Origin of the sequence: Bacillus sp. AFS012607, assembly GCF_002558005.1 — a bacterium.
GTDB lineage: Bacteria > Bacillota > Bacilli > Bacillales > Bacillaceae_G > Bacillus_A > Bacillus_A thuringiensis_S.
This window is the reverse complement of sequence record NZ_NTVM01000033.1, coordinates 1-57,671: the sequence shown is the minus strand read 5'-3', so window position 1 is coordinate 57,671 and position 57,671 is coordinate 1. Positions and strand designations below refer to the sequence as shown.

The window sequence follows — 57,671 nt, the reverse complement described above, 5'->3', positions numbered from 1 at the left end:
GAATATGGTTTGAATGTGCTTAATGAGAGCGATTTTAAGACAGCTATATTTTAAACCCTATCTTTGTTTGAGATAGGGTTTTTAATCCATGTTTTTATACCACATCAAAAGAATTCTTAAATTTCATATAATATATAATCGCTAAATATTGATATAGTTACATAGGAGGAGTATCATTAATTTACTAGAAAAATATAGAAAATGAAAAAGGAGGAAGAATCTTTGCGGAATTCTATTGAATTTGAGGTTTTTGGTGATTACGCACTTTTCACAGATCCTTTAATGAAAATGGGAGGAGAAAAGTTAACTTACCAAGTACCAACTTATCAAGCTATCAAAGGGATTGTTGAATCAATCTACTGGAAGCCAACTCTTCTTATGATTGTAGATAAAATAAGAATTATGAATGCAATCAAAATGGAATCAAAAGGTATTCGTCCAATTGAATATGGTGGTGGAAATACACTCGCAAATTACACATATTTAAAGAATGTAAGATACCAAGTTCAGGCTCATTTTATCTTTAATCCTCATCGACCTGATTTAGCTTTTGATCGTAATGAATATAAGCATCATAACATCCTAAAACGTTCACTTAAAGTTGGAGGACGGCGAGACATTTTTTTAGGAACGAGAGAATGCCAAGGATATGTGGAGCCTTGTGTTTTTGGCGAAGGAGAAGGCTTTTACGATAATTATGGTGGAGATATTCATTTAGGCACAATGGTTCATGGGCTTAATTATCCTGATGAAACAGGTAGGAATGAATTAGAAGTTCGATTATGGAATCCGGTAATGAGAGATGGAATTATTCAATTCATCCGACCAGAAGAATGTACAAAAATCCGTAAAATATCCAAGATGGAGCCAAAGATTTTTGACAGTTCAAACGTTGAATCAGTTGATGAGCTTATAAAACAATTAGAAGAAGGAGGTGAATAAATGAGTTGGCTATTGAATTTGTATGAGACCTATCAATCAAATTTAGATCGAGTCGGTAAAATTGAAAAAAAATATAATGGCCAAGAATATACATTGCTACCTATTTCACACACTACTCAGTCAGCAAATATTGAAGTTTTAATTACAGAAGAAGGGGCGTTCCATTCAGCAACAGTCATAGATAAGAGCGACGCCAATACATTGATCCCTTGTACAGAAGACTCTGCAAGTAGGTCTGGTACCGGAGCGTATAAAGTTCCCCATCCATTACATGATAAATTAACTTACGTTGCAGGTGATTTTGGTGAATACGGCGGCAGTAAAAAAGAAGAGGAGTCATTTGGCTATTATATCGAACAGCTAAGGAATTGGGTAGAATCCCCGTATACTACAGATAAATTAAAAAGCATTTACAAATACTTAAGAAAAAAACAATTAGTAAAAGACTTGGTAGAAACCAAAATATTATGGCTTGATGAAAACCAAAAGCTGATTGGAAAATGGGATAAAAAAGTTGAAGTTTTTCTGGGGAACAAGCCCGAAATCTTTACAGTGCTTCCAGCTGGCCAAGAAGCCGCGTTTGTTAGATTTACCGTGTATTCTCCAAATAAGATGCTATCAAAGGTATGGCAAGACAAAGATATACATAACTCCTTTATTAATTTTTATGATGGCCTCCTCGATAATGAAGATTACTGCTATGTTACTGGGGAAATAAAACCGAGTACAGATAAACATGCGAAAAAGATTAGAAATGCCAGTGATCAAGCAAAGTTAATCTCTTCAAATGATTTAAGAGGTTTCACATTTAGAGGAAGATTTACTACGTCAAATGAAGTAGCGAATATTAGCTATGATGTGTCCCAAAAAGCACATAATGCATTAAAATGGCTTATTAACAAGCAAGGGAAAATTATCGATCAACGTGTATTTCTTGTATGGGGCAATGATGCAGAAGATGTTCCTGATATTGTAGAGGACAGTTACAATATATTTTCAATGGATATAAGAGGAACTAAAAAGCGAGAAATAAAATCCTATACACATGAACAATTTGCCAATGAAGTTGCTAAGGCAATTGATGGTTATAAAAATAATTTATCTTCCAGTGAAAATGTAAATATTCTCTTGCTTGATTCAGCGACAACAGGCAGATTAGCGGTTCTTTACTATCGTAATATGGATAAAAACCTTTATTTAAATAGGTTAAAGAACTGGCATTCTACATGTGCTTGGGAGCATGGTTACCGTAAAAATGCAGATAATGAATTTATTAAATTTTATGGGGCACCGTCAACCAGAGATATTGCATTTGCTGCTTATGGGCCAAAAGCAAACGAAAAAGTAGTTAAGAATTTGATGGAGCGTATGCTTCCTTGCATTATAGATGAGAGAAAAATCCCTTTCGACATTGTTAGAAGTGCCTTTCAGCGTGCATCAAACCCTCTATCAATGGAAAAATGGGAATGGGAAAAAACATTAAGTATTACATGTGCATTAATTAATACAATGGAGGGATATCAATTGGTATTAGATAAGGAAAATAATAATAGAGATTATCTCTTCGGACGCCTTCTAGCCGTTGCGGATGTTTTGGAAAGAAAGGCATTAAATAATGGGGACCAACGTGCTACAAATGCTAGGAGGTATATGAATTCCTTTTCTCAACATCCGGAAAGAACATGGAGGACCATTCAAGGTGCCCTACAACCGTATCAAGCACGTTTAGGGGAGAAAGTTTGGTATTATAACAAATTAATTGATGAGATTGGCTCAAGGATAAAAATTGAAGATTTTAATAATAAACCACTGTCTGGCAAATACTTGTTAGGCTTTTATAGTCAACGGCATGAATTGTATCAAAAAAAAGAAAAAAACATTTCACTAAATGATGCAGTAAATATTGGAGAGGAGAATTAAAAATGAAAACTTTAGATCACAAAATCGATTTTGCAGTTGTTTTATCAGTTACAAAGGCTAATCCAAATGGAGATCCTTTGAATGGAAATCGCCCAAGACAAAATTATGATGGACATGGTGAAATCTCTGATGTAGCCATTAAACGAAAGATTAGAAATCGTCTGCAAGACATGGAAGAATCTATTTTTGTTCAATCAAATGACAGGAAGGTAGACCAATTTAATAGTTTAAGGGAACGAGCAGAAACCAATGTAGATTTAGTCAAAGCGTTAAAATCTAAGGATAATCCACATGAACAATTTGCTGCAATTGCATGTAAAGAGTGGATTGATGTAAGAAGTTTTGGACAAGTTTTTGCCTTTAAAGGGGGAGCTGGAAAAGGTGTCTCTGTTGGAGTAAGAGGACCTGTTTCAATTCATACGGCAACGAGTGTTGATCCGATTGATATTACTAGTATGCAGATTACGAAAAGTGTAAATTCTGAGCCTGGGAAAGATAAAGGTTCAGATACGATGGGGATGAAGCATCGTGTTGATTTTGGAGTCTATGTTTTTTATGGAAGTATTAATACGCAATTAGCAGAAAAGACAGGTTTTACTAACGAAGATGCGGAGAAGATTAAAAATGCACTGGTTATACTGTTTGAAAATGATGCATCAGCAGCACGACCTGAAGGAAGTATAGAAGTACATAAAGTTTGTTGGTGGGATCATAAATCAAAAATTGGTCAATACTCCTCTGCAAAAGTACATCGTTTATTAGAGGTTAAACGGAATATTGACGAACCAAAAACAATCGATGATTATACTGTATTGGTACATGAATTAGATGATTTAAAAGTTGAGGTTATTAATGGAATGTAATAAAAAGCGTCAGAATAGTTGAACGAAAGTATCCTTATAAAGATATACTTTATCAATTTATTAAAGGAAAGTCGCATCTCTTGCAGGTGCGTGGATTGAAATAACCAATCGAATATAAACGTGGGAAACCGAAAAAGTCGCACCTTATATAGGTGCGTGGATTGAAATGTGACGGATATAGAGACAGGTGAAAAAACAAAAAGTCGCACCTTATATAGGTGTGTGTGGATTGAAATCTTAAAGAATACTATGAAATTGAAAGAAGTACAGTCGCACCTTATATAGGTGCGTGGATTGAAATTTTAATACGGCTAAAGATTTACTAGCTGGATTAAGTCGCACCTTATATAGGTGCATGGATTGAAATAGTAGACAGAAGATGAAAGAAGATTTCTTTGTCACACCTTATATAGGTGGGTGGATCGAAATCCATTAACAAAAATATAAAAAGCATACGTGCCGGTCGTACCTCATATAGGCGCGTGAGTTAGGACTGGTAATATGCTTGATAGTAATTTAGTGTCTCTGCTGGAGTAAGAAGAACTGCTTCAATTCATACAGCAACTAGTGTTGATTCAATTGACATTACTAGTATGCAGATTATGAAAAGTATAAATTTTGAGCCTGAGAAGGATAAAGGTTCAGATACGATGGGATGAAGCATCGTGTTGATCTTGGAGCTTATATTTTTTACGGAAGTATTCATATGCAATGAGTAAGAAATACAGATTTTACCAAAGGTGATGCGGAAAATATTAAAAATGCACTGGTTACATTGTTTGAAAATGATGTATCAGCAGCACGCCCTGAAGGAAGTATAGAAGTACATAAAGCTTGTTGGTGGAAGCATAATTCAAAACTTGGCCAGTACCATTCCGTAAAAGTACACCGTTTACTGGATATTAAGCGGAACATTAACGAACCAAAATAATTGATGACTATAACATTTTGGTAAAAGAATTAGATAGTTTAAAAGTGACGATTATTGATGGACCACAATGAAGAAAACATTAGAATGATTGAAGGAAAGCGTATTTATTAAAAAATTAATCAACCATTTATTAAAGAAAAGTCGTACCTGTTGTAGGTACGTGGATTGAAATCCAATAGTTACAGTCATTGAAGACGATTTAGGAGTCGCACCTTATATAGGTGCGTGGATTGAAATCTTTATATATAACAAAATGGGTTATACGTGTCTAGTCGCACTTCTCATGGGTGCGAGGATTTAAATGCAAAAGTGTGCACATTAAGTTATGAACGTTCAAATTCGCACTTCTAGTAAGTGTGTGGATTGAAATCCGTTAACGAAAATATAAAAAGCATACGTACCGGTTGTACCTCAAATAGGCACGTGAGTTAGGATTGGTAAGATGCTTGATAGTAATTTAGTGTCTCTGCTGGAGTAAGAGGAACTGCTTCAATCCATACAGCAACTAGTGTTGATTCAATTGACATTACTAGTATGCAGATTACGATATGTATAAATTCTGAGTCTGAGAAGGATAAAGGTTCAGATACGATGGGGATGAAGCATCGTTTTGATCTTGGGGCTTATATTTTTTATGGAAGTATTCATATGCAATGAGTAGGGAAGATAGATTTTACTAAATGGGATGTGAAAAAGATTAAAAATGACTGGTTACATGTTTGGAAATGATGCATCAGCGGCACGCCCTGAAGGAAGTATAGAAGTACATAAAGTTTGTTGGTGGGATCATAAATCAAAAATTGGTCAATACTCCTCTGCAAAAGTACATCGTTTATTAGAGGTTAAACGGAATATTGACGAACCAAAAACAATCGATGATTACACTGTATTAGTACATGAATTAGATGGTTTAAAAGTTGAGATTATTAATGGAATGTAATAAAAAGCGTCAGAATAGTTGAAAGAAAGTATCCTTATAGGGAGATACTCTATCAATTTATTAAAGGAAAGTCGCATCTCTTGCAGGTGCGTGGATTGAAATTACAGAAAGTACAGCTCTTAAAAATGGTGGAGTTGGACGTGGATTGAACTCTGTCAATTTCTTAATGTGGACTCGGAGCGTAAAATCACATCTCTTGTAGGATTGTGATTAAACAAATTGAATTAAGAATACCTTTTGCAAACTTATAGAATGCTAAACAGATTATATCTAAATCGTTATACGAGAGATATGCTTACTTCCTTACGGCCAATGAGATAAACAAACGCTGATTTATATCAAATTAGATAAGTAAAATTTTAGAAGCTAATTTTCAATTTATAAAAGGAGGTCAATAATGAACAATAACTTCATGATAAAAATTAAAAACTTGATATTAAGTAAATCTGAAGGAGAATTTTGGGATTTTAAACAAGAGTGGCATAGAGACAATGAGAGATTATTACACGATATTCTTTGTTTTGCAAATACAGTGCATGAAAAAGACTGCTATATAATAATTGGAGTATCTGATAATGGAGATATAGTTGGGATAAATGATGAAAATAGAAGGGAACAGTCAAGTATAATTGATTTACTTGCTAATACTGTTTTTGCAGGTGATAATACCCCAAGAATTCAAATAGATACAATAAACATAGAGCATAAAAAGGTTGATATTCTTACAATATTTAATTCTAATAATGTTCCTTATTACTTAAAAAGCAAAAGTAAAAAATACAATAGTATAAAAGAGGGATACATATACACAAGGGTTGGAGATAGAAACACCCCTATAAATCAAAATGCAACTATTCAACAAATAGAAATGTTATGGAAAAAAAGGTTGGGATTAACTCTTCCTCCATTGCTACAAATAGAAAGTAGATTACAAGATAAAACAGAATGGGTAGATAGTAATAACTGTTCTTATAATATTTATAAGCCTGAATTCAAGTTAGTGGAAAAATTTATTGATGATGAGTATGACAATAGCAGAAGCGAATTTTATGTATACACACAAACGAATTCAAAATTTACTTATAAAACATTAGACATAATGTGTAATGAAACCGTTTTAGACACCTTTCAATTAGTAGTATTAGATAGTGGAAGGTATAAGACACCTATTCCCGAATGGGGACATGTAGGATTCGATAAATGGAACGTAAAACATAAATATACATATAAATATTATTTAAAGGATAGTATAACTTATAAGTTACAGCAATTTTTCTTTAATGCTGAAAATCAAGAAGAAGTTTTCGCTAAAAGAAGATTAGATGAAGTAGTACTTTATTTCGAAAATCAAGAAGAACTGGAATCATTTGAGGACTACATTGAATCAAATCAAAGTATAGTAGAACAGTATTTAGCCAAAGTTAAAAAGAATCGTTTTTTTGTGGATATGGGAAGTGAATTGGAAGTACAAGTTGAAAATTATAGATTATCAGTTGGATTGGCATTAAATAAGGCATTACAAGAATTTAGAATACGTAAATAATCAAATTTATATGAATATATTAAAATATAGTTATAATAACTTACAAGCTGACATTTTTATATTAGTTGTTAACTTGAATAAAAAGTGGTATTGATTGTACGGTATGTTTCGCTATTCTTAGAGAATAATTAACTTTACGAGTACTTACTCCATAGATGCTATTGAAAGAGAAATAGATAATTGGCCAAATAAACAAAACATACACCGAACACAACAAGGAACAGGTCCTTATTGATATAAAGGCCTTGATTATTCTCCATAAGTATTACTCATTTGGCGAAAAGTTTCGAAAACATGTCAAAATTATGGTCAACGAGTACAAAATTCAGTGTTTGAATGTGTTGTGGACGCAGCTCAATTTGCTACTTTAAAAATGGAATTAATTAAAATTATTGATGAGGATGAGGATAGTCTCAGATTTTATCAGTTAGGTAATAACTATAAAAATAAGGTTGAACATATCGGTATAAAGGAATCCGTTGATTTAGAAAGTCCTTTGATTTTTTAGGTGCGAATGTATAGCACACATGAAATTCCTCGTATATTCGCACCTGAATTTTCATAATTTATGAGTGAATTTTAATATTTTTCATACAGATTCTCTTATTAAATAAAGAAATATGTATATTTTTGAACAGAATTAATGTATTTTTGTATGATTTTAAACAAAAATCGCTGTCGCACCTTATATAGGTGCGTGGATTGAAATAGAGGGCGTTGATTATGTGTAGGAAAGTAATTTTGTCGCACCTTTGATGGGTGCGAGGATTGAAATGATAAAGGGTTTGCAATCATAAAAGATATTGTTGTCACACCTTGTATAGGTGAGTGGATTGAAATTCTGAGGGGACACCTTATATAGGTGTGTGGATTGAAATTCAATACATAAATCCAAAAAACTAACAATCGGGTCGTCGCACCTTACATAGATGCGTGGATTGAAATACAAATGAACGTGTAACAAATGGATTTTTGCTACTGTCGCACCTTACATACGTGCGTGGATTGAAATTATATTGGTCGTACAGTTAAATTAAATCGTCCGGTCGCACCTTATATAGGTATGTGAATTGAAATCACCCAAATATCGGAAAATTATAGAGTTTTTTAGTCGTACCTCTTTTAGGTGTGTTGATTGAAATCTCAATAGAAATTGTGGAAGTTTGAAACACAAAAATCAAACCCTTTATAGGAGGGGTATGGATTGGGATTTTTGTCATCACATCGTATTTACTGTACATGCTGCTCGCACCTTTTAATGGTGCGTGGATTGAAATCCGTTAACGAAAATATAAAAAGCATACGTGCCGGTCTTACCTCATATAGGCACGTGAGTTAGGACTGGTAAGATGCTTGATATTAATTTAGTGCCTCTGCTGGAGTAAGTGGCACTGCTTCAATTCATACAGCAACTAGTGTTGAACCAATTGACATTACTAGTATGCAGATTACGAAAAGTATAAATTCTGATCCTGAGAAGGATAAAGTTTCAGATACGATGGGGATGAAGCATGGTGCTGATCTTGGAGCTTATATTTTTTATGGAAGTATTCATATGTAATAAGCAAGGAGACAGATTCACCAAAGGTGATGCAGAAAAGATTAAAAATGAACTGGTTACATTGTTTGGAAATGATGGATCAGTAACACGCCCTGAAGGAAGTATAGAAGTACATAAAGTTTGTTGGTGGAAACATAATTCAAAAATTGGCCAGTACTCTTCCGCAAAAGTACACCGTTTACTGGATGTTAAGCGGAACATTGACAAACCAAAAATAATTGATGACTATAACATTTTGGTAAATGAATTAGATATTTTAAAAGTGGCGATTATTGATGGACTGTAATGAAGAAAACGTTAGAATAATTGAAGGAAAGCGTATTTATTAAAAAGTTAATCAACCATTTATTAAAGAAAAGTCGTACCTCTTGTAGGTACGTGGATTGAAATTTGTATCATAAGTTTCCCTCCTAAAATAAAAAAACGGTCGCACCTTATATAGGTGCGTGGATTGAAATCACCCAAATATCGGAAAATTAGAGAGTTTTTTAGTCGTACCTCTTTTAGGTGTGTTGATTGAAATCTCAATAGAAATTGTGGAAGTTTGAAACACAAAAATCAAACCCCTTATAGGTGTATGCATTGGAATTTTTGTCATCACATCGTATTTACTGTACATGCTGGTCGCACCTTTTGATGGTGCGTGGATTAAGACTGGTAAGATAATTGATAGTAATTTAGTGTCTCTGTTGGAGTAAGAGGACCTGCTTCAGTCCATACGACGACTAGTATTGATCCGATTGACATTATACTAGTATGCAGATTACGACAAGTGTAAGTTCTGAGCATGGGAAGGATAAAGGTTCAGATACGATGGGGATGAAGCATCGTGTTGATCTTGGAGCTTAGATTTTTTATGGAAGTATTCATATGCAATGAACAAGGAAGACAGATTTCACCAAAGGGGATGCGGAAAAGATTAAAAATGAACTGGTTACATTGTCTGGAAATGATGGGTCAGTAGCACGCCCTGAAGGAAGTATAGAAGTACATAAAGTTTGTTGGTGGAAACATAATTCAAAACTTGGTCAGTACTCTTCCGCAAAAGTACACCATTTACTGGATATTAAGCGGAACATTGACAAACCAAAAATAATTGATGACTATAACATTTTGGTAAAAGAATTAGATATTTTAAAAGTGGCGATTATTGATGGACTGTAATGAAGAAAACGTTAGAATAATTGAAGGAAAGCGTATTTATTAAAAAGTTAATCAACCATTTATTAAAGAAAAGTCGTACCTCTTGTAGGTACGTGGATTGAAATTCCATACACCATATTGTGATTTTTCACCTAGCCGGTCGCACCTTACATAGGTGCGTGGATTGAAATTAACAGTCATTTGCTTATGTGCATCTCAATTTAGGTCGCACCTTATATAGGTGCGCGGATTAAAATCGCTAGCGCTACAAGTCTAAAGGAATTGTATGGCTTCACAACTCTCATAGGTATGTGGATTGAAAGTGGTAAAACATTTATAGTATTTAATTAAACCTTAAAGCATTACCCAGATACTTTTTGACTATCACCCTGTACAAGCTTAAGGAAGCAGGAATCTTTTAGGTAATGCGTTAACTTAAATTAAAACTTCTTGAAATATATAACATTATTATATAATATATAGGTATATTGTTAGTTTATTTGATTCCGTTTATTCCCACACCTTTTTTTGTGTTGTGGTTGAGTTGTAGAAGCAAGTTGCGTCTTGTTTCAATTGTGAAAGGGCTTCTTTGAGCCGATTAGTGTATATATAGCTTATTTTGCTATGCACATTTTTAATCGACTTGAAGAAGCCCTTTTTGTGTTGTTTTCAAGTTTGCAGGCGGGGTTATTTATGATTCATAACATAACAAATTAAACAGTAGAGGAGATTTAAAAATGAAAAAAGATTGTAGACACTTAAAACTAGTACCAACAGTAGAGGAGCATAAAACACAAATGGAAAATAATCAGAAGTCAAATGCTGCACCAGCAATGTCATCTGAATCCAGAGCAAGAGTAAATCAAATGAGAGGGTGTTTTGAAGCAGAAATTATATTACCAGATGGTAAATTTCAATATTTCAAGCCACATGCTCTAAATGAAAAAGAAGCCACTCATGAAATCGCGTTATATATTGAAGGGATTCAGGAAATGAAGGTAGGCTATGTCATCTTATGGCGCTTTGTTGGGCAACAAAGTTTTTATAGTGGTACTAAGATCGTAGCCGAACCAAAGTTACGTAAATTTATTCGTAAGCTAAAAGATTACTTTTTTGATTATGAAGAAGTGGTTTATGAAACTGAAAAATAAGTAGGATAAGGGGATATAAGTGTGAAAAAGGATACCATTTGGACAGCATTAGATGATCCAAAAGAGCAGGAAACAAACGAGCAATCCAAAGAGTCGGATGATATATTCGCTGGTTTGGATGAGCTATCGGAGATTGCAGATGATTTACTACCGTTTTAATAAAGTCGAGGTAGTATATAGAGGGTAAAAGGAAGAACTAAGTGATGTATTTACTTAGATCTTCCTTTTTTTATTGTAAAAAAGAACTTGGAGGGAACGATTATGCGTTTAGGGAATGATTTAGCGGCGGGATTTTATCCAACACCACTAACAGAAGGGAAACACTTAGTACAATTATTACAAATGGAATCAGAGCGAGCTTATGCTTGCTTTGATCCATGCTGTGGAGAAGGGACAATTTTACGAAGTTTTGCAAATGAGGTGAGACAGGTTGGCATACAACTTGATACATATGGTGTGGAAGTAGATGCAAATCGATATGGCAAAGCAAAAGAGCAATTAGATGTAGTGGTACGCTCAAGCTTTGAAAGCATGATGATTAGTCATGACTATTTTCCACTTATCTTTTTAAATCCACCTTATAATACGGAGCTTCGTACAGATAATGAAAAAACAGAGAAAATGGAGTTCAACTTCCTAAAACGTGCTCACCATTATTTAGCAGAAGGTGGGATTATGATATATGTCATTCCATATGACAGATTTGCTAGAGACGATATCAGTTATTTCTTGGCTAAGAATTATGAGGAAATAGGCTTAATGCGTTTTGGTGATGAAAATAAGGAGTTCGATGCATTTAAACAGTGTGTCTTCATTGGGCGTAAGCGTACTGCCACGAAAAATGATACATACTTCAACGATCGATTCGCGAATTTTTGCGAAAACATGTCTGACCTTTCTTTCGTCAAAAAACATGTAAATACATTAGCAGAAATGGTAAATCATAAGGACTGGGCTATACCAGAATTGCGTCATCAAAACAAACTTATTTTTACATCACGAGTGGATTATAAAAGTGCTTATGAAGGTGTGGGAAAATCAGAAGGTATCTTGACATTTAAGAAACGCTTAAATAGAGGAAATGGTTACTTACTTCAAGCTGAAAAAACAGCTGCAGAGAGAGCAAAGATGCCAATTGCTTCTGGACAATTAGGACTATTGCTGATAACGGGTGTGGCAGATGGTTTGCTTGGTGAAGGTGATACACTCCATGCTGTTCGCGGATCTGAAAATGTGTTTTTTGAAACTTCATTCGAGAAACTGGAAACAACAACGAAAGAAGTTGTATTACAAAAACGCCGCGCGAAATTTATCACCGCAACACCAACTGGTGTTGTCAAAGAACTTGTCTAGGAAAGGAAGAGAGATATGTCTGTACTGTTAGGGATAGGAGCGCTATACATTGTATGGGAGTTTAGCAATCGTATATTTCGTATTGCTATTGTACTTACAGTCATTTGTTTATGTGCTTCTCAATTAGGTGCAGGTACATATTTGGAAGTATTAGAGCAATTCTCTGTGTTTCAAGGTGCAGGTGATATGCTACATGCAGCTGAGCAATCATTACCAGAATGGAAACAGTTTATAGATTTTTAAACAACAGATTAAATGAGTAGGACATGAAACGTATCGATTATGATGCGTTTTTTATTTTAGGAGGGAACTTTATGATGAAGGAAATGATTCAACAAAATACATTTGATCAAGAACAAACACCAGCGATGTTGCAATTAGAGACGGGAACTGCCTCACATACAGCTTTTTGTTTTGCAATGGCAGTAAATCGTCATCATCAAATCCAATTTGTAGTACTAGGTGGGAATGACAGTACATTAAAGTCATTTCGTGCTGCCATATCAATGGGAACTAGTCGCTTGTATTTTGGAGAAGGAAAAAAAGAAGAATTACATTACATAGTAGATAAAAAAGTGAATGTAAATTCAAAAGGTCAGTTTGAATTTATTAATACGCAAACAATAAATAAAAAGAAGGCAATTATTGCATTTTCTAGAGAATTAGAAGAAAAGTATATTGTTGCAATTGACGAAGCGCCAGAGATACAAGTAAGAGATTTCCTAATGGCTCCTCCGTATGGTTTACCGATCTTAGAAGAATGGGCGAAGCCAATTTATGAGGAGATGCTAACAAGAAATCTATTACAACCGTTAGAGGTGTATTTTGATAAGAATGAATTTTCTTCTTTAATGATTGCGCAAGTCTTACTAAAAGAAAAGGATTGTAAGGAGTTTTTATCAGAAATGATTCGCTCTGGGAAATGTCAATTCCCGCAAGAAGGTACAGGTGAAAAAATCACTGAAATTAATGATTTAAATGAATACCTATTGGAATATTCGCCTGTCATGCTTGATAAGGTTACAAAGTTGGATGAGCCCTTACATCAACCGATGAAAGATCAGGCATTATCTCATTTTGATACATATCAAAGACCATTATTCCCTGTACAAGCACATGTAGCAACAGGTGCTGCTAAAGCACTACAAGTACAAAAAGGAATCCTTATAAAGGGTGAGATGAGCACAGGGAAAAGTGCGTTTATGACAGCTGCAGTAGATGGTTATTTTCATTTGAAAGAACAAAAAGGGTATCGTACATGCGTTTTCGTTCCACCAACCCTTACGGAAAAGTGGGCAAAAGAAGAAATACGACACTTATTACCAGATGCAGAGATACACCTTATTAAACGTACAGAGGATCTTATTCGAATTCATCAATCTTGGATTAAGGCGGGAAGACCAAAATCAGAAAGACCTACCTTCTTCGTTATTAGTTTTACAACAATGCGAGGGGATTCAATTAAACAGATGTCATTACCTTATAAGCAACTTGCACTTTCTAAAAAATCCGAAGAAAAGGTACAAAGTTATTATAAGAATGGTTTCTATTGTCCTGATTGTGGGGCTAAGTTACGTAAAAAGACTTCTTCTACCATAGTCCAAAAGGCTAATGGTGAACAAGAAGAAGTTTGTCAGTATAAAGATTTTACAGCTAGTGACTTAGATTCAAAGACGAACAAAAACAGTGTATGTGCTGATTGTAAGTCTCCTATTTGGAGTCCAAAGGTAAAAACCAAATATGCAAGCTTTAAAGAGTGGACAAAATATGAAGATAAATTGGTACAAGCAATAAAAGAGGGGAACAAATCAATACAAAAACAATTAGAGTTAGAGAATCGCAATAAACCTTATAGTGAAAAACACTCAGGAAGAGCATATCGAAAGGTAGCTACTGTTGAGTATATTCGTAGAAAAATGAAGCATTTCTTTGACGCTCTTATCGTTGATGAGATACATGAGCTAAAAAGTGAAACTGCACAAGGAAATGCATTAGGGAGTTTAGTTAAGGTTTGTAAGAAATTTGTATGTGGTACAGGAACCCTTTTTGGAGGTAAAGCAAGTGATGTTTTCTATACGTTATGGCGCTTATATCCCAATAAGATGGTGAAGAGTGGATTAGAATATAGTTCATTAATGAAATGGGATGAAACTTATGGAAACATCGAAAGAACATATTACCATGATGGAGAGGTTGTATCCAATGTGGGATCACGTAATGCACAGAGAATGCTAGATAAGACGAAAGTCGTACCTGGTATTTCACCGTATGTGTTTACTCAATTCTTAATGGATACAACAATTGATGTGCGCCTTAAAGATGTATGGCCAAATCCTGTAGAACTAGTCAACGTCCCTACAATTCTTGTTGATATGTCTGAAGAGCAGAAGCAAGCCTGTGAGCATATGAAAGAGTCGTTTGAAAAAGCAATTGAAGTAGCGAAAGGTACACCAGACGCCGGAAAACTGTGGCTTTCTTATATTCGTACAGGTAATGCATATCCAGACAATATGATTCATTATCCGAACTATTACTTAGATGATGAAGGAAAAGAACTGGTTTGGTCTAATGATAAATTCAAATTTGATGAGGATTGTATACAGCCTAAAGAGAAAGAGTTGCAAAATATATTGCGTACAGAAATTTCTGAGGGCCGTCCAACCATCGTATACGTATGTGATACAGGATCTACAGTAAAAGAACGAGACGTTCAACCACGTTTACAGAAGGTTGTAGAGCAAATACCTGGTGCGAAAGTAGCTATTCTCCGTACCAATACAGTTACTCCGCCAAAACGTAGTGAATGGCTAAAAGATCAAGTGAATAGCGGTGTGAATGTAATTATTTGCTCGCTAGAATTAGTGAAGGTGGGTCTTGATTGTGCGACAAGAAGTCGCTAATAAATAGTGCTTCATTATGAAGTCACCTTAGTCATGAAAGGTGTTCCCGCTCGAAGCTGCTATCTGAGTAATCGGATTGTTGGGTTGCATGAGAGTTAAGTGTCCAACCGATAACGTTACACAGACGTTTGAAGGGGCTAGGGAAAGTTTGAGAATGTGTAAGCGTAAAGCTGAATCTTTGTAATCTTCGTCACCGACAACGAGTGTACTGTGATTGAACAAGCTCGTAGATGCAGATAGGAAAGGCTCGACGGTCAAAGAGTCGTATAATGACCCATAGATCTGCCGGAGTAAAGAAGGACACTTACCTTAAACGAATCTATTATTAGTGGAACTTGTTAAGCCCTATGAAGTCCTCATAAATCGTGTGAATCGTTTTAGCCGAGAACACTATGAATAAGGTAATCAAACCGTAAGGTGCGACTAATTCTTCAGAGGGTATAGGAGGTTGGAGAAAGCGAATGCCGTTATATCGAAAGATAGCAGGAAATCATAACTGAGCGGATAGTGTCTTTTGACATAACTTGAAAAAGTGCTGAATTCCAACTGGTCTTCAACACGAAAGAAAGCGGAAAGAGGAATCTTATAAAGGAGGAACATGTTATGAATACTGTCAATATGAAGTCGGCTGTTTCTCCACAGGTAACTCAATGGAACTCCATACAATGGAAGGAAATTGAAAACTATGTGAAGAAACTTCGACAACGAATCTATCGTGCCGAACAATTCGGTAATAAACGTAAGGTGAGAAAACTTCAACGTCTAATGTTGAGAAGTAAGGCGAACCTGTTATTAAGTATTAAGAGAGTAACGCAAATCAATCAAGGAAAACGTACTGCTGGAATTGATGGGATTACTACTAACACACCAGAGGATAGAGTTAAATTGTTCCACTTATTAAAAGGGTATAGTGTTAGAAACATTAAGGCATTTCCAGTGAAAAGAGCTTATATTCCTAAGAAGAATGGAAAGAAAAGACCTTTAGGGATTCCAGTTATCAAAGATAGGATATTTCAAAATATGGTTAAAAATGCACTAGAACCTCAATGGGAATGTCGCTTTGAGTCTATGTCTTATGGATTTAGACCCAAACGAAGTGCTCATGACGCTATGGCAAACCTTTTCCTTAAATTAAGTAGAGGGACTAATAGAGCATGGATATTCGAAGGTGATTTTCAAGGTTGTTTTGATAACCTGAATCATGAGCATATTTTATCCTGTATAGAAGGTTTTCCTTATAGTAATGCAATTAACCAATGGTTAAACGCAGGATGTATAGATAATAAAACCTTCTACAAAACAGAAACTGGTACTCCACAAGGGGGAATTATTTCACCTTTATTAGCTAATATCGCTTTACATGGAATGGAAAAGGAATTAGGAGTAAGATACCATTTCCCAAAAAGGGATGGAGCTATGTTATATCCCGATTCAATTGGGATAGTAAGATATGCAGATGACTTTGTTATAGCGTGTAATTCTAAAGAAGAAGCTGAAAGTATGTATGCTAAACTTCAACCTTATCTTGATAAAAGAGGGTTAAAATTGGCAGAGGAAAAAACCAGAGTAGTACACATTACTGATGGTTTTGATTTCTTAGGCTTTAATTTTAGACAATATCCTACTAAAGAAGGATCACAACTCTTCATTAAACCATCCAACCAAAGTGTCAAAAAAGCTAAAGAAAAGATAAGCGAAATATTTAAATCTCATAGAGGACGTTCAATTGGACAATTAATCAGAAAACTAAATCCAGTTATAACAGGTATAGCAAATTACTGGTCACCTGTTGTAGCAAAAGTAATTTATGGCAATATTGACAGCTATATTCATAAGAAGGTAATGCACCATCTTAAATATAAACATCACCGAAAAGGCGCTAGATGGATAAATAAGAAATATTTCCATCCAGACCATACAGGTGTTAGCCAAGATAAATGGTTACTAACGGACCCTGATAATCACAAAAATCAATTGATTCGTATGAGATGGACACCAATTGTAAGACATGTACTGATTAAGTATAAGAATAGTCCAGATGACGCTAATCTTAAAAAATACTTCGCAAAAAGGGATGAAAAGATATTCAATAGGTTCAATACAAATTCCAAGAGAAAATTAGCGAAAAAAACTAAATATAAATGCAGAGTTTGTAACAACTCATTAGTTGGAGATGAACCACTTGAAAGTAATCACATTGTTCCTAAAGTTATAGGTGGAAAAGATGAGTACGATAATCTTGAATTACTTCATTGTAGTTGTCATAAACAGCACCATGCCCTTTTAGAATGGTACGGGAACGGAAAACAGCTACCTAAAGTACAAGCTTATTTAAAATCTCAAAAGATACCTATTAACAGCAAAAAAGCAGTTAGAACAATGTTGGACACATTTAAAAAGTTTAAATACTAGATTGTTAAGGATAAAGGGAGGCTTGAGCCGTATGTGCTGAAAGGTACAAGTACGGTTCTTAGGGGAGAAAGAGTTGGTAACACCTCTGACTTACCCGACTACTTGCAACACCTACATTGATATTTTATCAATTACCATTTAGCTTATTCGCGTTGAATCAGGCAGCAAGAAGACACTGTCGTATTGGCCAAACTAAGCAATGTAGGACCTTCTATCTTGGATACCGAGAAACGTTCCAACAGCAGATGGCGCAATTAATTGCTCAAAAGAATAAAGCTGCTGAAGCAATGAACGGTGAGGCTACAAGCGATGGTCTAAATGCAATGCTTGGTGATACTGGAGATCTACAGACTCTATTAATTCGAAACATAAAGAGTGGAAATCAATTAAAGGGTTCGACAGAAGAATGGACAAAAGCAGCATCTGATGAATCGAAACGTGTTCTTGCAAACATCGGTAATGTCATTACGCCTGTATTTGAATCAATTGAAATTCAATTCACGAATTGGGTAGAGAAATTACCAGAAACGATGGAAGTAGCATTTATGAAAGAGGCTCAATTTGTACAAAGGGCTGTTGAATGTATTAAAAAAGAGCGAGTACCTGGAGTTCGAGTGAAGCAGAATGTACTTGAAATAGATGGAGAAATAGAAGGTGTCATTCGAGCTTTAACAACACTGAATACTGATAAGCGTATGCTTGTACAAAAACAAGATATCACATTCTGGCATTCAGTTATTGTTGAAGCGGATTCTTCTAAAAAGAAAGGAAAACGAAAAAACAAAGTAATCGATGGACAGTTTGAGTTTGATTTATTTGGATGATCGAGAGGGGAATATTATGTTTACAAAAATATTTATTGGTCTATTTTGTTATGTGTTTTTGGTAGTTCGTAATTCAAAGAAAAAATTTCTAATGGAAGAAGCCAAGAAAAAAGAAATGGAAAATAAACCGGTGGAACGCCCCGTTTATTGGTGCCCAAGAGAAAATAAACCTATTGGAAGGGAACAAGAGCGTGTTACTGTTCCAACAAAAGAGATCGCCTTAGAAAAGGATGTAGCAAGTATATATGATTTAGTTGCTACATCTGTTCATAAGAATCTGGGTGAGGAAGAGAGTGACAGGTTAAAACATGAGGATATAGAAGAAGTGGAGTATGCTGAAGATTTTCATCATACTCCCACTCCTGAGGCTGTTTATGATATTCCTTTTCCAAGTGATGAGGATATACCAGTGGAATTATTAGAATATGAGGACATGTATCCACAACAAGAATATGTTTCAATTCCACAGGAAACGGAACACGTTTTTCCTGTTCAACAAGGAGTAGCTGATGTTGGAGATATGGATTTTGTGAGGTGGACTGCAAAAGTAATAGAACAAGAACAAGGACTGACACGTGTCATAAATATGTCTAATAAAAAGCGTTATTGGATTCATACAGAGGGAGAGATATTACCGAAAAATCAATTACTGTATATGAAATTAGAGGTCGATTCACCTTATTCTTATACACTAGTTGAATGGAGTAATAGACAACTAGGGAATATATAATCTATTTCCTAGTTGTATTTTCTTAGTTAAATAGCATGAAATACAGCATTTTCTCACTCATTTGTACAAGAATAAAACATTTTTTTATTTTTGTACAAATGAGTGGGACAGAATGATTCACCATATAAGGATATTCGACTATAATGAGACATTGTACGTCATTGTAATATTGAAATGTTTTGAGATTCAAGTGATTAACAGTCTTAAAACAGGGGAATTGAGAACTCTTCGTAATATTACAATGCTTAAAATAGATTAAATCCAAACATGAGGATTATATGAAGTAAAAAATATTTTTGAGTTGAAAAAATAACAATTTTGAAAGGTGAATGTAAATGAAAATTAATTCCATAAGTAACAATGTAGTAGAAAAATTAGAACAAACGGTGCGCTATGAAAAGAAACAAGTCCAGGTATTACGTGTAAGTAAAAGTAGTTCTAATATACACGCTTACATGATTTTTCCGGAATTCTCAGAGGTTAAAATTTCAAATACCGAACTGGATGAATATATAGAAAACCTGTCAACAAGCGTGAAGTATGTCATTGATCGCAAGTTGAGTCAACAAGAAATTGAAAAACAAAATCATTCTTTCATTATGACGTGTGAAGTCGAGGAAGATGGTGTGATAGATGATGAAACGATTCATTTTAATACGACATATGTAAAACCACCAACAATTGCAAATAAAGTATTTAAGTTGGTGTGTGGATTAGGAAATCGCTTAGATAGCTTAAAAGAATTGCATATTACAGTATTAAATAATAATATTAACCGAATTGAAATTGAGTTTTACAATGAAAATGAAACATATGTGGCAGTAGAAAAAGAAGAAATTGCAAATGCAATTATGGGGGCATATACAAAGGCAAATATCTATTATGCCGCAGATCTTTATTATGCTGCAGAAGGAAATGAAATCAAATTAAAGAGCATCAAACCAAAATTAGCGGGTGATGTGTGATGAAACGAGACAAAGGAATAATAGGAGTCTTATGCACGCTTGTTCTGATGATTTTATTACTAGTACCATTACAAGCAGCTCAAGCTTCTGTAAAAATAGATTTTAATGAGTTAAAAGGAAATGATGTTTCGTCATCATTTAAAGATGGACTAAACAATCGAACGAAAACAACAGAGAAAGATGATTCATTTGGATCATCAATCATACAAAAGATTGAAGGATTGTATGCGCCGGCTTTTAAAGTAGGAGTCAATATCTTTTCTATTTCATTCGTATTAGGCGTTATTGTCATGGTTATGGCATTAATTACAAAGAATGGTCAATGGATGAAATGGGCAACAGGGAGTATGATTTTCTCGTTCGTTAGTATGATGGCGATGAGATTAAGTGTATATTTCTTATTTAGTTCGGATGTATTTTCGTTTATGAACATTTTTACGGATTTTTTAGACCTGTTTAAATCAACAGCACTTATTTTTACACCCTTTATGTTAATTGCAGGAATTCGTTTACGAAGAATTCATGAGAGTACAAAACAGCCGGAATATTACCGTTGGGCCAATCGTGTCATAACAGGATCTTGTTTGCTGTGTATGTTAGCCGTACTCGCTCCATGGCTATTTGCTAATATGTAAAGAACTATATATTAAGATAGAAAAGGTACTGAATCTACATTCAGTACCTTTTATCTACCCATTAGGTTCTTTCTTTCATATTCTTCAAATACTTCTTCTGAAATTGGCGATAGTATGCCGCTCAAATACACAGCGGTATATAAAAAGTATTGCTCATCCCTTGTTTTAATTGTATGAGTACCGTGTTCCTCATTGTTTGGAATAATTCGTTCAATTTTGAGTTGTTTTTTATCACAAATGATCTCTTGTACTCTATATAAATTATGTATCGGTAAACGATCAATATACAAACAAAGGTACTCTAGTAGAAGTAGAATAACAGTCATTTGTAGAATGAAAGCAATTTTTAATAGAGTTGGTATGGATGCAAATAATACTAGCAATATAGAGACCAAGAAGATATTTAACTTTGAAAACCATTTTTCGTGTTGATTTAAAGAAATAATACTTTTCTTATTCTGAAATACCTGGAACCTCGTTATAAGAAAAATAATTACAAAGATTCCTTCATAACTAAACCAGGTTTTCCACTCCGTATCAGTAAGTTCTAGCAATATATATATGATACCGGTAGATATGATCAGTGGTACCAGCTGTACCAAACTAAATAGTATGGTATGTTCTAACATTCTTTTCTTGTAGATACGATTAGTAATTGAATCCAAGTTTCTTAACTCCTTCTGCAATTTTCATGATGACACCACCAATAAGAAGATGGTATTCGCCAATTCCTTTTTCATTTACGTACCAACACATATAGTGCCTGATACTTTCTTTTGCATCATGGTCATGTAAAGGGAAAGGAGATGCGTATTTTTTAGATGACACATTATTATCACCGAAAGGAACCTGTTCTGCAAGTGCAAAGCGTTTTTTTGCATCACTTACAATCCAGCAACCATAATTTGCTGTTCTATACCATATTGCGTTTTTGTGAATTGGATCAATAGAAGGTTGTGCTGGATAATTTTCAGCTAGCATTTGTACTTTTTCTTCACGAAGTCGTTGATGAATATGTGAATTCAATGGATCTTCCGTTCCGATTTCATAGGTTTCCTCAAAATTCCCACACTCATAAGGAATAAGGGGACTATTTGAATCAGCTGCTAATTGTAGACTGCAATAATCTGATTTTGAAAGATAATATACACAGTCTTTGCAGGTGAAATAGTTTGAAGAAGCTGAATCACTTTCTGGTTCTGTTCCGGTATTATTTACTACAAGTTTTAACATGTCTATCACAATCCTTTTTAGGCTAATTCTTAAATTAATATAGACGTATCATATCATGTCTATAAACAAATGTAAATATTTTCCAAATAAAAATAACCTTATTAATTTTGAAAGGACTGTTTGTATTGAATAGAAATCGAGAATATATTGCTTTGCGAAATTCTATATTAATAGGCTGGTTACTGACATGCTTCGTAATAGGCCTATCTATCTATTTTTCTTCTGTTGTTTATTTATTAATCGGATGTTTCATTCTATCGTTAAAATACGGATTAATGGGTACCGTGAAAAATGTGGAAAAACGTTTGCCTACCTGGGCCAACTTTGGCGTCATTGAAAAACCAGTAAATCGAAGAGTGACTAGACCTTTTCAGTTTCGGGGTGGGCTCCTTGTTTCATTAGCATTAGGATTCGTAGAGATGGTGATAAAAGGCTTATGTATCTCATATTTTATTTTAGGATTAGAAACGCATGTATATCGTTTAATGCGCAGAAACGCAAGGGTGTAAAAGGGGGGCTTCTATTATGAAAGTATTGATATTTGAATTAATTCTCATTGCGGTTCTGATTCCGTTGAATATTGTTGTGAAAAAACATGTACCGAAATGGAAAGGAAAAGCCGGAGAGAAATTAGTGAACCGTATATTGAGCAAGTTGGATTCTGAAACTTATCGCGTGTTACATGATGTTACGGTTTATACGGAGTTCGGTGATACAACGCAAATTGACCATATTGTTATTGCTGAAACTGGTGTATTTGTTGTAGAGACAAAGAACTATGAAGGATGGATCTATGGAAGTGAGAAAGCGGCAAGGTGGACACAGGGTATTTTTAGAAAGAAATCCTCGTTTCAAAATCCATTTCGCCAAAATTATAAACATATAAAAGCAATTGAATGGGTGATGGAACAACAGCTGCCGTGCATCTCTATAGCAGCATTTCATCCAAAATGCAGTTTAAAAAGAGTAGATGTTCATTCTAAAGGTAAACACGCCCTATATTATAACGACTTAAAAAGTTGTATTGAATCATACACTGAGGTGCAACTAACAAATGATGAGGTCCAACATATTTATCAAAATATGTTGCGAGCAAACATTACGGATAAGGGTATTGAAAAGAAACATGTGAAGTATTTACAGAATAAGTTCGCAAAACAATAAGAATTGGAGAAAGAGACATGTTATATGTAATAGGGTTTTTAGTAATCTCCATAGTAGCTATTCGTCTTAACATGAAGTATTACAAATTAAAAGGAAACCCAAAAGATTTTGTAATGAAAAAGAAAAGTAATTAAACTAAAAATGAAGTGCAAATTTATAGAAATAGATTATTAATCTTAGTATTAAGATATAATAAAACCTCTAAGGATATTACTTTAGAGGTTTTATTATTTTTGTAATGGAGGGAGAAATATGACAGAAGAAGTGCAACGGCTTAAAATTCTTGATCCGGTACTAAGGGAACTTTATATTTTTTCAGGTAATCAATGTGCTTTTCCCGGCTGTCCGCATAAAATAGTGAACGAGGATGGTACATACATAGCTCAAATTTGTCATATTGAAGCAGCTAATGAGGGTGGACAAAGGTTTAACCCTAATATGACAAATGAAGATAGAAGAGCGTTATCAAACCTCATGCTATTGTGCTATGAACATCATAAGACTACCGATAACACCGAAGTTTACACCGTAAAAAAAATGCAAGAAATGAAGGCGGAACATGAAGCGAAATTTAAAAATCTGTTTGATGATATGAATCAGGAATTAATAACAGATATAACAAAGAATCAAGAATTTTATCGACCGAATTCTCTGGAAGCAATAAATAATGCGTTAAAATGGAAGAATAGTGAGGAAGAATTGCAGGGAACCATAGAGGCGTTAACTTTCATAGTTAATGAAACATTGATGAAAATTATTCCAGAAGGAAGAATAGTGTTTTGCACAATGCTCGAACGGTTGGATGGAAGATTTGTATTATTAGATGAGATTCAAGGGGTTTTAAATTTAAATAGTGATCAAATGGGTAAAAACATAGATGAATTAAAAAAGTATAGGTTAATTACCGAACCATTCCAAGACTATTTTATTACAAATTGTAGCGGTCCTGTATGCGAGATTAAAGAAATGGATCCATGGGATAGAATATGGTTTGATTTAAAAGATTACTGTAATATTACGGGAATACGATTAGAAGAATTAATTGTCAAATTGAAATTCGATCTCCTTGATTAAAATACAGTATAAGTGTGTATCTAGAAAATAATATAAAATGTAGTTAATCATCTGTTATGATATAGGTAATCTAATACTAAAAAATCAGATTGCAAAAGGACAAACCTACGCAGAACCATAGCGAGGTTAGTCCTTTTTTGTTTAAGGAGGAAAAAGTTATGGGGAAAACGTTATTTATTGCAGAAAAACCGAAAGTGGCCAATGAAATTAAGAAATTACCTTGATTCTAGCTTTTAAAAAGAACAGACACCTTAAGGTGCCTGTTTACCCTGTAACAAATATAAATACATAGTACATGAAAAATAATAGAGATAGACTTGCAATTCTGCCAGCAATCGACTCTTTCATAAATTTCATAAGTATCACTTTGACAACTAATGCTAGGAATAACGGTATAAATAGTACCATGGCAAGTTTGATTGCTATGTCATTCATAACTGGACTTAATGGCTCAAAATTAATTATGATATTCACCTATTTATCTTATAATTACTATATATTTATAATATAATTCGCGTTACTTTGTCCATAAAAAAAGACACTCATTTGAGTGCCTTTTCTTCGACTTGATAACCACTTTAAATTTAATAAGATGTATACGGACTACCATCCAAATACAATCATACCATATTTTCCGATAAATGAAAGCGGATTCCTTAACTTACTTAATTACTTTGTCCATCACTTCTTTATATTTGTTAAATTGGGCATCTTCCATGTCACCATTCATTTGTAAAAGAAAATTATCTTTTGCGTATGTATGAGAGAATAACATTTGATTACCGTTACCTAAATCATCATAGTACTTTTTCGCTTGTTCAAGATCCTCTTTGTTTTTAAACTCAAATATTCTACCGCCACTATCTTCTCCTAGTGCTGGAACAAGAATGCGTTTCGCATCTTTTCTAGTATTCCCAAATTCTTTTCCGGTAGATCACTAGGCTGTTCTGCTTCAAGCCCTGCAGCCTTAAATTCTTCAATTACTTTTCCTACTGTAACATTGCTAGTTACCGATTTTATGCTATCACAGGCTGCTAAACCAAATAATAGCAAAGTACCAATAAGAAATACTGATAATTTTTTTAACATATCTATGCGTTCCTCCTACTGTAGATAAATCCTTCGATATCATAACACAATATTAATTTATAAATTGTTATATATTGTCGAATGGATATCTATATGGAAATTTTTTAAATTAGAAGAATATCCTTACATTTATGATAAAAAATCGTCTTTTCTTTAAATATTAAAACATTAGTTCATTTACGAGTGGACATGGTACTACATTTTGGTTTATATGTTTATGTAGCACAAATAAGGATAAAAGCTAAACAGAAATGTACCCTTTTGCTTAGTATATTTTTTAATAAAACGGTTATATTGATGTATTGATTAATATAACGGTGAGGTGACATATTTGAGCATAGCTGTAAAAGTAATGAAATACCAAATAGTTTGTCCTGTAAATGTAGAATGGAAAGCATTTGAAACATATTTACGTACACTTTCATATCAATCTAGAACTATTGGGAATAGAACAATACAAAAAATATGGGAATTTGACAATCTATCGTTGAACCACTTTAAAGAGACTGGCGAATATCCAAGTGCTCAACAATTATATGGATGTACCCAGAAAACTATAAGTGGATATATTTATAATCAGTTAAGAGAAGAATATCAAGATATTAATAAAGCTAATATGTCCACTACTATACAGAAATCACTTAAGAACTGGAATAGTAGAAAAAAAGAAATATGGAGGGGTGAGATGTCCATTCCTTCATTTCGAAGCGATCTACCAATCGACATCCATGGGAACTCCATACAGTTAATAAAAGAAAAAAGTGGTGATTATTTCGCAAACGTATCCCTTTTTTCATCAAAATTTATTAAAGAGAATGATTTACCAAATGGAAAAATCTTAGTGAAATTATCTACAAGAAAACAAAATAGTATGAAGGTAATTTTAGATAGATTAATTAATAGTACATACTCCAAAGGCGCTTGCATGCTCCATAAACATAAAAATAAATGGTATTTATCTATTACTTATAAGGCAACTAAAAAAGAGGGGCATAAATTTGATGAAGAATTAATTATGGGCATTGATATGGGGAAAATAAATGTTCTCTATTTTGCGTATAATAAAGGTTTGGTGAGAGGGGCAATTAGTGGAGAAGAAATTGAGGCTTTTCGAAAAAAAATTGAATACAGACGTATAAGTTTATTACGTCAAGGTAAATATTGTAGTGAAAATAGGATAGGTAAAGGTCGTAAAAAACGAATTAAACCAATTGAGGTACTAAATGATAAAATAACCAAGTTTAGAAATGCTACGAATCATAAGTATGCCAATTATATAGTGCAACAGTGTTTAAAATATAATTGTGGCACTATACAATTAGAGGATTTACAAGGAATAAGTAAAGAACAAACATTCCTAAAAAATTGGACGTATTTTGATTTGCAGGAAAAAATCAAGAATCAGGCAAATCAATATGGGATTAAAGTGGTGAAAATTGACCCATCCTATACAAGTCAACGATGTAGTGAATGTGGGTATATCCACAAAAATAATCGGCAAGATCAATCTACCTTTGAATGTCAGCATTGTAGTTTTAAAGTTCATGCAGACTACAATGCTGCAAAAAATATTTCTATATACAATATTGAGAAGGTAATACAAAAACAATTGGAGTTACAAGAAAAATTAAATCTAACAAAATATAAAGAACAGTATATAGAGCAGATGGAAAATATTAATTAAATAACGTAGTAGGAAGTAGTTTGGCGGATTTCCACGCCATAAATGGAGAAGTAATACAAGGTGAATTTACCAAGTGTAAACGCTCCATAAGGTAGTATCGAATGTTAAAAAAACATTGATACATAAGCATCCTGGATGCTTTGAAGGGTGTAACACAAAGACCGTTACACGATACATTAATTTGCTGGTAAAAAAGCAGGATATTGTTGATATACAAAGGATTGTCGCAATAACCATTGTTAAGCACCCTTATATTATCGGGGTTTAAACTTAACAATAGATGTATTGAAATCTTATAAGGTATCTGTATGTATAGACCCTGTTCACTGTTAAAACATAACAATAGATGTATTGAAATGTCTTATAAGTCCTCGTATTACTTAACGATCTGCTGGTTAAAACATAACAATAAATGTTTTGAAATTGGGGAAACGCTTGGCACATCGCAAAATCATGGCGAAGTTTAAACAAACCAATAGATATTTAGAAGTCTCATTGAACAATGATTCTATTTGTATATAAATAGAGGCAATGTTATGATATAAATAATTCAATACTAAAAAATCAGATTGCAAAAGGACACACCTACGCAGAACCATAGCGTAGGTGTGTCCTTTTTTGTTTAAGGAGGAGAAAGTTATGGGGAAAACGTTATTTATTGCCGAAAAACCAAAAGTGGCCAATGAAATTATGAAATCGCCACGATTCCGTCACTCACAAAAGTACATTGGTAGCAAACCTTATTATGGTTATTATGAAAATGATCATTATATTGTCAGTTGGTGCCGTGGGCATCTGTTGGAATTAAAAAATCCAGAAGAGATGGATCCAAAGTACAAAGTGTTTAGTTTAGAACACTTACCTTTAATTTATGAGCCAGCTTATAAGGTGAAACAAGAAAATGCTGAACAATTACAAATCCTTGTTAAACTGCTGCAACGACCTGATGTTGACCATGCGGCGAACAATACAAGAAGGACTCTGACTACTCCCACAGCTAAAGCGGTGGGGTTCTTATGTACTTGAAAGAAGCGTTACAAAGCTCTCCACAGATGGTATTGCTATGTTCTGTGTACAACATCTTTGATTTATCTTCTGTTCCATAAGACTTTCTTATCTACACAACTGATGTTGTGTAGATAAGTTTTAACGAAGGTAGGTAGCTCTACCTACGAAGGAATGATTCCTTATTTTATAGAATACCCATGCTGAGTGGGTATTTTTTCTTTGTTTGTTGCAAGGATTCTATATGTTGATGGTGTAGCTTTAAAAAGATATCAAACGTTTGTATACAACGGTTTTGATTGGTTTGTTTTAAATTTACATCACTATTCATTAATAAAAAGGCACTATATAAATCTCGTTGTACGAGATGATTTCCGATTTGACTCCATCGTTGATGGAGTTTTTTCTTTTCATAACTATTTGTAACATGATTATATTGACTGGCTCTAAAAGTTATCGTATTTACTTTTTGTATCTCTTGTTTCCCATACTTCAATTTTTGATTGATAATTTCCACTAACATGGCAGGCGCATGATTCCCAATGCTTTTACCAAAACGCTTTTTGGATTGGAACTTGCCTTGTTGATTTGTTTTTGTCTCTTTTGTACGTTTTGCTAATCCATTAAAGTGCATCGTTTCAATATACACTTCATCACCTAAGGATAAGATGCTATTTGCCAATGCACCATGTTTTTCTTTGATATAAGAAGCTTTTTTTCGATACAACTCATTTAATAGACTTTTTGTTTTTTGATAGTTTTGACTACATGTCCAATGTAGCTTGATGCCACGTTTTACAGTACCATCTTTGTTGAAGTTGTTTTGATTTGTACTTCTACGACTTCTATCCAACTTGCGTAATATACGTCTTTTTTCCCTCTCAAATAAAGGAACATCAGGAGCAAGTTGTTGGATAGAAACGGTTTCTTCTGAAACGATGGCAATCGTAGAAGGACCGATATCTATGCCTACTCGCTTTTTCTTTTGGTAGGAATGTCGAAAGGCTCCTGTTTTATTGATTCTCTTTGCAGGAGGAATGCCACCCATCACGAGTTGTACATAAAAGGTATCCTTTCCACGAATCATTTTTTTGACAAGACGACAATATTTTATCGTATGAAGAGCGAGTGATTCTTCTATAAATAAATCATTCTTACGAAAACGAACAGGAAGGAGTAATCCATTCCAATAGACCCTGTTTTCTTTGAATCGAATACCCGTTTTATTGGATTTTCCTTCTACAGAACGAAGCATTCCGTATGGTTTAAAGTGTGCTTTCGTTCCTTTAAATATTACGTCTTGCATAGCTTTCCAAACCGTAGAAGCAATTTTTTGGGAGGTATTGCTATCTATATGTTTTTTGTAATTGTGTTGGTGTTTTTTGATATAAGCATGAAGTTGATATTCACTTAATCCAAAGGATTGACGAATGCTATCTAATTCTTTTGCGATTTCTTTCCATTCTTTTGGATGATTTGCTTTTTTTGCCTTCTGATAGCAACGTAATTGTTTTCTATAGGATTTAGCTTCTTTCATGAGTGTATATTGCTTCGTTGCGTAAGATAACGTATTGTTATAGAGTTTACGAGCAATTTCAAAACGTTTGAGTAATATATCCTTTTGCCATGTATCCACAATTAATTTCAGTTCTATAATAAAACAATCTTTCTTTGGTTTTGTCATTGCCCGTCACTCCTTTCTTTTTTATTATTTATATTATACAATATAAACATATGTTCTATAAAGAAAAAAACACTTCATTCCTCCCACCTCTAAAGAAGTGGGCTTCCTGAAACTTAGTTCTGTGATTTCATTATTTCAGGAATGATACTTGAAAAAAGAATTACAGCTAGTCAAATCAACAAATTATTAGAAAAGAATATGACGGATACAATAAAAGGATTTATATCGAAAAAAACAGGGAAATCATTCAATGCAAAATTAACATATGACTCTATACAGAAGAGAGTCACGTTTATATATAAGAAGAAATAATATCGCGAAATCTTAAATTTCATATATAAAATTAATAAGAACTATGATATGATGAAAGTAACAAAATACTTCTAAAACTATCTTGCAAAAGGACACACCTACGCATACATATGCCATAGGTGTGTCCTTTTTTATGTATTTTTAAGATTTCAAGACTCAAAAGGGGGATATATATTGTGTACCAGTAATATAGCATCTGCTAATGTATCTTTTGAAAAATTGAAAAGTCAGGAAGAGAATGAAAAAAGCATGGCGTCAATATGCCCGAATTGTAAGAAACGTTCATTTAGAGAACTATATAATGATCATCCAAAATGGATACAGTTTTGCCTATGCTGTAATTATCGAGAAGTAAATACATTGGAAAGTCCGTTTGTTTATTAGACACAGCTATTTACGTATTTTAAGTAGGAGGAAGAAATTTCGATATGAAAATATGGATTAAAGCTATTTGTATAACATCATTCGTAATTCAAATGTCAGCATGCAGCAGTTCCGTGCAAACAAAAAATGATTCGAGACCTGCCCAAGTAGTACAAAACGGAATACAACAGCACACAGTAGGGAAAGCTATTGTAGATATTCCAGAAGCTTATAATGAGAAATTAAAAGGCTTAGAGACTGTTAAAGGGAAGGTAATACATATAAAGGATGGAGATACGATAGACGTGAACGTAAACGGGCAGAAACAGACGGTAAGATTACTGTTATTGGATACCCCTGAGTTTGTATCTCAAAAAATCCCACCGCAAAAGATGGGAAAAGAAGCATCTTCATTTCTAAAGAAACAGTTAAAAGGAAAAAATGTAACAATAGTCTATGATCGTGGACCCAAAGAGGACAAGTATGGCAGGAAATTAGCATATGTATTTTGTGAAGGGATACATATAAACGAGTTAATGATCAAATCAGGATATGGTATTGTAGCTTACATTTCAAAACCTAACACTACTTTGCTACCACAAATGCTAGAAAGCGAAAAAGAAGCAAAAGCATCAAAGACTGGCGTTTGGAACATAAAAGGGTATGTGGATGAAGAGAAACATCATTATAACCGTAATGATGCGGCTTAGCATCCTAATCCATTGCAATACAAATATTTGTGCAAATGGAGGTTTTTTGAATGAATGAAAACAAAAGAAATATGCTCTTATCCTTTATCATTTCAATTTTATTTATTTTCGCGAGTCTATTGCCATTTAGTAATAATGAATATGTGTATGTTATCTCCAAAATTGGTGCTGCAGCTGGTGTAATAAATATTGTGATGATGAGCGTTTTCTTGTATTTTCAAAGCAAAAAAACGGGACATTTATTAAATTAGTGAATTAAAACTTAGTAGTTTTCCTTACTTATATCTTTTTAAGCGTGGTAAGGAAAACCGTAAAGGAGTGTGAAAGGTGAGTCAAGTACCTGGATTTTTGAAGTTTGTTTTAGCGAAAGAAAGACGGTATGTATATTTAGTTGTAGCAGAAAAGAAAAACAAAAAAGTACATACACACATGGTATATGGATTTGGTCCGCTTGAAAAAGCATTAGAAACCATGTACGAAATGCGTGATGATTTTGAAAATCTTTTTCCTCTAGAATTAAAAGAGAGGGGATACGACTGGGAAGATATTAATGATTGGATACTTTCTATTGAAACAGGGTACTCGAAACACGGAAATAAACTAGTCATATATTAGCAAATGTTTTGCATTAAAAAAACAGGTGAGGCGAAAATAAGATGTCGATCATTCAAAAGTATCACATTGCAATTGCTTGGACGATAGCTACTAGTGCAATGCTCATAAGTTTGATTTTTAGTGAATGGATGAAGCTGCCTCCATGTGATTTGTGCTGGTATCAAAGGATGGCCATGTATCCATTAGTGTTAATATTGGGAATAGGAATGTATAGAAAAGATCCTAATGTAAGTGTATATGCATTTCCATTTGCATGTATTGGATTAATAATAGCTGTCTATCAAATTACGATTCAGGCTTTTCCAACAAGTGAACTGAAGATATGTTCAGTAGGTGTTTCTTGTACAGAAGATCATTTGAATTTGTTTGGTTTCATCTCGATTCCTATGCTATCTTTTGTTGGGTTTTTAGCCATCATAATACTTCTATATATTAAATCTGATAGGGAGACAAAAGAACAAACAACATAGTGGTTATGAACAATGTATTCAAGCAAACACAACATATTTAAAAATAGATAATTAAAATAAAAAATAATTATAAAAGGAGAAATTAAAATGACAACAATGCAAGTAAGTAATGACATGTACAAAATCCCAGAGGTAGATGTGGAATTATTAAAGATTATGGCCCATCCAGTTAGATTACAGATCGTGAAAGAACTAGAACGTCGCAAAGTTTGTAATGTAACAGAGTTAACAGATCTATTAAAAGTACCGCAATCAACCGTATCTCAGCATTTATCTAAGATGCGTGGCAAGATTCTACGCTCGGAAAGAAAAGGGTTAGAGATGTACTATCATATTGCAAATTCCAAAGCATGCCAGATTGTTAGTGTACTAGGTTTATAATTAGCTCAAACTAAATAGCAGATTATAAGATTAAAGATAAAATAAGGGCAGCCTGATATGGCTGCCCTTATTTTATTTGTGATTTTGCATATATTTTTGCACATTTAGTATAACAAACATTATTCTTTCCTATCAAACTTCAATCTTATTTTTTCTCAATATGCTTTGTTTACTTTTATATTATAATCAACTTAGTTCTTTTTATTTATGCATATTTCCTGGGGTGAATCCTTTTACTAAGGATTCCTTTTTTATTTTTAACTAATTCATAAATAAACATAATTCAAATTGGATTTTAAACTGGTATTCATAAAGAAACTGTTGAAATAGCCTGTTTGTAAATGAATTGTTGCTTTCCGTGACTAGAAACTAGCACTGAAAATTTATCAAAAGCGATAATGATTCCTGGCACCCTTATTCCGTTTATTAAAAATATCGTTACTAATCTTTTTCCCTCTATTAACTTCTTATAAAAATTTTCTTGTGTATGCATTAATAGTTTCTTCCTCTCTTTAAATGTTCTAATCTTTTTAGATCCTTCTTATGGATGCAAAAAGAACGGTATAATTATAATATTTTTGATATATTAAAATTTCAGGATTTTAATATATTGTTATTCTTACACAGAGATCCCATATAAAAATAAAAGTCCTCACAATTGGGGTGCACTTCAAATGAAGTGAAGACCTTTGTTTTTTTATCATCCACCAGTATGGCCGTGAGCATATTGTACGATTTTATCCTCGCTAAGAGCTTTTTGTGTATCAGTTACATTGCTAGCGTTAAACATAAACGTGAATACGGCTGTTAATCCAATTAAGCTAGACATTACTTTTTTCATTTTAAAGCCTCCTTTTCAAAGTTTTGTTCTTCTGCTTGATGGCTAAGATAAAAATAATCGCTTGCTTTTGAACAGCTATTTTCTTGGTGGAATAAAACTGCTAATTTTTTAGCGTATTCCTGTACGTACTCATGTAGGTTTTCTCTCTCAAAATAAGAGATTCCTGTTTTAATTGTCTTCTCTAATTTGTCAGCAGAGACCTTTTGATTTAATTTTTCTAAAATTAAAAAGTGATGTTCGTATTCTTCATTCTTTAGCTCTTTACAAATCTCTAAGCCTTTCACTATAAGATTAGAAGTTTCTTTGGACTCACCGATTTTCATATGCTCCCTAGCTTTAATAAAAATTGCTTTATAATCTTTAGGGAGTTCTTGTGTTACTTCAGAGAGGTATCGTATTGCTAGTTCAGATAAATTTTGACCTGAATACATTAAACCTAAGTTATGGCGTACAAATGTGATATTCTTTTCTTCACCAGATTTTTTGAATGTATTAATAGCTGTAATGAAATGTTCTTCAGCTTCCTCAAATTGTTTTAAATGAGTACAAGCTAATCCAATTAAATTATCACATAATCCAATATTAGTTTCATATCCTGCATGCTTTTTAAAGATATCCTTTGCTTTTGTAGCTTCTTTAATTGCAGCAAGCGGTTTATAAATATGATAATGGAAAGTTGATAATTTAAAATGGAATTCAGCATGTTCAATTTCATCAGGAATGTGTTTTAAGAGTAATTCAGCTTGATTATAATGTTCTTTTGCACATGTAAAATCACCTGTAATATTTGAATGAATAGCTTTAAAGAAGTGGTAGTAGTATTGTAAAAGCTGATCTGCAGGTACACCCAATGAATCTACTTTATCAAAACTATCTTTTCCAATACTTAAACTATCAAGCATATATTGATGACGAAAGTCTAAAAGAGCATAGTATAAAAGTAGGTTTTGATCTTCTTCAATGTTATGTATTTTTTGATCAATCTCAAGTTTTAAATTATGTGCCTTTCCTACATGTCTGGCACGTATCTCTATATACCAGTCATTTAGCATTTTGGTAACTTGCTCGTTCCCCTTTACTGAAACAATCATTATATATTCCCCCATCCTATAGAAGTATGCTAATGTTATATATTACCATTGTAGCAAAATCCCCTTTGCATTTAACTATTTCATATTTATTTTTCAACAAAATTCAGAAAAATAAGTTAATAAAAACAACCCACTTATATTTTAAAAGAAGATATCTATTATTATATATCTGAGAATAGTACAATTGAGGTAACTGAACATGATTAGCTAAATGTAGGAGTATTAGAAGAAGTCCATCAGGGAGAGGATCATAATTTATTTGCGGTAAAAGGAGACGAAAGAGACATGCTGCAGCAGCTAGAGATGGATGGATTTAATTTTGAAGATGTTGATTGGGGAGACCTTAACCTATTGGAAAACGAAATTATGAGTAGTACGGATGCAATAGAAGAGTGGGGAATTGAATCATCAACATTATGTAAAAAAATAAATGATTTCCCAAAAGGCTCAATCCGTAAAATTGGTACGACATATGCTGTGACTCGATTTGGAATGCGCTGTGTTTCGGTTCGAATAAGAAATATGTAAAAATAAAGTAGGGAAGGTGGCGTTCTATGTAGAATCACACAAGGGATTCAAATCTATTGGGAAATGGTTATAAAGGGCATGATCCTTGCTCTATCATACCGAAGCAATCACAATCGTTGTCAATGAAGTAATTATCCTCAATTAATCGCTCAAGTTCCTTTTCAAGATACCTCCAGTCATGCACTTTACTTTCAGAAATTAAAATGCACTAGAAGTTCTTTCGATCTTACCAAGTAAATAATCTCCAATTTCTTTAGATATATTATCTAATTCCTTTATTTTTTTATATGTTCCTGATTTTCTAAGATAAATTCAATATACTTTTTTTGCATTATACTCAACTCCTAGTTTCTTTCTATGTGCATGTGACAATAACCTATTGCTAATTTAATAAATTTTTACACCTATATTACTTAAAAAGTGTAACCATCAATGACAAAACGTATCTCTCGCTGAAATCTAGTTTTGTCACGTTAATGGGCATAAAGAGGAACATAATTGAATTTTGGATTGATTACCAAATACTTATTTTATGAGCACAATTAATAAAAATCTATCTTTTGTAGTAGATTTAGATACAATAATTTATAATTTTAACGATTCAAAAAGAATTAAAGTAAGTAGACAACAAAGTTTAGATAGTAAAAAGTTTATAGAGTGATACAGTAAAAATAGAAATAATAACATATACAAAATAAAATAATCTAAAAAAGGGAAGAAAAATTTCTTCCCTTCTCATAATGTACGAGCTATTCAAAATGAATTTAATTAAGAATTTAGTGACCATGATTTCCGTGTGCGTACTGAATAAAATCAATAGCTTTCTGTGTTTCTGTAGGGGATTGTGCACCAAACATTAAAGTGAAAATAGTAATTACACCAACTAAACTGAGAATTGTTTTTTCACTTTAATGCCCCCTTCTCAAAAACTTTTTTTTCTGCTTGAGAACATGAATAGAAATAATGACTTGCTGTAACATGGTTATTTTCTTTATAAAATGCAGTAGCAAGATACTCTTCGTATTCCTTAATGTATTCATAAAGTTCTTGCTCTTTAAAATATGATACGCCTTCTAACACTATCTTTTCAAGTGCTTCGGCAGGAACATCTCTATTCATTGCATCTAAGATTTTAAAATGGTGTAGATACTCTATATTATCAACCTCTTTACAAACGGAATATCCTTTTGCTATGAGATCTTTTGCAACAGATTGATTTCCTTCCTTTATATGTTCTTTTGCCTCAATAAATAGTGCTTTATAATTGTTAGGAATTTTTTGATTTACCTCCGAAAGATATCTAATAGCTAATGGTGAAAGGTTTTGAGTAGCATACATTAATCCTAAATTTTGACGCACCATTAAATTGAATTGCTCTTCGTCTATTTTTTGGAACATATCCATTGCCTTTATGAAACATTCTTCAGCTAGTTCCCATTCTCTCAAATTAGTACAAGCTAAGCCCATAAGATTATCACAAAATGCTACATTAATCTCATACCCAGCATGTTGAGCAAAGATTTCTCTTGCCTCTGATACTTTTTTATAGGATAAGAGCCCTTGATATATGTCATAATGGAAAGCTCCAACTTTATAATAAAATTCCGCTTTTTCCAATTCATCAGGAATGCAGTTCAAAAGAGTTTCAGCTTTTTTATAACTCTTTTTTGCGGTTTGATATTCGCCAATAGTAGAGGTATGAATCCCTTTGAAAAAGTGATAATAATAAGCTAAGAAATTATCTGTAGGCATATCAAAATTCTCACCTTCATCAAAACTGCTTTGTGAAACGCTTAAACTATCAATTAAAAATTGATATTTAAAATCTAGTAGTGAGTAGTAGAGTAATAAATTCTGATCTTCTTCAATGTTATGAATCTTAGAATTAATTATTTCTTTTAATTGATGAGCATTTCCTATACGTCTTGAGCGAATTTCAATATACCACTTATTTAAAAGCTTTGTAATTTCATTATTCCCCCACATTGAAACAGTCATTATCTAATTCCTCCATTCTGTCGAATAAAATATCCTATCCCTTTAATTAAGAGCTAGGTAAAAATCCTAAGGATTGTAATGTCGTAACCCGTAAGCAAATGCGCTTATATTTTACAAAAAGAAATGGAGAGAGTCAGTATGATACAATCGAAATTTGGAATTTTAATATATCTTTAATCTAGAGTGGCAAGGGGAGTTGCTATTTTATAAGTAAGATAGCAACTCAAAGGAATTGAAACCTTACAATGTATTTTTCTAATAGAGTTCATGGGGTAGTAGAGCGGAATAGAGATTACCTGAAATTATTGAATGTATTTAAATTTTATTTTAAATTGCTTTATTATGAAATGTCTTGTTTGTTTGTCTTAAAGACAAATTAGATATAAAAGGAATTTTTGTATAATTATACATAAAAAATGCTGATTTACAATAAATTTTAATAATAATTAGAAATAACAAAAAATGAATATTTTTTGAAAGATAGTAAGAAATGTAGTCTGATGTTTCATAATGAGAGGGGGAGTATTTTGTACGTATGATATTCATTAAATATAGTCGAGAATAATATGAAGACTGAAACATTTGCAGAGATTCAAAAAATGTGGGAGGATTCTATGACTCTAAAAAGTTATGTGATTGGTATGGAAATGAAAAATTTGTTTAAATGGAAACACTATCAGCCTGATATTACCTTATTAATAATTTTCAAGAAAAAAGTATATCAAGCAATAATAAGTTGACTAGGAAGATTACTTTTTTTATCTGTAATAATGTATGGAGTCGGCTTTATTAATATACCAATAAGAAGTGTGAAATAATAATAGGGAAAGATTTTATATCATTGTGGATGAAATCTATGTATTTGGGAAGGATAGAAAATATATTATTAATAGCAAAGTAGGCTGGGCTCTCCTTATTTTACAATTTTGGGAGATCAGCCTCACAGTGGTGATGACGGCATTACTAACTTATCTTATAAGTGAACTTATTAAGAGAAAAGTAGGAATCGATTTGTTTCTTATTCCTTCATTACACCCTTCTCACCAAATTTATACCATTTATTTATACTCTTACCATTATCCAATGCTATATTCTCGTCATGGAGCATAATCCCTTTATCTTGATCAGTTTTTTCTCCCTTATTCATATAGTACCAATTGCCAGAATCCCTCAACCACCCTGTCCACATTTCCCCTTTTTTAAATGTTTTTTTCTTTTGATAGTCATTTGTAGCATCGTTTATAGGGTTAAAGTAATAATAATCTTTACCGTTCTTATTTATAAGTTGGACAAATCCGGTCATCATTTCCCCTTTGTTAAATGTGGTGCCGTCATAGTTTTTCATGCCGTCTCCAGGACTGAAGTAATATTTTGTATCTCCATCTTGAACAAAGCCAGTTTCCATTTCTCCTGTGCCTGGTTTGAATGTATCTCCTGCGGAGTTTTTGAGGTCGTTTTTTTCAGGGTTGAGATAATACCAGCCAATACCAAGTTCCAGCCAACCGGTTTTCTTTTCCCCTTTTTTATTAGTGAAAGTCCACGCGTTATTCTCTAATTTCCACTCACCCTGTATTAGCGCTTGGAATGTCGGATCATCCCATGTCGAGGAGCTGAAGTTTTGCATGTTTTTAAATATATTTTTAGCTTCTAATTTTGCTATTTTTGCATTTAATATATTTAGTTCGTTCTCTTTCCCAATACCATCACCTGCGGTACTTAATAGATTTTCTTTTTTTGTTCTCAGTTCATTTAGCTTATCAATATTATTGTAGAACGTTTGAAGACCCTGGTTATACACTTTCTTTATATGGTCCGCATATTTTTTAGTAATTACCTCAAGATTACCCTTATCAAAGAAGTGCTGTAAGCTTTGCTCATCATATTTCAATTTAGGCCCTTTAGCATGCTCGTGCATGTATTTTAAAAACGTTATATGAGCAACTGCAAGCTTAGTGTATAGAGGTAAACTTGCTACTTCGTGATTACCCGAAGCACGATCTATAAGAGATTCAAATGAGTGTTGAATGTGATTGGCCCAGTTGCCACGAGTTGCATATATATCATTTCCAGCATAATATATCGCATTTTTATTAGTATCAGTATTCAATGACTATTCGAGTGTTAAAATATTTGAATTTAATGTCTTGAAATCAGTTTTAAGATTATTTACATATTCAGTGTCAAACTTTTCATCCACTTGAGTCAAAATCTGATTACTCATTTCCTTGATCTGTGCTGAAACACCATCATTTTCTGACCAAAGTAAACCAATTAGCGGTGAAATAACCAACCCAGCATATGGAATGAGATCTGTACCTGCCATTGCTAGAGATCTAAAAGTGTCATTAAAGTTTGGAATATCTTTTTGGGCATCTTTAATAAATTGGAAAGCTCCATTAACCCCTACCTTCATTGTACCCTTAGTAGCGAATGCTTTAAGAAACTTGTTACGTAATGTTTGATCTGGAATAATTTTCTCCACTTGTATCCCAATATCGTTAAGTGTGTGTGATGAAATTACTGAAATATTGTCCTCGTCAGCTGCAAATGCTGAGGTAGTGCTCCCAAATGTGCTTACTCCTATTGTCATAGTTGCTAATGTTGCAAGAAGCGCTTGTTTGTATTTGCGCTTCGCATCTTTTCGATTTTTATATTTCATACGTGTACTTCCTTCTTAGCCTATTTTACGAATACTTGTATCACATCAAGTAAAGAAGTGATCTGCTTGATTATAGGCTTGCTGATTTAAGTTGTATACAATAAAAAGTGTTGTTGGTTAATGCAATAAATTTAAATATTGTTTAGATCGTAATATGTTTTTGAAGGATTATAATAGTGGGAATTTAGGAATTAAGACTCGGTGAAACAAGATTTTTTGCTTGTATTACGCACATTGGACATGTTTGTCTTGTTAGGAGGTCAAAAATTGCTTAGTATAATCTAATTTGATATCAAATAAAGTCAATTGGGTCTGGTGCGAATACGTTAACAGAAATACCACGAAGCATAGATTTCTTTGAGGATGCTTGTGCATCTTCATCTACTAGTATTTTTCTATCTGGATAAGTAGGTACATACTGCAAATAAAAGGTGTTATTTGACCAGAATAAAGACATTAAAGCCATTGTAAACTACAAAAAAATAAAGGAACATTAAATTAACAGTAAATAGTAATGTTATAAAGTTAAGTTGGTGAAATTATTGAGGGTTTAAATTCTATAATTAAATGTTAATACATTAAAAGTAAGAGAGTAGCTTAGGTGTTTATGTAAAAAACATAAACCTTAAAGAATTAATTGATACTAATTATACGTTTAATGAATTGAAAGTCCTTTTTTAAAGATTATAAACACAATATAAAAAATAGAAATATCGAACTAAAGTATAAGGGAAATAGTAAGGAGAGTATTAAATGAATGTTTTTTATACATATAAACAACAAGCAGAAATATTAAAAAAAATTGGACATCCTGTTCGTTTGTGTATATTGCAACAATTAATCGAACGAAATAACTGTAGTGTAACTGAATTATGTGATCTACTAGAGCTTCCACAATCTACAATATCACAACATTTATTGGTTTTAAAAAGTTTGCATATTGTAGATTGTAAGTATGAAGGTAGGATGAAGATATATAAAGTTTGTCATGAGAGAGTAATAAGAATCGTTACTTTATTGGTGAAAGTATGAAATGTAAATTATAAACGTAATGTTTTATTAGGTGATTTATGTAATGGAGGGAATACCATAATGTGATAATGCTTCAGCACTAATAACGAATATAGTAATAACGGAAGGAAGGAATATGAAAGCAGTCGATCGAAAAATTAGAATTCTATATTTACAAGAAAATCATTGTGAAGATTGTAATTATAGAGATAAAGAATTTCAATATTGTATTCAAAACTGTGAGATAGGCCAAGAATTAAACAAATTATATGAAAAAGGATTTAAGAAACAATCTAAACAAAGGAAAGATAAAGAAAAAATTTGGGATGAAAAGTGCGAATATGCAACTTGGTTATATGAGAAAGGAATAGAATATCCAGTTATTGCGAAGATATTGAGGTGTCATATAAGTAGTTTATATATAGAGCTCAAAAAAAGAGGGGATTTAAAGAATCCAAGTAATAAAAAATTAAAGGATTTTAAGTTTTATGTATAAATTTTTTAGGAGAAGTATTCGTAGTGAATATAAATCCGTATAAAAAATGAAATATCTATTGAATTAGTCTGATACAAAATAAAAGTCCTTCTTATTTTTGTGAAAATATAGAGTAAGGAAACTATTCAAGAGGGAACTATAGATGAATGAGGTATCGGGATTCTTAAAATTAATTTAGGAAAATAATCGATATGCATATTTTAGCTAAGTAGAAAGCATAAGAGTGAACAATATTATTCTCAATAGACCTGGATTTGCTAGAGTAGGTGTCAGAAAGTATACTTTGAGAAATATTTTTCGCCTTCTACCAGAAGTGAAAGGGACCAGCTATGAATTGGAAGGTATAAATGATGAATTTTTCATTAGAATAATTATTCTTTTCATATTAACGGTACGAGTGAAACAACATCTTTTTTTCCTTTACATGATTATAAGTTGTATACAAATTCTTAAGATAGCTATCTAGTTTTTGTTCTTTATTATATATTATCAAAAATTAGTTATGCTAAAGTAATTTTTAGTAGAATTTATAGATTGATATCATGAGTTAGTTTAGAGAATCAGAAAATTATAAGGAGAAATTAATAATTAAAGACTCGAGTTAAATAAAAATTGTTGAAATGTTAATCGGTGCACTCAGATTTTTTGAAGAATACTCTTACTAATAATTTAGGCTTGATTCACTTAATGAATACCTTTATAAGAGGCATTCAGAAAAAAGTCAGATGGTTCTAAATAGATTTTGTCAAGTTTTTAAATTCAAATTAATTCATAAAAAATTAAAAGTAATGAATTAAGAGTATTAAGATTAGAATATTAAAATTAAATTGATAGTGATGATAGGATAATATGTTTATTATATTTATTAAAAAAACTGTATATGAAAATTTATTATAAGGAGGTTTTAAGATGAAATATAAAGCTGGAATACAAGTGAAAAATAGATTCAAAAAATCATTATTTGCTACAGCTACAGCTATAACTTTAGGTCTAAGCACATTTGGAGGTTCTGTTTCTGTATTTGCTGCTGAGTACGTGATTCCAATAGTAGATTCCAAGACTTTGGAACAAAGTCCTGAAGATTCTCAGGAACGTATAAAAAAACAAAATGAAATAAGAGAACATTTCAAAAATATACCACAAAAGACACTTCCTGTTTTAATTGCGGCGGATAAACAGTATCGAGACGCTCACTCTGATTGGAAGACACGAACGAAAGAATTGGTTGAAAATGGAACGAAAGATTTTAAAGAATACTATAAAATCAAATATGTTCCTATTCAATTTTACGAATGGGATTCGAAGGGACAGAATCAGTCTGATATAATGTATAATTTTGCTGATGATTACACTAAATACATAACGGATAATTCTAATTTTTCAGGTAGTTTTGGTCTTGTTATTGGGTTTACTGCCAACAAGGATTATGGTAGTGCTTATGGAGGAATGTTACCACAAACGGTAGGTCTAGAAGAAGGTGAATCCATTCCATTAGTTACTATTAAGGATGTTCCTATCGATAATATGATTTGTAGTATAGAAAGTACAATTAAACATGAGTTATCCCATACTTATAGTGTCCCAGATGATAATAAATGGTTAAGAAATAGTATAATGTCTTCTAAAGTGGGGGTTACAGAATGGTCTTCAACTGAAATGGAAATTATTAAAAAGAATAGGGATCGCTATCAAAACCATAAAATTTAGGAGTTTATTGGTTACTGTTCATAGTAAATCAATTCATAATTATGATGATTTGATTTGTTAAATTTAGAGAAGAACATAAGTAGATAAGCTAATCGCAAAGTGGGGATGAGATTGATATAAAATTTAATAATGAAAGATGTTTTCTCTATAGTACGATTAGCAATAATCTTCAAAATTTCCGATTCTGTAAAAAATAGAATAATCAGGCGAGTTATGTTTTTATGCATGTGTTATTTACTATACAAGTAGTATTTGAAGCAACATATTGAATACTTATGGTTAAATATATTCAAAAATAAATTTTGTCTTATATAAACCAAACCAAAGTTCGCAATGAAACTTCGGTTTGGTTATGTACAATGAATTTTTAATATTAAACAACTATTTATATTTTCTTCGAATTTTAATCGCTATGTGTAAAAATATTTATTCGTAAAAAGGATAGCATTGAATTTAAAGTTCAATCGTTAATACATTTAAATTATAAGAATTTTTTTATTTCTTCTAAATTACGCTTGGTAGGTATAGTAGAAATAAAGATAACTGGAACGTGATTAATTCTAATAGGTGTATCAGTTATAATACAAGATACATCAGAGTATTCCATGCTTAATCTTATTAAATCTTCATAGTGTACATCTATAAAATTTATATTTTGTTTGAATGTTGAGTTAAAGAATTCCACTAAATATCTTTTCCAATGTTCGCCTTCCTTTGTGTATAGAATTATTTGAGGCGTTCTTTGTTGTAGTTTCATTTGTCGTGTTACTATATGCATAGTTAATAAAGCAACATGAGATGTTGATATATTAGGACGTAGATTAGAATTACTCTTTTCGTATATTTTTTTAAAATCCTTTAATTTTTTGTTGATTAAATAAAAGATAGTTGAGTGTTTTTTTCTTATATGAGAATTAGTTATATAGTTGCTCCGATCATTAGATTGTAAGAAATGGTGTTTTTTAGGCAACAGTATTTGGTTTAATAAATTTATAAATTCAAAATCATATAATAATTCTATTTTAAATTTTTCTTCAAGTTTGTATATAAAAGTTTGTAAAATTGGGTATAAAGGATATTCTATGGAAGAAATGGGTTCCGGATTTTTTGCTTTTTTATATGTATATGCTGAACCATTAATTGCCAAGATAAAAATAACAATATCTAAATCCGTTAATTGAATATTGTGTTTTTTGAAAATACATTTAGTGATTTTATTTAATGTCTCATATTTAAATAATCTTTGTATCTTTTTAATTTGCCAATGCTTTAATGAAATTGAATACCCATTGTTTTTTCTTTTTAAATATAAACAAATAAAAAAAGATAGTTTTTTAATAGAGTCTTTATAGAATATTATGTTTTTAGTTTTTTCAACTGCCTTCAAGTATTCTATGAATAATTCACGCTTATAGTGCTTGAAAGGCCACTCCTCATCACTATATGCATTAATATATAAGTCATAATACATAAGTAGTATATCCACATTGTTTCCTGATAGTCTTAATGGGGATCTTTTTAATCTTATATTGTGTTGCTGTAAGTGATATGTGACCTCGTTTAAAATGTTCTGTACTTTTTTGGTTTGAATATATAATTTTTCGGCTAATACTGAATTAGATGATACTTTTGTATCTAGTAAAATAATTAGTGTTTTAAAAAATAGAGTGTGTTTCCAATATAAAAAATCTATCTCCTTATTGGATGCATTAAAAGGTTTGTGTAATTTTACGCCTTTATTTTTGCAAGTTGCGATAGACCAATTATTAGGAAGATTTTTTTGTAAATATAATAAATCTCTTTGTATTGTTTTTGTTGAACAATTAAGTTTAGAAGCTAGTGCATTTATGGAAAACCATCTAAACTCTTGTACTAAATGTTTTAAAATATGATATTGACGTTTAATTAGCATATCGGGTTCTGTTTATTGCTTTTTAAAGAAACATTAAAAAGCAATAAAATCCTTCCACCTCCAGATTAATAATTTTTTGTAGTGATTTTAATTGAGTATGTGTTGAACACAAAAATATCTTAAGGCCTAAAGTGCACTTTAGGGCAAGGGGAGAATTGTACTTAAATCGATAGGGTCTAATTAGTTTAGTTAAAAGAATCTATTTCAACAACATGAAATTTGTCCGGAATGTGGACAAAAAGTATTTTAAATTTATAAATAGATGCTATTGATATAGCTTACTTATATAAAAAAGTGAACTAATGACTGAAGGGTTGAAAGATAACGGTCAGTGGTATTACTTTGCCTTTAATCGTGAAATTATGAGTTATGTCATCAGCGAGTCTCAAGCACTACCATTAGCAATGAAGACATTAAAACAGGCAATGAGAGGTCCAAAATTAAAAGATGCCCTTCTTCACTCAGATCAAGGAAGTATTTATACAGCGAAGTAATTTCAAGTGTATGCTAAAGAAAACGGCATAATCACCAGCATGTCCCGGAGAGAAAATTCCCATGATAATGCTGTCATGGGAAGCTTCTTTGGTCATTTGAAAAGTGAAGCTTTCTATTTACAAGAGATAACAAAAGTATTTCACTCAACTGTGCGAAAGATTGTGCTAGAATACATTCATTACTACAATTGTGTGCGAATTCAAGAAAAATTAAACCACCTATCTCCTAAAGAAATTAGGGAACAAGTGGTTTAGATGTTTTGATAGGTGTCCTGTTTTCGGGGTTCACTTCAAATATAGAGGGGATTTTTTGATTGGTTTTAAAAAGTGTATTTAACAATGTTTTTTGGGATTAAATTTTTTATTTAAAGAGCGGGAGTTATGGCTCACTTAAATTCTTGTTGCATTATAGATTAAATTGTAAATTTTATTACCCGAATAGATGGGTGTAAGTAGCATGGAAAGAGACAATAGATACATTTATAATGTGCAGTTGATTTTGAAAAAATGTGCTATGAAAGATTCCAATAAATGGATTTTGTCCAAAAGTAGGTCCATCCCAGAGCAACTTGTTAAAATAAAAAAATAACCCTTTACTTAATTATTTTAATTAGGTAAAGGGTTATTTTTAATTATTCTCATCCAATAAAATTCCAAAACATAAAAGAGTGTCGGAAATTTTAAAAAGGTTTCCAACACTTCTTTTAAATATGATCATTGAAATATTCTAAAGAAACTTGTATTTGTTGCTTTAAAATTTTTCTCCATAAATGATGTTTAATCTCCCCAGTACCTTTACTAACTTTTGTACGTTTAATTGTTCCGTCTGGCATAATCTTTCTATAGAAATAGTGATCGGTGTCTTTATAGCATTCCCATCCATCTTTTTCACAAAACCGTTTTAGTTCTTTAAATGTCGGCATGAATTAAGCTTATGACTCCGTCTAAATCATCTTGTAATAAAACGTTCATAATAAACGGAAAGTGTTCACGACGGTTTGGGGCATTGTAGTATAGTTGGATGTTATCAGAGTAATCTTGTGCATATTCAATTAATTCAATAGCTAAATCACGAATAGCTGCTTCTTTTGATTCTGAGTTAACGAATAAATCAAAATCTTTTAATTCTGCTGTGATTGAATCATCATCTTCAAGTACATATTTCAAAGTGAAAGTGTAAGTAGAAAAGACCATTTTGGCCTGATGAATATTGAGACTTAAAAATGGTTCTTTATTGTTTCTAGAAACAAATTGTGGCTTGTTTTGTTGAACTACACCATCAATAAATTCGCTCCAATTTTTACGAACATCGGTAGCGTTAAGAACAGCTTGCATAATCATCTCCCCTTTCACCTCCAGTATAAACTTAAAACTTGAAATTGTACATAGTGTACATTATGTACACTATGTACAATTTATATTCTTGTTTATTTTATTCATTCCCTTTACTTTTTACTCCTATAAATTGAAATGTTTTATAAAAAGGAGTTTGAGATTATAAGCTTTACCTCTTTTTTTAATGATTTTTTACTTTTATAGGGCGATAGTTTAAAGCAGATTGCAAATAGCTGGTTCTGATATCTTAATGGTGTGAAAATTCAAAAAAAGGATTTGTCAAGTTATTAAATTGATAATTGAAATGCGTTATTTATTGTACATTTATTAATGTAAATTTTCCTTTTGATAGTATACCTTAAAGCATTTTAACGAGGGGAATTTTTGGGTAAAGTAGAGGTCCATTATTATTTTTTCTTACTTAGTAACAATTTAATTATCAGAGAATTGGAAGGGGAGGTATTAATGAAAAAATTACCAATAGTTACAGGGTGTATTATTACAGCTATTTTGACTAGTCAAGTATTACCATTACCAGCAAGCGCAGCTGATAAAAAACAAGTGGATAACCAAGGCATAAATACAAGTAATGTCGTGGTTTCATCGACACTACAAAATTTAGGAACACAGAGTGTTTTATTAAAGACATATGCATTAACTTTATTAAAACAACCTACAGTAGCAATTGAGACTATGCCAAACTTGGGGGTGTATCAAGAAAAAGCGAAGCAACATGCCCGTTATTGGTTGGATACAGTTCAACCTAGTTTTATTGCTGCAAACCAGCAATTAATTTCATTCCAGCAAAAATTCCAAAATTATTATAATAAGTTGATCGAATTATCTTCCAAAATAGTAACAGATAACCAAGCTAAGCAAGAATTTATTATTGGTATTACAAAATTACAAGAGTGCTTAAATAATGATCAAAATGAAATTCAAAAAATGTCATCTGGTTTACAGAAGTTTCAACAAAACTTTAATGTTGATGCAGAAAATTTTATAAGTTTAGCTGCAACAGCAAAAACATCTTTGGCAAATAAAAACGGGGAAGTAGAACAATTAGTAAAGCAAATTGAAACGTTAAATAGTGATATCACATCTCAAATTGGAGTAATTGTAGGTGGAACTATTGGTATGGTAGCTGGAATTGGAGCTATTGTTTTTGGAACTATTGTTTTATTCACAGCAACTGTAGCGACAGGTGGTGTTGGTGCTGCAGTTGTTGTACCGACGCTAGGTAGTATAGCGCCTGCATTGGGTGGAATAGTTGGTGGAACAGGTGGACTTATAGGTGGTGGTGTTACAGTCGGATTTGCAGCTAAAAAATTAGAAGAAAAGCGAAAAGAACTGCAAGAAACTACGCAGAAATTAGAGAATGCCAAAGCGGATGCAGCGGCTTTAACACTTTTAGTAGGGCAAGTAAACACATTTAAAGATACTGTAACAAAAGGTAAGGAAAGTTTAGAGGGATTTGATGACAATTGGTATGAACTGAAAAATAATTTCAACGTACTACAACAGAATGTGAATAAAATTAATCCGGATAGTTCTGTTTTACAAAATAATTTAGTGCAGATTAAAAAGAAGGTAGATGGTTTGGCTCTTCAAGCTAAGCAACAAGAGAAAGTAATTACGGATATTTCTTATAAATAGAGAATCTTTCGAAATCATTATTAACATTATTTAGCTATTAAAAGGGAGGATATTTATGAAAAAAATACCTGTTAAGTTAATGACATGTGCTGCATTGGTTGCTACTTTATCTACGGCAAGTATTATGCCATCCTACGTGTTTGCAGCTGAAACAAAAGAAGCAACCGTGAAAACTGAAAAACAACCGAATCTACCAGACAAATATTTGGGACCAGAGGGACTAAAAAAAGCATTGGAAGATACAGGTTCACATGTAATAGTGTTAGATGCTTATGCCCTAACTTTATTAAAGTCCCCTCAAATTAAACTAGATAAAACTCTATTTAAAGAACAGAAAGATAAAGATCTAGTAGACGCCGTTATAAATATTCAAAAAGTAGCACAGGGTAATGCAACACAATGGGTAGATGTTTTAAAGCCGGAATTAATTAATGTGAACCAAGGTATTGTTAATTATGGAGTAAAATTTGATAATTACTATCAAACTATTGTGGATGCTGTTGATGCAAAAGATAAAGAAACTACAAAGCAAGGGGTTGAGCGTTTATATAATAGTGTACAAGAGAATAAAAGGAAAGTAGAGCAATTAGTAGAAAATTTGAAGGACTTTCGTAATAAGTTAATTACAGACACGAATGAATTTCAAAGTAAGACAAATCAAATAGTCACAAATTTAGAAGGGAAAAATGCTATATTGCCATCTCTAAAACAACAAATTGATGCCTATAACTCACAAGTTAGTGCATCAATTGCAATGATTGCCTCTGGTGGTGTTTTAACGCTTATGGGAACAGGATTTGGAGTACTTACAGTAGTATTAGCTGTAAGTGGGGTAGGATTACCATTTGCAGCTATTACAGGTACAGTTGCGGCAGGAGCTATTGGTGGAGGAGTGACTCTCATCGTCACAGGAAATAATAAATTAAAAGAAGCAAATGCTCAAATTGCAAAATTGACAATGCAATTAAAAGATACTGATTTACAGGTAGCAGCTTTGAAAGTTGCGAGTGGTCAAACTAAAACATTTGCAGATACAATTAATGTGGCAATTGATTCAGCAGAAGCATTAAAAGATCAGTGGACAACGATGGGGTCAAAATATAAGTCATTAATAGATAATATTGATGGAATTTCACCAAGTTCTCTTGCATTTATTAAGGAAGATTTGAAAACAGCAAAAGATAGTTGGGTAAATATTAAAACGTATGCAGATACATTATATTCAAAAATTACAATTCAAAAATAATATTTTGTAATAAAAGTTGTTCTTCCCCTTGTGCGCGAGAGATTGTACAGGGGGATAATTATTCGAATAGGAAAGCGGTGATGTGTATGTTATCTTATAAAAATTTCATCGTACGTTGTTGTTTATGTAGTGGCATAATTCTTTTGTTTTTTGCACCAATGTCTGTGTTAGCGCAAATAAAAAGTCCAGGTGCTATGTTAAATTTAGAGGTTGGTAGATTGCTAGATTTGAGTTCTGGATTTTATACTACATTAGTACAATATAAACACCTAGAACATAGACTTATTTCTACAAGTACCTTAACATCAGTTACTAAACACGTAGATGAAATGGGGGAATTAGGAAAAAGGTGGTATATTGAAATAGCGCCCCATATGAAAAATAAGAGAAAGCAAGTTCTTTCTTACAATGCCACTTTCCAACAAAAGTATAATGACATGCAACAACAAGTTCAGAATAAAAATAAAGAAAAAGTTCTTAAAGTGTTAGAAACTATTCAATCTGATATTGATATGCAAAAACAAGGAGTTACGGAATTTCTAACAGTTGCTAAATCATTTAGAAATGATGTTAGTGCTATTTCTAGGCAGCTTCAAAATGATCGCAAGTCATTACAAGTTATAATAGATGTGGAAGAGGAAAAACAAGGTTATCCTGTTATAGGAGAGAACCTTTTATTAAATTGTATTGTAGATAGTATTAATTATATTAATGGAGTTAATGGGGGAGCAGAGGGATTACTGAGCCATTTAGAAGTAATGAGTACAAATTGGACAATTTTAGAAGCTAAGCTGAAAATCCTCATTCAAAATATAAAAGATACTTCTGATATTAATATGAACTTTATTAGCGCAGATATGAAAGTGATGAAAGAAAACTGGGATAATATTTATTACAAGACCCAACAATTATACTGGGAAGAGGACTAGATTTGAACTATTTAGTTACCATTATTGCTTTATAATTGAACTACTTCCACCTCAAGTAAGATCGTAGGGGCCTTACTAAGTCGTGGGTAGTTCAATTATAGTATTATAGTTAGTTAAGTAGCGATGAGATAGAGTATGAAATTTAAAACATAAGGCTTTTTGTAGAGAGGTGTCGCTTGCGATGAAATATTAAAACAACGTAAGATTTGTCGGTTTTTAAGACAAATTTACTGTTTTATACTTGGTTGACAAGAAATAAAATTAAAAGTAGTGTATTTAACAATTTTCTAACATATCTAAGGAGTATAGTGGTTAATAAATAGATTACTATTACCATTTTAGAAACTAAAGGTACCTCAAAGTGAAAAAAAGATAATTTTAATCAAGTTGATTTATGAATGTATTGGTAAGTTGATTTTAGCTTATTCCCTTATAAGAACATAATAAAACCATAACCTTAACTATCTAGATTATATAACCATTGTTAAGGTTGCACTACTTTTAAGACAAACTCTTTTTGAAAAGAGTTTGTTTTTTTATATAAATATGATTAGTTACATATTTTGTTAAGAGTAGTTTTTCAAGAAAGTATCTATTTTGAATTCTAATAAGGGTATTTTATGAATAACTAACTATATAAACTTATACAAGATTAAAAAGAATAGTATTCTTATTTTTTGGTATTGGGAATTAACATGTTATTAAAAAGGTTGTATTTTTAGTGGTAAGAAATACAACCTTTTTAGCGTAGCATTATGTACTACTTAAAGTGTTATTTTCAATAAAGTTTGTTATACATCTATAATCACGCTGGGTAGGTAGATTAAAAATTTTTATAACTGGTATTGATTTTTGTATAGGAAGATTGGTATTTGTAATAATTAATGCAATTTGATTGGTATTTAAAAATTCCTTTAGACATGAGAGGGATTTTGTAAATATTATGATTTCAAATTGAAAGGGAAAGTATTTTTTTAACCAAGATTTTAAGTAAAACAGTATTCCTGAATCAGTAGAAACATACAATAATAATTTGAGTGGTCGTTGTTCCGTATACCCTCTCACGGATTCTATTAATAAACTAATGATCGCAACTTCCTCTTCTGGAATATTAAAACTATATTGTGAAAATAATGACTTATATTGTTTTTGTACTTTTGAAAAGGTATTAGGAAAATTATTTTTTATATAGTAAGTATTTGTTTCATATAAATTATTTTGTAAAGAAAATGCAAATTTGTTAAATGAGTGTATGTTACTTAAGTAGAATACCCTTTGTATACACCTTGTAATATGGTTAATTAATTCTGCATTTTTCAATATTGGAATTTGCAAGTTCTTTTCTAGATTAGACAAAAAATGGCTTATTTTTGTATCTAAATAAATAGCTTCTTTTTGGGTTTGATTTGGTGTAATATTTTTAGAAATACTGTGATTCTCCCCCCAATATTTTGCCCCTATTAAATGTATAGTGAAATATAATATTTCATCAGTAGAAAATAAAATATTTGTTTCCTTTTTCAGAGGAGATAAAATTTTTTTGCAAGTTTTATAATATGAAGTACCTCTTAACATAGCGTAATCTCTAGAATCAATATGTATAGGATTATTAGTTTTGATTCTAGATACGGTTATTGCTAAGATACAAGCTAACATATGTTTATCATTTTGAAAAAAAGTAATATTCCATGTTTTTTCAAACATTTCAATAAAGTAATGAATTCGATCTTTTTCATAATAATAGAATGGCCAATTTTGTCCATATATATTTACATATAAATCAACAATACACTTTCGAATTAACCATTCTTCACCTCGGATTTGTAGAGGCCGTTTTGTTAAGTGTAAATTATACCGTTTTACAAATGTTTCAATTTTATTCAATGTATATTTAATTGTATAGTAAGAATAATTAAATTCACTTGCTAATGATGTAAGTGTAACGTTCTTATAATGTAGTATGTGGCAAAATATTTTATAGAAGCTTGATTGATTTCTAATGTTGTATATTATATCTTCAATTGAAGAATTTGTTGGTTTTTTTAATCGAATACCATAGCCTCGTTTAGTTTGAATTTCCCAACTATTAGGTAAATAATCTTGTAAAATGTGTATATCTTTTCTTAAGGTATTATTGGACCAATTTAGAGTGTTTTTTAATTCTGTTAAATGATACCATCTATCTTCTTGAGATAAGATTTCTAAGATTTCTTCTTTTCTTCTAATATGCAAATCAATACATTCATTGTAAATTTGTTGTGGCATCATTATCACCTCCTGAATTATGTTATAAGAACAAATGTAGTAGTTTCTAATTTGTAGGAGTATTATATAAAAATTTGAGGATGAATAAAAATCACAAAAAATGATTAGTTCAATCAATTTTAATGATTTTTATGTATATTAAATTTTAAGATTATTGTTTCTTCAGTAAAAAATTTTATTAATGGTGGGATTGGTTTATATTCTAACTGTATAAGTTAAAAGGAAGGTTATAAATTAAAGCTTTTGTGCAAATGAATTTTTAGATTCAAGCAGGTCTGTTTGGATGCTAAGAGATAAATGTGTTTACAATTGGAGAGTTCCTTTGAGAAAATGGAATTTAAAATAGGAGAAGATTCGCGCAAAATAATGAATTATTTTGTATGGAAGAAGTTAATGATTCTTATAGTTTGTCTTTCAGTAATTTTGTTAAGTGTATGACTCTTAATACATAATAAAGTTATTATTTCCTTCCAATCCGTAGGACGTATAGTTATTATATTGTTATTTGCTTATGATAATAAGAAGTAAATTATATTTGGAATCGGAATTAATATGTAAGGTTATTTAGATGTTATAATACCTTCGAGTAATACAACATGTATTCTACATAGGGTAAAATTTTATGACTAATGTTCTAGTTATTTGATATTTGTGTTAATACTTTTACAAACTTAGATAGTAGCAAGTGAAAAATATAGCCCCCTTTGCTGGGAGCTATATTTTAATTGAGAGGAAAAATCTGTAGAGAAATAAAATTGATTTATGAGTATTTATATGTATTTTTAATTTAAGGAATCTAATTTAATCATTTTTTCATCTACTTTATGAATTGCTTGAACTGTTCTTTCTTTATCTGCTAATAATTTCTTTTTTTGATCAAGGAAAATTTCCTTTCTTTTTGGAAGTGTTTCAGATTCTTGCATGTGAAGTTCCACAATGTGCTGTAATGTTTTAATAGGCATCCCTACAGACCTCATACATGTAATTAATTCGATCCAAAATAAATCATCCTCGGTAAAACAACGATATCCATTATTATCACGTTCTATAAATGGAAATAATCCCATTTTGTCATAATAACGAATAGTGTGTATAGCTATATCTAATTTTTCTGCAACTTGTTTGATAGACATTGTCATTGAAAATGAAACCCAATATTTATATATTATAATTTATAATAATTCATTTAATGGTATTATTATTCGTTTTAAATGCAGTTTTTTAGACGGATAAATAGCCTGTTATCCATTTATATCCATTATGAGTTTGTGCCCTTTTAAAGGATAATCCGAATTAATAAAATATTTTTTGTACTTAAATCTATTTTATAATATTTAAAAGAAGGATAAGGTTTCTATATGTACAAGCGGATTATAACGCATTTATTAGATAACTACAACTTCAAATAATTTAGGTAACTCTTGTAAAGTAAAAAAGAATAATTTAGAAATTTAAATAAAAAAACTACCTAGTTCAATGTTTAGAACTGGGTAGTTTTTTTATTTGGAAAATCTATTTATGTATAAAAAGTGATTTAAGTAGTTACGTAGTGAGAAAAAGGTGTTATAAGAACTGTTTTATTTCTTCTAAATTACGCTGAGTAGGGATCGAAGAAATTAAGATAACAGGAATATGTTTACATTCAATAGATGTATCTGTTATCAGGCAAGAAATGTTAGAATATTCCGAATGTGTTTTCGTTAAATTCTCAAGTTTTATATCCAAGAAATCAATAGCCTTTTTTAATGCAAGTGAAAAAAAGGCTTGTAAATAGAGTTTCCAATACTCTCCTTCTTTGGTATATAAAATTACTTGTGGATTTTTCCTTTTAAGTTCCATTTTTTTTGTTGCTATATACATAGTTAATAAAATAGTATTATGTATTGAAATGTTAATAGGGATATTAAGTTTATCATATGTAACTTTTAAATCTGTTAATTGTTTGCTAATTGTGTGAAAAATAGAAGAATGAGTTTTTTTTATGTGAGTTACAAAAGAATGATTTTTAGTATAATCGCTAAATAAATTATTATTTGCATTAACAGAATAGGTGAGTGTTTTACTTAAGGCTTGTATAAATTTTATATCATTTAACAATTCGACTTCCAGATTTTTTTCTAAATTCTGAATGAATTTTTTGACAAATGGACACAAAGGTTTTGTAATAGAATGAATTGACTTGATATAATTTTGTCTTTTATAAGTATATTCTGAGCGATTAATTATTGTAAGTATAATAGCGATGTCTGCTGTTGATAGTTGAAAATTGTATTTTTTAAAAATGTTTTCTATCAAATTTTTTAGTTGCGTATACTCATTTAATTTTTCTATTTTTTTTATTTGCAAATGCTTTATTACTACTGAATATCCTCTATATTTTCTCTTTAAATATAGGGCAATAAAAAATGAAATTTCTTTTTTTATTTCTTTATAAAATTTAATTCCCCTCAATTTTTCCATTTCGGCTAAAAACTCTACGCAAAGTTCACGGTTAATATCTTCAAAGGGCCATTCTTCATCACTATATGCTTTTAGATATAGCTCGTGATACATGAGAAGAATTTTTATATTATTTCCTGCTATTCGTAGAGGACGTCTTTTTAAAGATAATTGATATTTGTTTAGATGTAATTCTACGTCTTTTAAAATTTTTTTTACCTTCTTGATTTGAATATATAATTTTTCCGCGAGCAATGAATTAGATCCTATGTCAGTACTCATTAATATTTCTAATGTTTTAAAGAGCAAAGTGTGCCGAAGATACAGATAATTTATGTTATCAATAGATGAATTAAAAGGTTTGAATAATCGTACACCTTTTTTTTTATTGTATTTGATAAACCATTTCTCTGGTAAATTTTTTTGTAAGTATACTATATCTCTTTGAACTGTTTTAATAGAACAGTTGAGCTTTCGAGCAAGTTCAATCATAGAAAACCATCTATCTTCATTTACTAAGTGTTGTAGAATGTGATATTGACGTTGAATTAGCATAATGCGTTATATCCATTGGTGTATTAACTAAATTTGTTAATACCAATAAATTTCTCGACCTCCTGTGCAGTTTAGTTTTAGATTAGTATAAAAGTGTGAAGGTATTCTGACCCCATAAAGTGAACTTTATGACAAGGCCCTGTAAGCGCAAACGTATTTTGGGCATTATACATAGGAGAGGGTAATTTAATTATGAAACTATCATAATTAAATGAGATTCATTTCAACAATGTTAAAGTTGTCCATAAAATTGACAATTTTATGGTTTCACATTTAATTAAGAACTGCTTACATATTATATAAGAAATAAGATTCTTTAATTTTGAATTAGGTATTTTAAGAAAATCAAAAATTTTAAAATTTGTATATTGAGTTAAGTTTTTCTATGAAATTGCGCATCCAATTCCTAAATAGGGACTTCACTTATTCAAATAAATGAAGTTGAAAAATATGATTTCTGTCATTTGTATAATTGTTATATTTGAAGTCTTATTATTCTACGTTTCTAATTTTAGAATGTGTAAAATTACAATAGATTTTTTCAATCAAATTAGTCGTATGGTTTGTTGAAAATTAAATAAAGCGCTATCTAAAGTTAGTAATTGTAATATGGATTGAAAAATGTATATTACAGCCATCATAAAAAGTGATGAGTGTGATCAATTGTGTTCATTTTTAAGTTTATGTCCATTGAAATATAATTTTCTCATAATCAATTAATAGATAGGTAATGTGTATTCCTATATTTAAGGAAGTGATAGTTGGAGAGAGTTAAGTGTATATCTGTGGTTTTGTAATGAAAATAATAACAATTACGATTTTCATATAGTGTAGGATATATTAGTCTTTATGTGGAGTTGGATGGAGGTATTTGGGATGGTTAAAAAAAGCATAATGGTTCTAGCATTACTCTTTATTGGTGTATTTTTATTTTTCTATTTTTTAAATTCTGGAGTAAGAGCAAAAAATGAATCCAGTAATAAACATGATATAGCTCAATTAAGAAAAGAAAAAGAATCCCAAAAAGAAATTAAACAGGAGAATGATAAAAAGAAAGTTGAAGAAAAGGCACAAGACAAAAAAGTTATATATTTAACTTTTGATGATGGGCCAAGTAAGTATACGCAAGAAGTATTAAACATTTTAAAGCAAGAGAATATAAAAGCGACATTTTTTGTAATTGGCCCACATGCGGAACAATTTCCAAGTTTGATAAAAAGTGAAAAACAATATGGACACTATGTGGGTCTGCATAGTATGACTCATGATTATAAAAAAATATACACTAAAGGAAATTTTTTATCTGAAATGAAACAAGTTCAACAAATTCTTCAACGTATTATACATGAGAATCCAATACTTTGTAGACCACCATATGGATCTAAACCAGGATTAACTCAGGATTTACGCAATCAAGTTGCTGAAGCTGGGCTGAAAATTTGGGATTGGACAATTGATTCTTTAGATTGGAAGTATAACAAAGTTCCATTAGAACAGTCTGTCCCTAAAATAGTTGAAAATGTTGTATCACAGGCAAATAAAGATAAAGAAATTATATTAATGCATGATATACATCCCCAATCTGTGAAGGCTTTACCAGAAATTATTAAGCAGTTAAAAGAGAAGGGATATATATTTAAAACGTATAGCGAAAGTGAGCATATGTCTTTAAATTTTTGGCATGACAATCGTTTATAAACTAATATGTCCATACATTTAATAAATGATTATAGCTTTAAAATATATTTTTACAAAGGGGCTACGTTATGAAAAAGTTAAAGGAGTTATGGAATCGTTCATTTACACAATGGATGGTAAAAACCGTTTATTATCTTGCAATTTTATTTGCATTACTATGGTTATATGGGTTTCATGATACAAATACAAATCCGTTTATTTACAATGAATTCTA

49 protein-coding genes and 10 pseudogenes (1 of these 59 running past the window's edge) are annotated in these 57,671 nt (G+C 31.7%); 41 read left to right on the top strand and 18 right to left on the bottom strand.

Annotated elements, in window-relative coordinates; genetic code table 11:
- From CN409_RS27485 to CN409_RS31595, 20 genes and pseudogenes are all read left to right on the top strand, one after another.
- Positions 1-54 carry the 3' end of a CRISPR-associated helicase/endonuclease Cas3 gene (locus CN409_RS27485; protein WP_097981430.1) on the top strand. The gene continues 2,376 nt to the left of window position 1, outside the view, so only the last 54 of its 2,430 coding nucleotides appear in the window; its start codon lies beyond the left edge, outside the window; the stop codon is at positions 52-54.
- A gap of 168 nt (positions 55-222) precedes the next feature.
- Complete coding sequence (cas5c, locus tag CN409_RS27480; RefSeq protein ID WP_033667568.1) at positions 223-942, top strand: type I-C CRISPR-associated protein Cas5c; 720 nt, start codon at positions 223-225, stop codon at positions 940-942.
- The gene (cas8c, locus tag CN409_RS27475; protein ID WP_097891291.1) at positions 943-2,862 is read left to right on the top strand and encodes a type I-C CRISPR-associated protein Cas8c/Csd1; all 1,920 of its coding nucleotides are present in this window, start codon (positions 943-945) and stop codon (positions 2,860-2,862) included.
- Positions 2,863-2,864: 2 nt separating this feature from the next.
- The gene (cas7c, locus tag CN409_RS27470) at positions 2,865-3,725 is read left to right on the top strand and encodes a type I-C CRISPR-associated protein Cas7/Csd2 (protein ID WP_097981428.1); all 861 of its coding nucleotides are present in this window, start codon (positions 2,865-2,867) and stop codon (positions 3,723-3,725) included.
- 521 nt (positions 3,726-4,246) lie between these two features.
- Positions 4,247-4,727, top strand: a pseudogene (locus CN409_RS27465) (type I CRISPR-associated protein Cas7); the annotation flags it as partial.
- 391 nt (positions 4,728-5,118) lie between these two features.
- Positions 5,119-5,596 (top strand): annotated as a pseudogene (locus tag CN409_RS32450) (type I CRISPR-associated protein Cas7); the annotation flags it as partial.
- A 397-nt stretch (positions 5,597-5,993) separates the two neighbouring features.
- Positions 5,994-7,139: an AlbA family DNA-binding domain-containing protein gene (locus CN409_RS27455; RefSeq protein WP_097981427.1), complete on the top strand. Its 1,146-nt coding sequence runs from the start codon at positions 5,994-5,996 to the stop codon at positions 7,137-7,139.
- Between the two features lie 271 nt (positions 7,140-7,410).
- On the top strand, positions 7,411-7,647 hold the full coding sequence (gene cas2, locus CN409_RS27450; RefSeq protein WP_050427189.1) for a CRISPR-associated endonuclease Cas2: 237 nt from the start codon (positions 7,411-7,413) through the stop codon (positions 7,645-7,647).
- A gap of 864 nt (positions 7,648-8,511) precedes the next feature.
- Positions 8,512-8,986: pseudogene (locus CN409_RS32445) on the top strand (type I CRISPR-associated protein Cas7); the annotation flags it as partial.
- Positions 8,987-9,382: 396 nt separating this feature from the next.
- Positions 9,383-9,864: pseudogene (locus CN409_RS27440) on the top strand (type I CRISPR-associated protein Cas7); the annotation flags it as partial.
- A gap of 716 nt (positions 9,865-10,580) precedes the next feature.
- Positions 10,581-10,994: a DUF6018 family natural product bioysynthesis protein gene (locus CN409_RS27435; protein ID WP_097891368.1), complete on the top strand. Its 414-nt coding sequence runs from the start codon at positions 10,581-10,583 to the stop codon at positions 10,992-10,994.
- 21 nt (positions 10,995-11,015) lie between these two features.
- Complete coding sequence (locus CN409_RS32050) at positions 11,016-11,153, top strand: hypothetical protein (protein WP_170951616.1); 138 nt, start codon at positions 11,016-11,018, stop codon at positions 11,151-11,153.
- Between the two features lie 102 nt (positions 11,154-11,255).
- Positions 11,256-12,347 carry a DUF6094 domain-containing protein gene (locus CN409_RS27430; protein WP_097891366.1) on the top strand — a complete coding sequence of 364 codons (1,092 nt, stop codon included), beginning with the start codon at positions 11,256-11,258 and terminating at the stop codon, positions 12,345-12,347.
- A gap of 15 nt (positions 12,348-12,362) precedes the next feature.
- Complete coding sequence (locus CN409_RS27425) at positions 12,363-12,590, top strand: hypothetical protein (RefSeq protein WP_000114819.1); 228 nt, start codon at positions 12,363-12,365, stop codon at positions 12,588-12,590.
- A 71-nt stretch (positions 12,591-12,661) separates the two neighbouring features.
- Entirely contained in the window at positions 12,662-15,247 is a 2,586-nt protein-coding gene (locus tag CN409_RS27420; protein ID WP_097891364.1) for a DEAD/DEAH box helicase family protein, read from the top strand.
- A 603-nt stretch (positions 15,248-15,850) separates the two neighbouring features.
- Positions 15,851-17,659 carry a group II intron reverse transcriptase/maturase gene (gene ltrA, locus CN409_RS27415; protein WP_097891362.1) on the top strand — a complete coding sequence of 603 codons (1,809 nt, stop codon included), beginning with the start codon at positions 15,851-15,853 and terminating at the stop codon, positions 17,657-17,659.
- 98 nt (positions 17,660-17,757) lie between these two features.
- Positions 17,758-18,483 (top strand): annotated as a pseudogene (locus tag CN409_RS27410) (DEAD/DEAH box helicase); the annotation flags it as partial.
- Positions 18,484-18,499: 16 nt separating this feature from the next.
- Positions 18,500-19,213, top strand: a complete 714-nt coding sequence (locus CN409_RS27405) for a transposase (protein WP_097891358.1) — start codon at positions 18,500-18,502, stop codon at positions 19,211-19,213.
- A gap of 335 nt (positions 19,214-19,548) precedes the next feature.
- On the top strand, positions 19,549-20,178 hold the full coding sequence (locus tag CN409_RS27400) for a hypothetical protein (RefSeq protein WP_044306877.1): 630 nt from the start codon (positions 19,549-19,551) through the stop codon (positions 20,176-20,178).
- The gene (locus tag CN409_RS31595; RefSeq protein WP_141442451.1) at positions 20,178-20,813 is read left to right on the top strand and encodes a hypothetical protein; all 636 of its coding nucleotides are present in this window, start codon (positions 20,178-20,180) and stop codon (positions 20,811-20,813) included. The genes CN409_RS27400 and CN409_RS31595 overlap by 1 nt, the downstream gene beginning before the upstream one ends.
- A 50-nt stretch (positions 20,814-20,863) precedes the next feature.
- Here CN409_RS31595 and CN409_RS27390 read toward each other — a convergent pair whose 3' ends face one another.
- Positions 20,864-21,442, bottom strand: a complete 579-nt coding sequence (locus CN409_RS27390; protein WP_080450890.1) for a hypothetical protein — start codon at positions 21,440-21,442, stop codon at positions 20,864-20,866.
- Positions 21,443-21,461: 19 nt separating this feature from the next.
- Positions 21,462-22,046 (bottom strand): hypothetical protein, encoded by a 585-nt coding sequence (locus tag CN409_RS27385; protein WP_097891356.1) that lies wholly within the window; start codon positions 22,044-22,046, stop codon positions 21,462-21,464.
- 125 nt (positions 22,047-22,171) lie between these two features.
- Between CN409_RS27385 and CN409_RS27380 the strand changes: the two genes are divergently transcribed.
- The 3 genes from CN409_RS27380 (at position 22,172) to CN409_RS27370 (ending at position 24,284) form a co-directional block, all read left to right on the top strand.
- Positions 22,172-22,555 carry a hypothetical protein gene (locus CN409_RS27380; RefSeq protein ID WP_080000448.1) on the top strand — a complete coding sequence of 128 codons (384 nt, stop codon included), beginning with the start codon at positions 22,172-22,174 and terminating at the stop codon, positions 22,553-22,555.
- A gap of 16 nt (positions 22,556-22,571) precedes the next feature.
- Positions 22,572-23,210: a nuclease-related domain-containing protein gene (locus tag CN409_RS27375; protein WP_097891354.1), complete on the top strand. Its 639-nt coding sequence runs from the start codon at positions 22,572-22,574 to the stop codon at positions 23,208-23,210.
- A gap of 252 nt (positions 23,211-23,462) precedes the next feature.
- A complete protein-coding gene (locus tag CN409_RS27370; protein ID WP_052508619.1) occupies positions 23,463-24,284 on the top strand; it encodes an HNH endonuclease in 822 nt (273 codons plus the stop codon).
- Positions 24,285-24,548: 264 nt separating this feature from the next.
- Here the strand turns inward: CN409_RS27370 and CN409_RS27365 are convergent, their stop codons facing one another.
- Together CN409_RS27365 and CN409_RS27360 are read right to left on the bottom strand one after the other, a co-directional pair.
- Entirely contained in the window at positions 24,549-24,758 is a 210-nt protein-coding gene (locus CN409_RS27365; RefSeq protein ID WP_080339916.1) for a hypothetical protein, read from the bottom strand.
- Between the two features lie 187 nt (positions 24,759-24,945).
- A pseudogene (locus CN409_RS27360) lies at positions 24,946-25,373 on the bottom strand (stress protein).
- A 331-nt stretch (positions 25,374-25,704) separates the two neighbouring features.
- Here CN409_RS27360 and CN409_RS27355 point away from each other — a divergent pair.
- Together CN409_RS27355 and CN409_RS27350 are read left to right on the top strand one after the other, a co-directional pair.
- On the top strand, positions 25,705-27,057 hold the full coding sequence (locus CN409_RS27355; RefSeq protein WP_044306872.1) for an RNA-guided endonuclease TnpB family protein: 1,353 nt from the start codon (positions 25,705-25,707) through the stop codon (positions 27,055-27,057).
- Between the two features lie 639 nt (positions 27,058-27,696).
- Positions 27,697-28,023: pseudogene (locus CN409_RS27350) on the top strand (type IA DNA topoisomerase); the annotation flags it as partial.
- Positions 28,024-28,249: 226 nt separating this feature from the next.
- Here CN409_RS27350 and CN409_RS27345 read toward each other — a convergent pair.
- On the bottom strand, positions 28,250-29,746 hold the full coding sequence (locus CN409_RS27345) for a hypothetical protein (protein ID WP_097891353.1): 1,497 nt from the start codon (positions 29,744-29,746) through the stop codon (positions 28,250-28,252).
- 120 nt (positions 29,747-29,866) lie between these two features.
- On the opposite strand from CN409_RS27345, the pseudogene CN409_RS27340 reads away from it, so the two are divergent.
- The 6 genes and pseudogenes from CN409_RS27340 to CN409_RS27310 form a co-directional block, all read left to right on the top strand.
- A pseudogene (locus CN409_RS27340) lies at positions 29,867-30,058 on the top strand (topoisomerase C-terminal repeat-containing protein); the annotation flags it as partial.
- Positions 30,059-30,486: 428 nt separating this feature from the next.
- Entirely contained in the window at positions 30,487-31,131 is a 645-nt protein-coding gene (locus CN409_RS27330; RefSeq protein WP_097891349.1) for a thermonuclease family protein, read from the top strand.
- Positions 31,132-31,181: 50 nt separating this feature from the next.
- Complete coding sequence (locus tag CN409_RS27325; protein ID WP_001004893.1) at positions 31,182-31,382, top strand: hypothetical protein; 201 nt, start codon at positions 31,182-31,184, stop codon at positions 31,380-31,382.
- 76 nt (positions 31,383-31,458) lie between these two features.
- Positions 31,459-31,746 (top strand): hypothetical protein, encoded by a 288-nt coding sequence (locus tag CN409_RS27320; protein ID WP_001996145.1) that lies wholly within the window; start codon positions 31,459-31,461, stop codon positions 31,744-31,746.
- A 41-nt stretch (positions 31,747-31,787) separates the two neighbouring features.
- Positions 31,788-32,216: a disulfide bond formation protein B gene (locus CN409_RS27315; protein ID WP_000022641.1), complete on the top strand. Its 429-nt coding sequence runs from the start codon at positions 31,788-31,790 to the stop codon at positions 32,214-32,216.
- Between the two features lie 87 nt (positions 32,217-32,303).
- Entirely contained in the window at positions 32,304-32,597 is a 294-nt protein-coding gene (locus CN409_RS27310; RefSeq protein ID WP_097891347.1) for an ArsR/SmtB family transcription factor, read from the top strand.
- Between the two features lie 307 nt (positions 32,598-32,904).
- Here the strand turns inward: CN409_RS27310 and hfq are convergent, their stop codons facing one another.
- The 3 genes from hfq to CN409_RS27300 all read right to left on the bottom strand — a co-directional run bounded on the left by hfq (position 32,905) and on the right by CN409_RS27300 (position 34,529).
- Complete coding sequence (gene hfq / locus CN409_RS27305; protein ID WP_044307631.1) at positions 32,905-33,090, bottom strand: RNA chaperone Hfq; 186 nt, start codon at positions 33,088-33,090, stop codon at positions 32,905-32,907.
- Positions 33,091-33,297: 207 nt separating this feature from the next.
- Positions 33,298-33,438 (bottom strand): hypothetical protein, encoded by a 141-nt coding sequence (locus CN409_RS32045; protein WP_000757474.1) that lies wholly within the window; start codon positions 33,436-33,438, stop codon positions 33,298-33,300.
- Positions 33,435-34,529, bottom strand: a complete 1,095-nt coding sequence (locus CN409_RS27300; protein ID WP_097981424.1) for a Rap family tetratricopeptide repeat protein — start codon at positions 34,527-34,529, stop codon at positions 33,435-33,437. The genes CN409_RS32045 and CN409_RS27300 overlap by 4 nt, the downstream gene beginning before the upstream one ends.
- Before the next feature lie 141 nt (positions 34,530-34,670).
- Between CN409_RS27300 and CN409_RS32870 the strand changes: the two are divergent.
- Positions 34,671-35,068, top strand: a pseudogene (locus CN409_RS32870) (helix-turn-helix domain-containing protein); the annotation flags it as partial.
- Between the two features lie 892 nt (positions 35,069-35,960).
- Here the strand turns inward: CN409_RS32870 and CN409_RS27290 are convergent.
- The 4 genes from CN409_RS27290 to CN409_RS32040 form a co-directional block, all read right to left on the bottom strand.
- Positions 35,961-37,055, bottom strand: coding sequence for a Rap family tetratricopeptide repeat protein (locus CN409_RS27290; RefSeq protein ID WP_097891345.1), 1,095 nt, complete (start codon positions 37,053-37,055; stop codon positions 35,961-35,963).
- Between the two features lie 1,018 nt (positions 37,056-38,073).
- Positions 38,074-39,162, bottom strand: a complete 1,089-nt coding sequence (locus tag CN409_RS27285) for an insecticidal delta-endotoxin Cry8Ea1 family protein (RefSeq protein WP_097891343.1) — start codon at positions 39,160-39,162, stop codon at positions 38,074-38,076.
- A 3-nt stretch (positions 39,163-39,165) separates the two neighbouring features.
- Positions 39,166-39,714 (bottom strand): hypothetical protein, encoded by a 549-nt coding sequence (locus CN409_RS27280; RefSeq protein WP_097891341.1) that lies wholly within the window; start codon positions 39,712-39,714, stop codon positions 39,166-39,168.
- Positions 39,715-40,006: 292 nt separating this feature from the next.
- On the bottom strand, positions 40,007-40,180 hold the full coding sequence (locus CN409_RS32040; RefSeq protein WP_170951615.1) for a hypothetical protein: 174 nt from the start codon (positions 40,178-40,180) through the stop codon (positions 40,007-40,009).
- Positions 40,181-40,467: 287 nt separating this feature from the next.
- Here CN409_RS32040 and CN409_RS27275 point away from each other — a divergent pair, with 287 nt between their 5' ends.
- The 3 genes from CN409_RS27275 to CN409_RS32435 all read left to right on the top strand — a co-directional run bounded on the left by CN409_RS27275 (position 40,468) and on the right by CN409_RS32435 (position 42,928).
- A complete protein-coding gene (locus tag CN409_RS27275) occupies positions 40,468-40,746 on the top strand; it encodes an ArsR/SmtB family transcription factor (protein WP_044307625.1) in 279 nt (92 codons plus the stop codon).
- Positions 40,747-40,861: 115 nt separating this feature from the next.
- Positions 40,862-41,221, top strand: a complete 360-nt coding sequence (locus tag CN409_RS27270) for a hypothetical protein (RefSeq protein ID WP_044307624.1) — start codon at positions 40,862-40,864, stop codon at positions 41,219-41,221.
- Between the two features lie 909 nt (positions 41,222-42,130).
- Positions 42,131-42,928 carry a hypothetical protein gene (locus CN409_RS32435; protein WP_240517836.1) on the top strand — a complete coding sequence of 266 codons (798 nt, stop codon included), beginning with the start codon at positions 42,131-42,133 and terminating at the stop codon, positions 42,926-42,928.
- Between the two features lie 481 nt (positions 42,929-43,409).
- Here CN409_RS32435 and CN409_RS27255 read toward each other — a convergent pair whose 3' ends face one another.
- Positions 43,410-44,840 (bottom strand): AcpB/EbpR/MafR family transcriptional regulator, encoded by a 1,431-nt coding sequence (locus CN409_RS27255; protein WP_097891338.1) that lies wholly within the window; start codon positions 44,838-44,840, stop codon positions 43,410-43,412.
- 344 nt (positions 44,841-45,184) lie between these two features.
- On the opposite strand from CN409_RS27255, the pseudogene CN409_RS27250 reads away from it, so the two are divergent.
- A pseudogene (locus CN409_RS27250) lies at positions 45,185-45,589 on the top strand (transposase); the annotation flags it as partial.
- A 449-nt stretch (positions 45,590-46,038) separates the two neighbouring features.
- On the opposite strand, the gene CN409_RS27245 reads toward CN409_RS27250, so the two are convergent.
- Positions 46,039-46,257, bottom strand: coding sequence for a type II toxin-antitoxin system HicA family toxin (locus CN409_RS27245; RefSeq protein ID WP_044307620.1), 219 nt, complete (start codon positions 46,255-46,257; stop codon positions 46,039-46,041).
- On the bottom strand, positions 46,244-46,669 hold the full coding sequence (locus tag CN409_RS27240) for a hypothetical protein (RefSeq protein WP_199717299.1): 426 nt from the start codon (positions 46,667-46,669) through the stop codon (positions 46,244-46,246). The genes CN409_RS27245 and CN409_RS27240 overlap by 14 nt, the downstream gene beginning before the upstream one ends.
- Positions 46,670-47,134: 465 nt before the next feature.
- Here CN409_RS27240 and CN409_RS27235 point away from each other — a divergent pair, with 465 nt between their 5' ends.
- The 3 genes from CN409_RS27235 (at position 47,135) to CN409_RS27225 (ending at position 50,500) form a co-directional block, all read left to right on the top strand.
- Positions 47,135-48,325, top strand: a complete 1,191-nt coding sequence (locus tag CN409_RS27235; protein WP_097981422.1) for an HBL/NHE enterotoxin family protein — start codon at positions 47,135-47,137, stop codon at positions 48,323-48,325.
- A gap of 55 nt (positions 48,326-48,380) precedes the next feature.
- Complete coding sequence (locus CN409_RS27230; RefSeq protein WP_097981421.1) at positions 48,381-49,571, top strand: HBL/NHE enterotoxin family protein; 1,191 nt, start codon at positions 48,381-48,383, stop codon at positions 49,569-49,571.
- An 86-nt stretch (positions 49,572-49,657) separates the two neighbouring features.
- Entirely contained in the window at positions 49,658-50,500 is an 843-nt protein-coding gene (locus CN409_RS27225; protein WP_240518671.1) for an HBL/NHE enterotoxin family protein, read from the top strand.
- 753 nt (positions 50,501-51,253) lie between these two features.
- Here CN409_RS27225 and CN409_RS27220 read toward each other — a convergent pair.
- The 3 genes from CN409_RS27220 to CN409_RS27210 form a co-directional block, all read right to left on the bottom strand.
- Positions 51,254-52,765 (bottom strand): BglG family transcription antiterminator, encoded by a 1,512-nt coding sequence (locus CN409_RS27220; RefSeq protein WP_044307615.1) that lies wholly within the window; start codon positions 52,763-52,765, stop codon positions 51,254-51,256.
- 782 nt (positions 52,766-53,547) lie between these two features.
- Positions 53,548-53,904: a MerR family transcriptional regulator gene (locus CN409_RS27215; protein ID WP_080339987.1), complete on the bottom strand. Its 357-nt coding sequence runs from the start codon at positions 53,902-53,904 to the stop codon at positions 53,548-53,550.
- Between the two features lie 424 nt (positions 53,905-54,328).
- Complete coding sequence (locus CN409_RS27210; RefSeq protein WP_044307614.1) at positions 54,329-55,759, bottom strand: AcpB/EbpR/MafR family transcriptional regulator; 1,431 nt, start codon at positions 55,757-55,759, stop codon at positions 54,329-54,331.
- A gap of 876 nt (positions 55,760-56,635) precedes the next feature.
- Between CN409_RS27210 and CN409_RS27205 the strand changes: the two genes are divergently transcribed.
- Both CN409_RS27205 and CN409_RS27200 read left to right on the top strand, forming a co-directional pair.
- Positions 56,636-57,457: a polysaccharide deacetylase family protein gene (locus CN409_RS27205; RefSeq protein WP_080339986.1), complete on the top strand. Its 822-nt coding sequence runs from the start codon at positions 56,636-56,638 to the stop codon at positions 57,455-57,457.
- Between the two features lie 68 nt (positions 57,458-57,525).
- Positions 57,526-57,671: teichoic acid D-Ala incorporation-associated protein DltX (locus tag CN409_RS27200; protein WP_086420016.1), on the top strand; the 146-nt coding region annotated here is incomplete at its 3' end.

Coding starts and splice junctions, on each gene's coding strand:
- cas8c (WP_097891291.1), top strand. CDS start 943: ATGAGTTGGCTATTGAATTTGTATGAGACCTATCAATCAAATTTAGAT.
- cas7c (WP_097981428.1), top strand. CDS start 2,865: ATGAAAACTTTAGATCACAAAATCGATTTTGCAGTTGTTTTATCAGTT.
- CN409_RS27455 (WP_097981427.1), top strand. CDS start 5,994: ATGAACAATAACTTCATGATAAAAATTAAAAACTTGATATTAAGTAAA.
- CN409_RS27435 (WP_097891368.1), top strand. CDS start 10,581: ATGAAAAAAGATTGTAGACACTTAAAACTAGTACCAACAGTAGAGGAG.
- CN409_RS27430 (WP_097891366.1), top strand. CDS start 11,256: ATGCGTTTAGGGAATGATTTAGCGGCGGGATTTTATCCAACACCACTA.
- CN409_RS27425 (WP_000114819.1), top strand. CDS start 12,363: ATGTCTGTACTGTTAGGGATAGGAGCGCTATACATTGTATGGGAGTTT.
- CN409_RS27420 (WP_097891364.1), top strand. CDS start 12,662: ATGATGAAGGAAATGATTCAACAAAATACATTTGATCAAGAACAAACA.
- ltrA (WP_097891362.1), top strand. CDS start 15,851: ATGAATACTGTCAATATGAAGTCGGCTGTTTCTCCACAGGTAACTCAA.
- CN409_RS27405 (WP_097891358.1), top strand. CDS start 18,500: ATGTTTACAAAAATATTTATTGGTCTATTTTGTTATGTGTTTTTGGTA.
- CN409_RS27400 (WP_044306877.1), top strand. CDS start 19,549: ATGAAAATTAATTCCATAAGTAACAATGTAGTAGAAAAATTAGAACAA.
- CN409_RS31595 (WP_141442451.1), top strand. CDS start 20,178: ATGAAACGAGACAAAGGAATAATAGGAGTCTTATGCACGCTTGTTCTG.
- CN409_RS27390 (WP_080450890.1), bottom strand. CDS start 21,442: ATGTTAGAACATACCATACTATTTAGTTTGGTACAGCTGGTACCACTG.
- CN409_RS27385 (WP_097891356.1), bottom strand. CDS start 22,046: ATGTTAAAACTTGTAGTAAATAATACCGGAACAGAACCAGAAAGTGAT.
- CN409_RS27375 (WP_097891354.1), top strand. CDS start 22,572: ATGAAAGTATTGATATTTGAATTAATTCTCATTGCGGTTCTGATTCCG.
- CN409_RS27370 (WP_052508619.1), top strand. CDS start 23,463: ATGACAGAAGAAGTGCAACGGCTTAAAATTCTTGATCCGGTACTAAGG.
- CN409_RS27345 (WP_097891353.1), bottom strand. CDS start 29,746: ATGACAAAACCAAAGAAAGATTGTTTTATTATAGAACTGAAATTAATT.
- CN409_RS27330 (WP_097891349.1), top strand. CDS start 30,487: ATGAAAATATGGATTAAAGCTATTTGTATAACATCATTCGTAATTCAA.
- CN409_RS27325 (WP_001004893.1), top strand. CDS start 31,182: ATGAATGAAAACAAAAGAAATATGCTCTTATCCTTTATCATTTCAATT.
- CN409_RS27315 (WP_000022641.1), top strand. CDS start 31,788: ATGTCGATCATTCAAAAGTATCACATTGCAATTGCTTGGACGATAGCT.
- CN409_RS27310 (WP_097891347.1), top strand. CDS start 32,304: ATGACAACAATGCAAGTAAGTAATGACATGTACAAAATCCCAGAGGTA.
- hfq (WP_044307631.1), bottom strand. CDS start 33,090: ATGCATACACAAGAAAATTTTTATAAGAAGTTAATAGAGGGAAAAAGA.
- CN409_RS32045 (WP_000757474.1), bottom strand. CDS start 33,438: ATGAAAAAAGTAATGTCTAGCTTAATTGGATTAACAGCCGTATTCACG.
- CN409_RS27300 (WP_097981424.1), bottom strand. CDS start 34,529: ATGATTGTTTCAGTAAAGGGGAACGAGCAAGTTACCAAAATGCTAAAT.
- CN409_RS27290 (WP_097891345.1), bottom strand. CDS start 37,055: ATGACTGTTTCAATGTGGGGGAATAATGAAATTACAAAGCTTTTAAAT.
- CN409_RS27280 (WP_097891341.1), bottom strand. CDS start 39,714: ATGAAATATAAAAATCGAAAAGATGCGAAGCGCAAATACAAACAAGCG.
- CN409_RS32040 (WP_170951615.1), bottom strand. CDS start 40,180: ATGGCTTTAATGTCTTTATTCTGGTCAAATAACACCTTTTATTTGCAG.
- CN409_RS27275 (WP_044307625.1), top strand. CDS start 40,468: ATGAATGTTTTTTATACATATAAACAACAAGCAGAAATATTAAAAAAA.
- CN409_RS27270 (WP_044307624.1), top strand. CDS start 40,862: ATGAAAGCAGTCGATCGAAAAATTAGAATTCTATATTTACAAGAAAAT.
- CN409_RS32435 (WP_240517836.1), top strand. CDS start 42,131: ATGAAATATAAAGCTGGAATACAAGTGAAAAATAGATTCAAAAAATCA.
- CN409_RS27255 (WP_097891338.1), bottom strand. CDS start 44,840: ATGCTAATTAAACGTCAATATCATATTTTAAAACATTTAGTACAAGAG.
- CN409_RS27245 (WP_044307620.1), bottom strand. CDS start 46,257: ATGCCGACATTTAAAGAACTAAAACGGTTTTGTGAAAAAGATGGATGG.
- CN409_RS27240 (WP_199717299.1), bottom strand. CDS start 46,669: ATGCAAGCTGTTCTTAACGCTACCGATGTTCGTAAAAATTGGAGCGAA.
- CN409_RS27235 (WP_097981422.1), top strand. CDS start 47,135: ATGAAAAAATTACCAATAGTTACAGGGTGTATTATTACAGCTATTTTG.
- CN409_RS27230 (WP_097981421.1), top strand. CDS start 48,381: ATGAAAAAAATACCTGTTAAGTTAATGACATGTGCTGCATTGGTTGCT.
- CN409_RS27225 (WP_240518671.1), top strand. CDS start 49,658: ATGTTATCTTATAAAAATTTCATCGTACGTTGTTGTTTATGTAGTGGC.
- CN409_RS27220 (WP_044307615.1), bottom strand. CDS start 52,765: ATGCCACAACAAATTTACAATGAATGTATTGATTTGCATATTAGAAGA.
- CN409_RS27215 (WP_080339987.1), bottom strand. CDS start 53,904: ATGACAATGTCTATCAAACAAGTTGCAGAAAAATTAGATATAGCTATA.
- CN409_RS27210 (WP_044307614.1), bottom strand. CDS start 55,759: ATGCTAATTCAACGTCAATATCACATTCTACAACACTTAGTAAATGAA.
- CN409_RS27205 (WP_080339986.1), top strand. CDS start 56,636: ATGGTTAAAAAAAGCATAATGGTTCTAGCATTACTCTTTATTGGTGTA.